Below are 57,671 nucleotides of genomic sequence, written 5' to 3'. Positions count from 1 at the left end.
AGACTTGCAGTTATTAGGCATCGGAAGTAATGGACATATCGGATTCAACGAACCTGGTACACCATTCACTCAACGCACACATAAGGTTCATTTAACAGAATCAACCATTGAAGCGAACAAACGCTTCTTCGAAAAAGAAGAAGATGTACCACGCTACGCTTATTCAATGGGACTACAATCCATCATGGATGCAAAAGAAATCGTGTTAATTGCATTCGGACCTAAGAAAATCCATGCGATTAAAGGATTAGTGGAAGGTCCTATCACAGAGGAAGTTCCAGCAAGTATCTTACAAAAGCATCCAAAAGTTACAGTTATTTGTGATGAAGTAGCTGCAGCATTATTAACAAAATAAATATAAAGATGAGACGTCTTTCGGGTAACGGAAGGCGTCTTTTTTGTTTTCAAAAGGAGTGAAAATTAACATATTTGTTAATTAACAGTTATGTTAACGTCTAGTTTTCAAAAATTTTCTGAAAATTTTTTTGGCAAACCTAAAAAAACACTTGACGAAATTATTTTTTTAGGGTAACCTAATAAATGTAGAATCTACATAAAGTGAGGGGATGAATTCATTGATTACGATTAAAAATGTTGGAGTATCGTATGCGATGCAACCACATGTTTTAAAAGATTGTAATGCAACCATTGAAGGACCAACCATTACTGGGATTATTGGGCCCAATGGTGCAGGTAAATCAACATTATTAAAAGCAATATTAGGACTTATTCAATCATCAGGAGAAATTCTGATTGATGGAGAACCCACAAAAAAAGTATTACAGAAAATCGCCTATGTCGAACAAAAAAGCCACATTGACTTTACATTTCCAATCACCATTCGTGAGTGCGTTGCTTTAGGAAGAACTGTTAAAAAGAAACCATTGCAACGTTTGACGAAAGAAGATTGGGAAAAAGTCGATGCAGCCATTGAAGAAGTTGGATTAACTGATTTAGCATCTCGCCAAATCGGCGCTCTTTCTGGTGGTCAATTCCAACGTGTACTATTAGCACGTTGCATGGTTCAAGAAGCACAATATATTTTCCTTGATGAACCATTTGTAGGGATTGATATGCTTAGTGAGAAAGTCATTATGACAATTCTCCGTAAATGGAAAGAGGAAGGGAAGACTATTTTAATGGTCAACCATGACTTATCGAAGGTGAAAGAATACTTTGACCATGTGATTCTTGTCAAACACGCGATTGTAGCCTCTGGAAAAACAGAAGACGTATTCATTAAGAAGTACTTAGATGATGTATACGGCGGAAGTGTTTATATTCCACAAGGAGGTGAGCAACATGCATAATTTCATTGAAGGGTTAATGGAATTCCATTTCCTACAAAATGCGCTTGTTTCAGCAGTCGTGATTGGTGCGGTTGCCGGAATTTTAGGATGCTTCATCATTCTAAGAGGGATGTCATTAATGGGGGACGCTATCTCTCACGCGGTATTACCGGGTGTAGCGTTGTCGTTTATTTTAGGCATTAACTTCTTTATTGGAGCCCTCGTGTTCGGGTTATTAGCATCGTTCCTTATTGCATTTGTGAATCAAAATAGTACTATCAAAGGCGATACTGCTATCGGGATTACCTTTAGTTCGTTTTTGGCATTGGGAGTTATTTTGATTAGTGTGGCGAAGAGTTCAACAGACTTATTCCATATTTTATTCGGGAATATTTTAGCCGTACAAGATATTGATTTACTCATTACATTGGTGGTGAGCGTGATTGTAGTCGTCGTTATTTTAGCGTATTTTAAAGAATTACAAGTAACGAGTTTTGATCCAGTCTTTGCTCAATCTTCAGGGATGAACGTACAATTTTACCACTACTTATTGATGTTCCTCTTGGCGCTTGTATCGATTACCGCGATGCAAAGTGTAGGGACAGTTATGATTGTGGCACTATTAATCACCCCTGCAGCAACAGCGTATTTATATTCAAATCGTCTGAAAACAATGCTGATTTTAGCCGCAACGTTTGGCTCATTGTCATCAGTGTTAGGATTGTATATTGGATATACGTTTAACATCGCTATTGGATCAACCATCGTATTAACAGCAGCAACACTTTTTGTCGTAAGTTTTATCGTTTCACCAAAACAAAGAGAAAGAAGGAAATCTCATGAATAGCATGAAGAAACTTTTAGTAGCCGCTCTTGTGGTATTAGGAATTGCAGGATGCGCTACAAGTAAAGATACAAGTAAAGATAATAGTTCAAAGGCAGATACTGAAAAAATCAATGTGGTGACAACCAACTCTATTATTTATGATATGACAAAAAATATCGCCGGCGATTTAGTAAACTTACATAGTATTGTTCCAGTAGGACAAGACCCACACGAGTATGAACCATTACCAGAAGATGTTCAAAAAGTTCAAAAAGCAGACTTGATTTTCTATAATGGAATCAACTTAGAAAACGGTGGGAACGCTTGGTTCACGAAGATGGTGAATAATGCCAAGAAAGAAGCCAATAAAGACTACTTTGCAGTGAGTGATGGCGTTGAAGTGATTTACTTAGAAGGCCAAAACGAAGCTGGAAAAGAAGACCCTCATGCATGGTTGAACATCGAAAACGGAGTTATTTATGCAAAGAACATCGCGAAACAATTAATCGCAAAAGATCCAAAGAACAAAGAAACATACGAAAAGAATCTAGCAGCTTATGTTGAAAAACTTGAAGCGTTAGATAAAGATGCTAAACAACGTATCGCGAAAATTCCTGAAGAAAAACGTTTAATCGTAACAAGTGAAGGCTGCTTCAAGTACTTCTCTAAAGCGTACGATATTAAATCAGCGTACATCTGGGAAATCAACACAGAAGAAGAAGGAACTCCAGAACAAATCACAAAATTGGTTCGTCAATTACGTGAATCAAAAGTTCCATCATTATTCGTTGAAAGTAGTGTAGATGATCGTCCAATGAAAACTGTATCTCAAGAAACAGGTAAACCAATTCACTCTACAATCTTTACAGACTCAATTGCCGAAGAAGGAAAAGATGGAGACAGCTACTACAGCATGATGAAATGGAACCTAGATAAAATCATTGAAGGTTTAAGCAAATAATCAAGAAGAGCTTCTTAGATTTCTATTCGATTTGTTGGATAGAATCTTGGGGCTCTTTTATTTTGGAAAATCAGATAAAAAATTCAAATAAAGAATGACGAGGTGAAGAAGATGAACAAATTTTTAAGAGTACTGTTTATAATACTATTGGTGGCGATGGGAGGCGCAATGATTTATCAAATTTTCTTTCCAGAGGTGATGGGAGCTCACTCGGGATACGGGGTTGCAGTTGGTTGGCAACGAGAAATTGGATTTTGGAATTTGGCGGTTTTAATCATTTTAGTCGCCGTTAATGTTAAGTATGATTGGTTTTACTTGAGAGTCGTTTTAGGAGCACTAATGGTAGGCGGATTAGGGATTGGTACGAATCATCTTCTTGCTTATTTGGAGGGAGCTACCTTTGTCGATCTCGTTGGGGCAATTGAAAATTATGTGCTTGTCATTGGTTGGATGATTGGGTGGAAATTGCAAGAAAAGGTTGAGACGAGTAGGGAGCATGAAAGAAAATAAAACCATATTTTAATGATTTTCTCATTTTTCGATTGACAATCCAAAAAAATAGGTCTAAAATACAAAACAACTTAAATACTTAAATTCATTGACAAAGAGAGTACAGAATTTTGGCGTCGAAAGCGAGATGAGGTAGAGTGGAAGCTCATCGGATTAGAAATTCTGGAAGCGCACTTTGTAGAAAAGATGGAGAAATTAGTATCCATCTTCGCAGGACATGCGTTATCAAGCAAAAGGATCGGGAAGCAATTCCCCGTCAAATTTAGAGTGGTACCACGACAGACATCGTCTCTTATGCGTTTAGCATAAGGGACGTTTTTATTTTATAAGGAGGTTTCAAATGAAGAAGATTATCGCAATGCTTATGTTACTAATAGGCTTACTGGCAGCATGTACCCAACAAACACCAACAGAAAATAGCACAGGATCGGCAGTGTTAGATAGAATTTATACGAAGAAGAAAATTGTTATCGGGACGACTGCTGACTATCCCCCTTTTGAATGGCATTATGTGAAAGATGGTAAAGATTCCGTAGTGGGAATTGATATCGATATTGCTAACGCTCTCGGGGAAGCTTTAGGAGTAGAAGTGGAAATTAGAGAAATGGAATTTAACTTTTTGATTGCAGCGATGAAAGCTGGAAAAGTAGATTTAGTTCTCGCTGGAATTACTCCTACTGAGGAGCGTAGTAAAGAAGTAGCGTTCTCTAATATTTACTATGATTCCCATATGGTCGCTGTGGTGAAGAAGACAGATGCGGATAAATATACGACGATTGACGCTTTCGATGGAGCAAATGTTGGAGCTCAAAAAGGAACTTCGCAAGAGGGAATCGTTAAGGATACATTAACGGGTGCCAATTTGACCTCTCAACCAAAGAATCCTACTTTGATTTTAGCACTTCAACAAGGAAAACTAGACGCCGTGATTATGGATAATATTGCGGCTGATGAATTTGTGAAAGCAAATAGTGACTTGACAGTGGCTTCTGTTGAGATTCCAAGTGAAGATGCGGGAACTGCGTCAGTCGCACAAAAAGGGAATGAAGTCTTCCTTAAAAAAGTTCAAGAGGTACTCGATGCATTGGAAGCCTCAGGGAAACTGAAAGAATCGATTATTCGCAATACGAATTTAATGTCTGAATAGAAAGAAGGAAAAAATATGGAATTAATTCTCAAATATTGGCCTCTGTTTATGGAAGGGGCGACAACAACGATTTTGTTATCGTTTTTCTCAGTCGTAGCAGGGGTTGGCTGTGGGACTCTAATGGCTCTTGCTCGTTTGAGTTCTCATAAGGTTTTATCGAATGCAGCGAAAGTGTACATTGATATTATTCGTGGAACTCCTCTTTTGGTTCAATTGTACTTAGTCTATTTTGGACTCGCGACCGTCCTTGATTTAAATGATTTCCTGTCAGGAGTCATCGCGGTATCCGTAAATACGACAGCTTATATCGCTGAAATCATCCGTAGTGGGATTCAATCAGTGGATAAAGGACAAATGGAAGCTGCTCGTTCGATGGGAATGCCGAAAGGAATGGCGATGCGCCAAATTATATTACCACAAGCGATGAAAAATATTTTGCCAGCCATCGGGAATGAATTTGCAACCTTAATTAAAGAAACCTCCATCGTGTCTCTAATCGGGATTCATGATTTGATGTACAGCTCGGATACGGTTCGTGGGGCAACCTTTACCGTATTTATTCCACTCTTAATGACGGCGTTCTTATACTTTGTCATGACAACGACGATAGCATTCTTTATGGACAAACTAGAAAGGAAGTTACAAGCCAGTGATTAGAACAGAAGAGATTAAAAAACAATACGGCGACAAGCCAGTTTTAAATGGGATTACAACTCATATCGAACAAGGAGAAGTGCTCGTGATTATCGGGCCTTCTGGATCGGGAAAATCGACTTTCTTACGTTGCCTAAACTTATTAGAGGAGCCCACTAGCGGGAAGGTATTCTTCAAAGATCAGTGCATTAATGAAAAGGGGGTGGACCTCGATAGCGTGCGTCAACACTTAGGAATGGTGTTCCAGCATTTCAATTTATTCCCACATTTAACCGTATTAGAAAATATCACGATTGGACCCATCCAATTGAAGAAAATCGACAAGGCGGTCGCAGAACAAAAAGCGCACGAGCTTCTGGAGAAAATGGGCTTAGCCGATAAAGCGGATGTCTATCCGAACTCCTTATCTGGGGGACAAAAACAAAGAATCGCAATCGCGCGTTCGCTTGCGATGGAACCCGATGTGCTCTTGTTTGATGAACCGACATCGGCACTGGATCCAGAGATGGTCGGTGAAGTGCTCAACGTGATGAAGGAACTCGCAGCAGGTGGCATGACCATGGTTGTTGTAACGCACGAAATGGGATTTGCCCGTGAAGTAGGAACGCGTCTAATCTTCATGGATGGTGGTGTGATTGTAGAAGAAGGTCATCCAAAAGAGGTCCTAGAACATCCGCAAATGGAACGGACACAATCGTTCTTATCGAAAGTATTAATCTAATAGAAGAGAAGTCTTATCTGCGATGATGCGAATAAGGCTTTTTTTATTGAAAAAGATTCCATCCAAACCAAAGATGTTTCCATTTTGTTTTCAGAAAAAATTCTTGCAAAGAGATTTAGAAGGTGTTACAATACAAAACGTAAGAATTACGATTTAAGAAAAGGGGACAGAATCTATCATGAAAAAAACGACCTTTATTGGATTTTTGATGTTGTTTTTACTTGTTGTGGCCGGATGTGCTACGAATAATTCAAACACTTCAAGTACTCAAACTAAACAAGGGAAACTAAAAATTTCAACAACGTTTTATCCAATCTATGACTTTACAAAAAATATCGTTGGGGATGAAGCAGACGTATCTCTAGTGATTGGAGCAGGGGTAGAACCTCATGATTACGAGCCTTCTGCCAAAGAAATTGCGAAAATGAGTGAAGCGGATGCGCTAGTTTATGACAGTGAATATATGGAAACATGGATTCCAACCGTATTAAAGACACTCTCTGATAGTAAAGTAAAACCAATTAGTGCGACAAAAGATATGGTATTACTACCAGGTGGAGAGGAAGAAGAACATGATCATGACCATTCAGAAGAAGGTCATAGTCATGAATATGATCCGCATGTGTGGTTATCTCCAGAACGCGCGATTAAAATGGTTCAAAACATTACAAAACAATTAGTCGAAGCTTTCCCAGATCGTAAAGAAGTATTTGAGAAAAATGCCAATGCGTATATTGAAAAATTAACTGCATTGCATAATGACTACACAAATGCATTTAAAGATGCGAAACAAAAGAATTTTGTGACACAACATACGGCGTTCCGCTATTTAGCATTAGATTACAATCTCAACCAAGTCGGAATTACAGGAATTTCACCTGAAGCTGAACCAAGTGCTTCACGCCTTGCAGAATTAACAAAATATGTAAAAGAAAATGACATTAAAGTGATTTACTTCGAAGAGAATGCATCTGAGAAAATTGCGAAAACATTAGCCGATGAAACAGGTGTCGAGCTTGCGGTCTTAAATCCAATTGAGTCTCTTACGAAAGAGCAAATGGATAAAGGCGAAGACTATATTTCAGTAATGCGCGAAAATCTTGCAGCATTGAAGAAAACAACAGATCAACCAGGAAAAGACATCCAACCTGAAAAAACAACAGATAACAAGACCGTTCATAATGGATACTTTGAAGATAGTGCCGTGAAAGATCGTACTTTATCGGATTATGCAGGAGAATGGCAATCTGTTTATCCTTATTTAGTCGATGGAACTTTAGACCAAGTCTTTGATTATAAAGCAAAATTGAAAAAGACAATGACGAAAGAAGAATTCAAAGACTACTATACTAAGGGATATAAATCAGATATCACGAATATCAATATCACTGATAAAACAATGGAATTCAAAAAAGAAGACGGAACAACGGTCAAAGCTGAATATAAATATGTTGGCTATAAGATTCTTACTTATAAAAAAGGAAATCGTGGAGTTCGTTTCTTATTTGAAGCAGTAACACCAGTAGAAGGCGCACCAAAATACGTTCAGTTTAGTGACCATAACATCGCTCCAGTAAAAGCTGAGCACTTCCACATCTTCATGGGAAATGAAAGCCAAGAAAAACTATTAGAAGAAATGGATAACTGGCCAACATACTACCCAACAAAACTAAGCGGATTAGAAATCGCACAAGAAATGCTAGCTCATTAAAAACAGGATGCGAAGAAAAGCGGTAAGAAACGAATCACTGGAGACAAACAACGTAAAGGACTCGGAACGAGTCGTGCGTATGTTTGTCGAAGTGGACGTCGTTTCTGCTTTTCTGAGTTCAACTAAACAGGATGTGAGGGCGAACGCTCAGGACTGAAACACTGGACCGGAGTAACGCAAGGGACTTGGAACAAGTCGTGCGGATACTACGGGAAGTGGACGTCAGTCCTGTGAGCCCGAGTTCAACTTCAGGTTGCGAGCAATCGCGTTCAGAAATGGAACGTTGGACCGGAACACCGGAAGGAACGTGAAACGTTCTGCGGATGTTTCGGGAAACGCACGCCATTTCTGCGATTGCGAGCTCGACTAAACAGGATGTGAGTCTTCGCGGTTAGAAATCGACCACTGGCCCAAACCAACGCAAGCATCGTAAAAACGATGTGCGTATGGTTTGGGAAGTGGACGCGATTTCTGCGAAGACGAACTCAACTTCAGGATGTGAGGGTGAGTGGTCGCACCCAAGTTTAACTTCATCAAAAACAAAAGGGATTCGCTTGGCGAATCCCTTTTGTTTTTGATGAAGCCCTACTATTTTTCCATTCCATTATCATATATGATAATGGAACTCTTTATCTCCTCTAAAAACTATCTGTCAAAATAGCAATCTTAAGCTAAATAAAACTTCTAAAAAAATCTGTTTTTTTCAGGCTCTTTCTGTTGACTATTACTAAACTTAATGTATAATACTCTTTGTGTTAGTAAACAATTAGTTTAAAAGGAGAAGACAATGGAAATCGGACATCAATTGCGTGCCTTGCGAATTCAAAAGGGTTTGACGCAAGAAGAGTTAGCGGAAAGAACAGATTTGTCAAAGGGATATATTTCGCAATTAGAAAATGATTTGAGCTCGCCATCCATGGATACATTCTTCGATATTTTAGAAGTATTAGGATGTCCTGCTGCAGACTTTTTTGATGAAGGCCCTGAAGAAGCACTCACGATTTACCGTGAGGAAGATATGACGATGATGGAAGATGCTAAACACCATACAACGGTGACATGGCTCAACCCAGATTCGAATGAGCATGAGATGGAACCCGTGATTCTGGAGTTTCAAGTTGGGGGAGCGTATAAAACATTCCAACCTTCACTGTCAGAGACATTTGGGTATGTACTTGAAGGTTCCATTCAAGTCAAAGTCGGAAAACAAGTCGAAATAGTTTCCAAGGGAGAATCGTTCTATTTCGAGGCAAAAGCCAAACATCAAATTAGTAATGCCGGTAAAACGACTTCTAAAGTGTTAGTCGTGGCAACAGATTCCTATTTATAATAAAGAAAGTTAGGTGCTAGCAATGTCAAACAACACCATTATCTCATTTGAGAATGTGAACAAATTTTATGAGGATACTCACGTATTAAAAAATATTAATTTCGAAATCGAAAAAGGAAAATTCTATACATTACTAGGGCCTTCAGGATGCGGTAAAACAACAATTTTACGTATCATTGCTGGATTTACAGATGTATCAAACGGAAAAGTAACTTTAAACGGCGAGGACGTTACAAAACTTCCACCAAACAAACGTAAAGTTAATACCGTTTTCCAAGACTACGCATTATTCCCACATATGAATGTGTTCGAAAATATCGCGTTTGGATTACGCTTAAAGAAAACACCAGAAAACATCATTAAAGAAAAAGTGGCAGACGCTTTAAAAATGGTTCAATTATCGGGCTATGAAAACCGTGAAATCTCACAAATGTCTGGTGGACAACAACAACGTGTAGCCATTGCGCGTGCGCTTGTTAATGAACCAGAAGTACTTCTACTTGATGAGCCATTATCAGCGCTAGACTTAAAACTTCGTACAGACATGCAATATGAACTTCGTGAATTACAACAACGTTTAGGAATCACATTTATCTTCGTAACGCATGACCAAGAAGAAGCGTTGGCGATGAGTGATGAAATCTTCGTAATGAGTAAAGGGGAAGTCATTCAATCAGGAACACCAGTCGATATTTACGATGAGCCAATCAACCGCTTCGTTGCGGACTTCATCGGTGAAAGTAATATCGTTGATGGGGTCATGAAGGAAGACTACCTTGTAGAATTCGTTGGAAAAGAATTCGAGTGTGCCGATGCCGGAATGCGTCCAAACGAAAAAGTTGAAATCGTGATTCGTCCAGAAGATTTAGCGTTAACGACAATTGAAAAAGGAAAATTAACGGTTGAAGTAGATACTCAATTATTCCGCGGAGTTCACTACGAAATCATCTGTTATGACGAAAATGGCAATGAATGGATGATTCACTCTACTCGTAAAGCAGAAGTAGGATCTAAAGTGGGCTTATACTTTGAACCACAAGACATCCACGTAATGCGTTTTGGAGAAAGTGAAGAAGACTTCGATGCTCGTCTAGAAAGCTACGAAGACGAGGTAGAAGAAAATGACTAAACAATCCCGTTTCTTATTTTCCATTCCATACTTTATTTGGTTGTTATTATTCGTAGTAACACCACTTGGAATGATTTTTTATAAATCATTTTTCGACATCAATGGACAAGTAACGCTTGGAAACTACACGAACTATTTTGCATCAGGGAACTATTTAGAAATGACGTTCAACTCAGTGTGGTATGCATTTCTAGTCACTCTAGTGACATTGCTAATTAGCTATCCAACAGCGCTTTTCCTTAGTCGTACAAAACATAAACAATTATGGCTCTTATTAATTATTTTGCCAACATGGGTGAACCTCTTATTAAAAGCCTATGCATTTATTGGAATCTTTAGTCAAACAGGAACGGTTAACCAATTCCTTTCCTTATTTGGAATTGCACCACAAGAGTTCTTGTTTACAGACTTCAGTTTCTTAACAGTAGCAGCGTATATCGAGTTGCCATTTATGATTTTGCCAATCTTCAACTCTATTGAAGAATTACCAGGCTCTCTGATTGCGGCAAGCCGTGACTTAGGAGCGACGAAATGGGATACTTTCAGACGTGTGATTTTCCCATTAACAATGAATGGGGTTCGAAGTGGTGTACAAGCGGTATTTATTCCATCGCTCTCACTCTTCATGTTGACCCGTTTAATTGGAGGAAACCGCGTGATTACACTGGGTACAGCCGTTGAGCAACACTTCCTCGTAACGCAAAACTGGGGAATGGGTTCAACCATCGGTGTGGTATTAATCGTAGCGATGATTATTTTAATGTTTGTGACAAGAGATCGTAAAAAAGGAGGCGTATCTGAATGAAATTAGAAAATAATAACAAGTGGAGTAATCTCTACTTAGTGTTTGTATTTGTCGTCTTATATGCGCCTATTTTTTACTTGATTTTTTACTCCTTTAACAGTGCTGGAAGCATGAATGGTTTTGAAGAGTTTACTTTCAAGCATTATGAAGCAGTTCTAGCGGATACGCGTTTAATCGGGATTGTGCTCGATACACTGATTCTTGCGCTATTATCATCACTTATTGCGACAGTGATTGGAACACTTGGAGCCATCATGATCCATTACATCCGTTCAAACCGTCGTAAGCAAGTACTATTAGGATTTAACAATATTTTGATGGTATCGCCAGACGTTATTATCGGGGCAAGTTTATTGATTCTATTCACAGTGGTTGGATTTAAACTCGGATTTATGTCTGTATTACTTGCACATATCGCCTTTAACATTCCAATTGTCGTGTTAATGGTTTTACCAAAATTATCTGAAATGAATCCATCAATGATTACAGCGGCTCGTGACTTAGGAGCAACCAGTTCTCAAGTGTTAACACGCATCGTATTGCCATCGATTACACCAGGAATTTTGAGTGGATTCTTTATGGCCTTCACGTATTCGCTAGATGACTTTGCAGTGACATTCTTCGTAACGGGGAATGGATTCTCAACGATTGCCGTTGAAATCTACTCACGCGCACGTCAAGGGATTAGTTTAGAAATCAATGCTTTAAGTACATTGATGTTCCTATTCTCCTTATCTCTAGTAATTGGCTATTACTTCATTCAGAAGTTCCAACAAAAACGATTAAATGGGAAGAATGCAGAGAGTGACTTATTGAAAGGAGTCACATTATGAAGCGACTAACGATTTTAATCGGAGCGATTTTAGTTTCTTGTCTTGTGCTGTTTGGAGTTCGTAAAAACTTTGAAACTGCGACAGCTGGAAGCCCAGAAACGATTATCGTTTATAACTGGGGAGACTATATTGATCCAGAATTGATTGCTCAATTCGAAGAGGAAACAGGATATAAAGTTATCTATGAAACCTTTGATTCGAACGAAGCCATGTTAACCAAGATTAAGCAAGGTGGAACTAATTATGATGTCGCTATTCCAAGTGAATATACGATTCATAAAATGGTCCAAGAGAATCTATTAGAGAAATTAGATTATTCGAAAATCAAAGGCATCGAACACATTGATCCACGTTTCCTTCATCAGTCTTTTGACCCGGATAATACGTATAGTATTCCTTATTTCTGGGGAACTCTAGGGATTGTATACAATAAAAATGTCTATCCAGAAGGAACCATTAGTGAGTGGAGAGATTTATGGAAGGAAGAATTTAAAGATTCGATTTTATTCATTGATGGCGCTCGTGAAATGATGGGAATCGCGCTACAAACACAAGGGTACTCCTTAAACGAAAAAGATGAAACCATTGTGAAAGAGGCAGGTAAGTTCTTGAAGACTTTAATGCCAAATGCGAAAGCCATTATTGCGGACGAAATGAAGACATATATGATTCAAGAAGAAGCAAATATTGCGGTGACGTTCTCAGGAGAGGCATCAAAAATGATGAGCGAAAACGAAAACCTTGCCTACGTAGTTCCAAGCGAAGGAACGAATTTGTGGTTTGATAATATTGTCATTCCAAAAACAGTGGGCAATAAGGAAGGCGCCTATGCGTTTATCAATTTCTTGTTGCGTCCAGAGATTGCAGCTCAAAATGCGAAATATGTAGGATATGCCACTCCAAACAAAGATGCGCAAGCATTATTGCCGGAAGATATTACTTCGGATGAGAGTTTTTATCCGACGGAAGAGGCGATGAGTAAGATGGAGGTTTACGAAAACTTAGGAACCGACCTATTAGGCCTTTACAACGATCTCTTCTTAGAAGCAAAAATCTTTAGAAACTAAGAAAAGTCGAGACACGCTCTCGACTTTTTTTGTGCATAAAAATAAAAGAATGATGAAAAAAGGAACTTCGTTCCTTTGAAATTCTTGTGCAGGAATAAAAGAAGAGAAATTGGAATAGAGTCCAATTCGCCTTTAAATTCTACGGATTTCTTCATAGTAGTGATAGTGGCTGTACCGTGTTGAGCCTGTAGTCTCAACAACTACCGAGCTTCAAAGTGACTCTAGGAAATAAATTTCTAGAGTCACTAATTCACATCGGTTACAACCGCCACTATTCCTACTATAGAATCCGTGAATTTGAGGCTCATTGGGAGTATAAAATCCAATCCGTTCTTTTATTTTGACGAATTTCAAAGCAACGAAGTTTTTTTGAAAAAGGAGAGTGTGCGGAATTTTAGGATTCTGCTTTTGAAAAGAGGAGATAGAAAGGCTAATAGGTCTTAGGGACGGCTAGGGGAACCGGGGAAGTGCTGGGAAGGGTGCTAGGATAATGATTGTGCCAACAAAAAAGTCCTCGTCCATTGGACGAGGGCTTAGCTTAATTTGTGTAATAAAGATTGGTTCCGGCGAATTTTGGTTCGCAAGTAACCATAACTCCGAGGTTTCGGAAGGTTTCTTCGTCAGCTTTTTGCAAGATGACCGTGCTATGTGCTTGCAAGTTGCGTAAGTTTTGTAATTGATTTTTTGCAGCTTCTGCAGCAGGGTTAGTTACAGCAGAAATGCTTAATGCAATGAGAACTTCCTTACTGTCTAGCGAACGGCGTTGGTGTTTGAGGATGTCTTGTCCTAGTTGTCCAATGGCGTTTAAAATCACTGGAGGTAGGAGATGGATAGAGTCTCCGATTTCTGCAAGCTCTTTAATACAGTTCAGTAAGCAAGCCGCGCTAGCCGTCATCGTGTCCGTTTGTCTACCTGTGATGATTTTTCCAGTTGGTAATTGGAGTGAAACGACAGGAGTGTTGACTTCTGTCTCTTTTTCGAGGGCAACGGCTACGACTGGTCGATCCTTTGCAGAAAGGCCACATTCTTCCATAATATATTTGCCACGCTGAGCCGCTTCTAAAGTTCCGATGCCGCGTTTGTAGTCGCATTGACCTGCGTAGTAACGGCGAATGATTTCTTGATTAGAAGCTTCGCGAACAACTTCGTCATCAGTGATCGCAAATCCAACGCGGTTCACACCCATATCTGTTGGAGAGTTGTAAGGAATTGGAGCGTCACCGTAAATCTTCGTCAAAATACGACGTAATAGAGGGAATGCTTCAATGTCTCGGTTGTAGTTCACCGTTGTTTCTCCGTAATGCGCAAGGTGGAAAGTGTCGATCATATTGACATCTTCTAAGTCGGCAGTAGCTGCTTCATACGCTACGTTTACAGGATGGTTGAGCGGTAAATTCCATACAGGGAAGGTTTCAAATTTAGAGTATCCTGCACGGCGTCCGCGTTTGGTTTCGTGATATAGCTGGCTTAAGCAAGTGGCTAGTTTTCCACTGTTAGCACCAGGAGCGGTTACGACAACAAGAGGACGTGTTGTTTCAATAAATTCATTTGCGCCATATCCTGCGTCACTCACGATGGTCTCCACGTCCATTGGATAACCTTCTGTATAGCCGTGTGTATACACTTTGATACCGCGATGCTCGAGGGAATTTTTAAATTGAGTAGCTGCAGGTTGTCCTGTGTAACGAGTGATGAGAACACTATTGATTTTGAGGTCCCAATAGTGTAGATCGTCCATTAAACGAAGAACATCTTGATCATAAGTGATCCCAAGGTCACCGCGAATCTTGTTTTGTTCAATATCACCAGCGTATACACAGATGATAATCTCTGCTTTGTCTCGTAGGCGGTGGAGTAATTTGATTTTTCCGTCTGGGTCAAAACCAGGTAATACTCTCATTGCATGGAAATCACCGATGAGTTTCCCGCCAAATTCTAAATATAATTTATCGTAAGCATTCACTCGTTGAAGAATGAACTGACTTTGTTCTTCTAGATATTTCTCACTATCAAATCCTAATTTCATACGACAACCCCCTTCAATTCATTTCAGTAGTATAGCATAAATAGGAGGGGGAATTCTATACAAAATCAGCAAAAAAAGCCCATAGGAAAAAGAGTTGCAAGAGGTATAAGGGCAGAGTAAAATAGTATTGGACTCACTCAAATTAATGGAGGACGATTCAATGAAAAATATGATGAATTATGTACAAGAGTTTGGAAAGGACACGTTTGATGAGAGACCTTTCTCTGAAATTGACGCCCTTGTCTTAACGGAATTAGGATATTCACCTCTAGAAGAGATCGTTTCTTCAGATATGAGTGGAAAAGAATTTTCAACAGTTGAAGAAATTGCTCACCATATGGGGGAAAATGCGGAACGATTATTGAGAGATAATCCGATGATGATTACGCAAGAAAGAGTCGATTTAACGCAGGAAATTGGAAAAGCAAAACGATATCAATCCCTTAAGTTTTTTGGGATGAAGAGCGAAGTGGACTCAGATATTACTAAACAATTTGCCGCATTGACAGTGGAAATAAACCCCAACGTGCGCATCGTGATTTACCGTGGAACAGATGAAACGCTGATTGGTTGGAAAGAAGATTTTATGATGACGTATTCTCCAGTGATTCCAGCGCACAAAGATGCCAAGGAATATTTGGAGCAACAGGCGAAGTTGTTCGATGGGGAAATTCTCTTGTCAGGACATTCAAAAGGAGGAAATCTAGCCTTATACGCTGCCTCTACCCAAGAGAAAGAAGTTCAATCGAGATTGGGAAAAATCTTCTGTTTTGATTCTCCAGGATTACACCGTTCTATTTTAGAAACGGAAGGCTATCACGCAGTGGTTCCATTAGCGATGCGTTACATTCCTCAAGATGCGTTGGTTGGATTGCTTTTGGAATCTGAAATTCCTTATGTCATCGTCAAAAGTAATGCCTTTGCTGCTCTCCAGCATAGCGCTTTGACATGGGAAATCGAAAATGGACAATTTGTAACAATGGATCAGCTGACAAAAAACAGCCAATTAAATGACCAAACGTTTAAAAAATGGACTGAAGAAGTGAGTGATGAAGAACTAGAACTGTTCTGGGACGTGTTCTTCGAGCTTCTTTTTACGATTGGTTTGGATACGATTAATGATGTGTTTGGCAAATTTATGCATTATGTTCAGGAGTTCTTCAAAGCTGCGGGGCAAATGGATGAAGAAAAACGTGAACTACTCACTCGAGTAGCCTTGCTTTTACTACAGACTCGCTTCGATGTATGGAGAGCTTCCATTAGTTTTGCGGATACATTTAACATCGAATTTCCGAGCTGGGATGATATTTTAACGAGCATTCATTGGAAAAAAGAAGGAATTTCGATTACATATCAGGCAAGCCAGGAGAATGAAGAGATTCGAGAATACTATCAACACCGACACGAACAAAAGAAACACGAAGAGAAATAAATTAAGTTATAGGATTACTTCGAATCTTCACGGATATCTTTATAATAGCTGTAACGTTGCATCGGTTCGAGCCGATGTCTCTCACCTTTAATTCGTTTTAATGCGGATTCAAGTTACTGCTATTATAGAATACGTCAGATTCTTCGTAATCCTAATATGAATTTCTTTCTTCGTACTTCCGATTGTTAAAAAGAAAAAAGAGAGTTGCTCAAAATTCACTTATAAGTGAATTTTGGGTAGCTCTCTTTGTTTCTATTATTTTTCGCGTTCAATTGCGATGGCAACGCCCATTCCGCCGCCCACACAAAGTGAAGCAACGCCGAGTTTACCGTCGAGTTGTTCGAGGGCGTTAATCAGTGTGACCACAATACGGGTACCCGAAGCGCCGATTGGATGGCCTAGTGCAATTGCGCCACCGAATGGATTTACTTTTTCAGTTGGAATCTTCAAGTCTTTGATGACGGCCATACTTTGTGCCGCAAAGGCTTCGTTCAGTTCGAAGATATCCACTTTTTCAAGCGGGATGCGGGTCCGTGCTACTAATTTTTCAATCGCTGGAACGGGTCCAATCCCCATGAATGCAGGATCTACACCTGCTTCTGCATATCCTTTTAGAGTTGCTAAAATAGGTAGATTCAATTCTTTGGCATATTCGCGAGTTGTCATGATAACACAAGCGGCTCCATCATTGATTCCTGAAGAGTTTCCAGCAGTAACCACTCCGTCTTTTTTGAAGGCGGGTTTTAATCCAGAAAGACTTTCTAGTGTTGTGTTTGCACGGATGAATTCATCGCTAGCTTTGAAGTCGTCAGATTTTGTCTTACGATTGAAGACAGCGACGGGAGTGATTTCCTTTGCGAGATGTCCTTCTTCTTGTGCTTTAGCAGCTTTTTGTTGAGAAGAAAGGGCAAAAACATCGAGTTCTTCGCGTGTAAATCCGTATTTTTCAACGATATTTTCTGCGGTAATGCCCATTGCATCCGTTGAATAGGCGTCTGTTAACCCATCATTAAATAATGAATCGACTAAAGTAACTGGTCCGTTTTTTGGAGCAAAGCGTTGTTGTAATAAATGAGGTGCTAAACTCATATTTTCCATACCGCCGGCTAAGACAATTTTAGCATCTCCTAGTCGAAGGGATTGTGCTGCAAGAATAATGGCTTTTAATCCAGAACCACAAACTTCATTGACCGTTAAGGCTGTACTAGAATGGAGTAGACCGGCTTTTAATCCTACTTGTCGAGCAGGGTTTTGACCAAGTCCAGCTTGTAAAACATTTCCGAAAATCACTGTATCAATTTGGTCGGGAGATAATTTGGCTTTTTGGATTGCGGATTTTGCTACCGCTGTTCCTAATTTAATCGCAGAGGTTGTAGCAAATTGTCCTCCGAATTTACCAATGGCAGTCCGTGTGGCACTGACAATGACAATATCATTTCCGTTCATATCTTTGATTCCTTTCTATAGTAGATTCACTTTTATCTCCACTATTTTATAAGATTTTGCCTCTAAAACCTAATTTTTAATCGTTCTAAATAGTAAAGAATTGTTTAAATTATAGAACAAATAGTAAATTCAATTGTCCAGACGGCAATTTTTTGCTAGTATAGTTGTTGCTAAGATAGAACAAGAAGCCCAACATGTGGTTAGGGCTTTTTCGTAAAGGAGAACAACAATGAATATAGGAATAGATAAGATTGGCTTTTTTGTGCCACCAACTGCACTAGATATGGAAACATTAGCAGTTGCTCGTGGAGTAGAGCCAGCTAAATACACGATTGGCATTGGACAGTCTACAATGGCAGTAGCTCCAGTCACACAAGATATCGTGACTTTAGCCGCAAATGCAGCTTTATCGATTATTGATGATGCTGACCGCGAATCTATTGATATGATTTTATTTGGAACAGAAACAGGAGTGGATCAATCGAAATCTGCTGCAGTTTATATGCAACGGATGTTAGGGTTATCTAACCGTGTTCGCAGTGTAGAATTAAAACACGCTTGTTATGGGGCAACAGCAGCCCTTCAATTAGCAAAAGGGCATATCGCATTAAACCCTTCTTCAAAAGTGTTAGTCATTGCTAGTGATATCGCTAAATATGGATTGAATTCTGGTGGAGAACCTACTCAAGGAGCTGGTGCGGTAGCCATGGTTGTTTCTGAGTCACCACGTTTATTAGTTTTAGACAATGAAACAAGCTTGTTTACGGATGACGTAATGGACTTTTGGAGACCGAACTATGAAGCCTATCCATTAGTAGATGGTCAATTTTCAAATGAACAATACATTCGTTTCTTCTCTGAAGTGTGGAAGAACTATCAAGAAAAGACTCATTGCGAGTTTTCGGACTTCGAAGCAATTTGCTTCCACTTACCATATACGAAGATGGGGATGAAAGCTTTCAAACCGTTTTTAGAAGAAATGGGCGAAGAAGAAAGAGAACGTTTCACGGCAAGATACCAAGAAGCGTCTATTTATAACCGTCATGTCGGAAATATTTATACAGGATCATTATTCCTAAGTTTTATTTCGTTATTAGAAAACAGTTCTGTACTAGTAGCTGGAGACCGTATTGGATTCTTTAGTTATGGTTCTGGAGCTGTTGGGGAATTCTTTGCTGGGGAATTAGTTGAAGGATTCGAAAACCAATTGCATATTGCGGAACATAAGGCTTTACTTGAAAACCGCAAAATGCTCACTGTAGAAGAATACGAAGAAATCTTTATGGAAGTTGTCGACTCTAGCGGTGAACAAACTTTCACACGTGAAGACAATAGCCCAGTGACACTCACAGGAGTTAAAAACCACGAAAGACAATACACTATAAAATAATCAACCAACCAACCGTAGCCTCCAAGGTTACGGTTTTTTGTTGAGTGCAAGACTGCAAAAATAAAAATGTAACATATATGCTACAGTAGCATATATGTTACATTTCAAATTTTAAAATCAAAGGTAAAATATAAACGTTGATATGACGCGATTTTTAACGGTATATTCAACAACCCCGTTTTAGGTCGTTCGCACAAATTCTTAAGTTTGTAGTAAATTTTCCGAGAAAAAATCAAGAAAAATTTTTCAGTCACGCTCCACTTCAAATTTACCAAAATACTCAGAAACCCCTGTAGGATGCACTTTCTAACACCATGCACCGGTTCCGTCAAAATGAGTGGCGCAACACTTTTTTCATTTTTTTATAAAGGTAGAAAGAAAATACGCACATTTTTTCGGGTTCTATAGTAATAGTAATGGGGAATAGTATTAAATGCGAATTAGCGGGAGTTGGAAATTTATTTCATACTCCCGCTTTGAGGCTTTAAAGGAGAGAGCCCACGGGACTCGAACCGGTACCCCATTACCGTTACTATGAAGAAACCCGAAAAATTAAAGTGCGTATTTGATACTCATACTTCTTCACTTTTTACTATTTTGTGGTATCCTATGTAAAGAGAAAATGAAAGAAAGTAGTAGCACCATGAAGAAAATTATCGTCATCAACACCGGTGGAACGATTGCTATGAGTGAAGACCGCTCAACGGGCAGCGTAACACCAACAGGAACCAACCCATTAACAAACTCAGATACTCTTTTCGCACCGATCGCAAGTGTCGTTGTAGAAGACTTATTTAACTTACCATCCCCACATATGACGGAAGAAAAAATGTGGGAAGTTCAAAAAAGAATCGTCCAAGCACAAAAGGATGGTTTTGACGGAGCCGTGGTAACTCACGGTACCGATACATTAGAAGAAACAGCGTATTTCTTAGAGTTAACAACAGATGGCTCCTTCCCAATTGTGTTGACTGGAGCGATGCGTTCCAGCAATGAAATCGGAGCGGACGGTTTAGCGAACTTACGCAGTGCCATTATTACGGTAACGAGTCCAGAGAGTGTAGATAAAGGCGTTCTTGTCGTGATGAACGATGAAGTCCATGCAGCAACGTATGTGACAAAGACACATACTACAAATGTTGCGACTTTCCAAACACCCACTTTTGGACCGCTTGGCTTAGTGTCAAAGAGTGAAGTTATTTACTTCCAAAAGTTCTTACATCATGAATATTATCCAATTAAAGAACTCGTGGATAAGGTATACTTATTGAAGGCGTATGCTGGAATGGATTCGATGTTATTTGATGCCATTGCCGATTCAGATGCTAATGGATTAGTCATCGAAGCTCTTGGGGCAGGGAATCTACCGCCAACGACACTTCCTGGGTTGCAACGTTGCTTGGATAAAGGAATTCCAGTCGTTCTCGTATCCCGTGCATTTAACGGTGTAACGTACGATGTATATAATTATTCAGGTGGGGGCAAACAGCTACGTGAAGCAGGAGTGATTTTCACAACTGGGCTTAGCGGACAAAAGGCTCGTGTGAAATTATCGGTGTTATTAAGCGCTCATGCGAATAGAGAAACAATCGTTAGAGCATTTCAAGTATAGGAAAGAGGATTAAATATGGTTAGAAAAATTGGACGAGTGGTTCGTCAATATGAAGGAAAACCGATTATTTACGGCATGCCACTAGAAGAACTAACTGCTTGGTTTGAAGCAAAAGGCGAAAAGAAATTCAGAGCAGGACAATTATGGGATTGGCTTTACCGCAAACGTGTAACCAGTTTTGAAGAAATGACAAACTTGCCAAAATCACTGATTGAAGAGTTACAAGAAGAGTTCACATTCCCAGTGTTAAACGAACGTATCAAACAACAATCAACAGACGGAACACGTAAATTCCTCTTTGAATTAGCAGACGGCCTCTTAATCGAAACGGTATTAATGCCACAAGAATACGGATTATCTATCTGTGTGACCACACAAGTAGGATGTAATATCGGATGTACTTTCTGTGCCAGCGGAATTATCGCAAAACAACGTGACCTTATTGCAGGGGAAATCGTAGCGCAAGTCATGCACGTGCAACGTACTTTAGACGAAGTGTCTCCTGGGGACCGCGTTAGTCACATCGTAGTTATGGGGATTGGGGAACCATTCGATAACTACGATAATGTCATCAAGTTCTTAAAAGTTGTGAACTCTGATAAAGGGCTTGGAATCGGGGCTCGTCATATCACTGTGTCTACCAGTGGTTTGGCTCCAAAGATTCGTGAGTTCGCTGACGAAGGATTACAAGTCAACCTTGCACTTTCACTTCACGCGCCAGATAACGATACACGTTCTCGTATCATGCGTATTAACCGTAAATATCCAATTGAAGTCGTGATGGATGCGATTAATGAATATATTGCTAAAACCAATCGTCGTGTAACCTTCGAGTACATCATGCTCGATCACGTGAATGATTCGGTGGAACAAGCACAACAATTAGCTGATCTTCTTGCGGACAAGAAACGTCTTTCATACGTGAACTTAATTCCTTATAACAAAGTTCGAGAGCATGACCAATACGAACGAAGTGGAAAAGAACGCGTAGTTGCCTTCTACGATGTGTTGAAGAAAAACCACATCAACTGTGTCGTTCGTAAAGAATTCGGCCATGATATCGAAGCAGCCTGCGGACAATTACGTTCAAGCCAAATGAAACGTGACCGCGCTGAAAAAACAAAAGCATAATAAAATAGATGAACCACACTTCAGAAGAGAGGTGTGGTTTTTGTGTGCAAAAATCAAATAATAGCAGATATTTTTATTGGAATTTGATTGAAATCTACAAAAGAACTCTATTTTACAAAAGAAAATTTGCTATAATATTAACAAAGAAAGCGGTTAAATTAAGATACAAGTACAGGAAGGAGTCGCTCGAATGCTAGAAGTTCATATTCAAAATTTTTCATATGGAAAAAAAGAGATTCTAAATCAGATTGACTTGCATCTTCCACCATCTCAGATTATTGGGCTAGTAGCACCAAATGGAGTAGGGAAATCTACGCTTATCCAAATACTGTCTGGACACTTAAGAAATAATGGCATTTCGGTGTGCTATCAAGGGAAGGATTATACAAGCGAACCATTATTTATGAGACAACATATCGTGAAGATGCCGGATCAATCTGAATTATACGATGAGTTAAATGGAATCGAACATTTGAATTTCTATGCCTCGATGTGGAAGGTAGCTTCTGGAACTGTTCAAACTGTGATAGAGCAGTTGAAAATGGAAGACTATATTCATCAAAAAGTGGGTGGGTATTCACTCGGGATGCGGCAACGTCTTTGTTTTGCATTGGTGCTGGTTACAAAAGCAGATTACATGCTTGTGGATGAAGTGATGAACGGTTTAGATCCTGATAATGTGGAATTGATTTCTAAAGTATTGATACAGTTACGGGATGAAGGAAAAACAATTGTGATGGCCTCTCATTTACTGAACAATCTCGATTCGATTGCCGACAAGATTTATTTTATGAAAGAGAAACGAATCGCATTGGAATATTCACCGCAAAAAGAAGGCATCGATACACTTCAATTGACCTTTATTTCAAAAGTGTATTTCGAAAAGTTTGTAGAGCAATTTTCAAAAGAAGTAGAAATAATGAATCGCGAAGGAAGACAAATTAGCATTCACCTTACGGATGGGGAGTTTCCAAAAGAAATATGGAAGTGGATACTAGAAAACATCCATCAATGTAGTGAAATTAAGATTGGTGCAAAAGGTTGCTACGCCCTTTATAAAGAACTGTACGGATAGTACATTCAAAAGTTGAAAAAGAGAGGAGAAGCTAGAATGAGAACACAATTACTGTTGATTGTTCGAAATCGATTAATGAAAATTCAGTTCATCGGTTGTGTAGTGCTGATGGTTATTTTTCTTGTGATGAATTTTCAACAAAAATCTTCTCTCAATGAACTTTTGAATACCACTTTAAATCAAGGAGATAAAATTCATTTGATACTAATCAATGAATATGAAGAGGAAGCTAAGAAAAGAAGTTTAACGGAAACAGAGGAAAAATGGTTAGAGGATGCCGTTGCTTATCATCGTGCAGTAACAGCGTTTCAAAACCAAGATTATAAAACTTATATAAAAGAACAGATTCATTTTTGGGAGTTGCGACTTGAATTAAGAGATAAAGAACAATCGCCCCTTCCGATTTACAATACAATTGGATTTAATCCTAGTAAGCAGGAACAGTTAGAGTATAAAAATGTCAAACAATATTTAATGGAATTTCGTTCTTTAGAGGAGAAGGGTCGCTATCAATTAGACGATATTTTACAAATGCAGAATCGAATTTTTTGGATGGAATGGACAAAATATAATGAACCGATGCTTTACTGGTTGCCAGTTCTATTTTCAATCTTGCTACTATTTATCAGTCCTATCCTTTTAGACGATTGGAAGCATCGAAGTATATTAGGGGTGAAGCCGATTCGTCAGTGGAAATATTTATTACAAAAAATCAGTAGTTACTGGCTGGTGAACATGGCGCTTGTAATTCTTGTTTTATTTGTAGTTTCCCTAGTACAGAGTGTATCTTTTGGCTGGGACGCCCTCACTTCGCCGTTACTTGTATTTCGTGGGGAAGAGGAGGTTCTCATGCTTCCGTTTCAATTTATCGGGATTGTCCTACTCTTTGCAGCGTGTGTTCTCCTATTCTTAATCAATCTCGTCGCATGGTGTAATCAGTTGAGTAGAAATAAGATGGTAGGGTTCATCGCAGGGCTGATGGTTATTTGGGCAGAGCCTATCTTCCGTTCCATGAAGATTTATCCTTCTTTTGCAGACAAGTTGCCACTGTATTATGTGAACTTTGGCTCTGTCATCCAAGGAATGAAAGATGATTTTTATGCGACAGGTACATTTACGATTTCAAACGGATGTGCCAGTTTACTTGTAGGAGCGTTCGTGTTCTTCTTATTCACGGTTGGAACTTCTTGTTGGCAAGAGCGTCAGATACGAGGGGGTTCGGTATGAGTAGATGGGTTCAGTTAGATAGAATGCATTTAAAAAAACGAGGATTTTTCTATAAGATACCGCTTCTTATCTTAGTAGTTGCCACGCTTGTCATTGGATATCATCGCGTTACAGGGAAACCGGCCTTAAGAGATGTGATAGAACGACAATTTGCTCAGATAGATGATCTGAAAGATTCGTTTGAGAACCAAGTGACAATTGATGAAGATACAAAGAAAGAGATGGATACTACTTTTCAAGCGCTCTATCAAACCTATGCGAAAGAAAATGGGATTTATACAGTGAAGGGGAAAACGGAACGGCTGATACCGATTTATGAAAAACGATTGGAATTGGTGGAATCTCTTCTAAGTCGTGTCCCAAAAGAATGGGCGGATTCGTTAGAGAGTCCTATGCAAATTAAAGCTAAACTCCAATTGCTCCATTATTTAGTTGGAAAAGAGATATCCTACCAAACCTATTACCAGTATGGTGATTTTATACAGACGATTTTCCAACTTCTTGGTTACGGTATCCTTGTCTTCTTTTTCCTTGTGCAAGTAGGGGGATATTTAGAAAGAAAACAACGGCACCGAACGCTACTAGAAGTAGTGCCGATTTCTAATAAAGAAGAATTATTGACAGAAACGCTCTATTCTTTGAAATACTTTTATGCTTTTCCTAGTCTGCTGGTGATTCTGCCTTTTGTGGCTTATGGAATCCTAATTCAAGAGAATGTTTTTCTGTTCCCTGTATCGTATGTGTCAAATGGGGAAACAATCTTTATTTCAGCGATTCAAGGAATCCTATTAGCGATTGGATATCCATTGTTAGCAATTGTTGGGTTATTCATTGCACAGATGCTGCTCTTTTCTTTGATTAAAGATACGATGGTATCGACGATTGTCCTCTTTATCCTTGGCTATTTGACTATTGGAGGATATTCTTTAGGGACTATTTTACCGATTAGTGTGTTACCAGCTCTACAACAGGGAGTGCCGCTTGTGATAGGAGCTATTGTAGGAGTGGCCTTCTCCATTTTGTTTATTGGCATAAGACTAAAAAATATAAGGAAGTGAGGAACTAAGAAATCCTCACTTTTCTTTTATTTTCCGTCCAAAGTCCTATACACATTAGATTAAGACGATGTTAAACTATGAGCATAATAATTTGAAGTGGAGAGATTTAGATGAAGGTGATTTTCCAAAAATTTAAAAAAGAGGTGTTCGTGACTATTGCGATTTTAACATTAATTGCGACCTCTCAATTATTAACAAGTATTGTCAATGCAGAGATTTTAGACTATTTAGTAAAAATGGATATGAACGGGTTTATCCGTGAGACGATTCTTTTAGTCGCAATTTTTGCTTTATATTTGTTGTTTACCTATATGTTGATTCGCTATCAAGCGTTCTTTGAACAAAAGGTAGTTACTTGGTTACGAGATCGAATTAGTCATGCCATAAAGAACACTTCTTATGAACGCTTTTATGAGAAAAATAGTCAAACCTATATTTCTTGGTTTACAAGCGATATGGAACAAATCAGAACAAAAGCTTTTACGCCTACGGTTGAAGTCGTTGGGGGAGCCATCTCTGCTGTATTTTCTGCGGTAGCGCTATTTATGTATCATTGGTCTATTGTATTATTAACCGCTTTTTGTATTATTTTGATGGCAGTATTACCCGCATTGTTTTCTGGAGAGTTAACAGCTAAAACGATGAAAACATCTGAAGAAAACGAGCATTTTTCAAAACATGTTTCGGACTTATTAAGTGGATACGATACTTTATTCGTATTTAGAAAATTGAACTATTTGACTCAAAAAATCCATGAAAGATCTGTCAAAGTTGGAGATACACAACGAGATTTTAGTAAAACAATGGCAAAAGTTGCCGTAAGTGGTGGAATTAGTAATTTATTTTGCCAAGTTTCTGTCTTTGTTTTAACAGGATATCTAGCCTATATCGGAGAAGTGAGTATCGGTAGTATCATTGCGACAACAGGCCTTAGCGGAATCATTTTTAATGTTCTTGGAAATATCAGTCAGAAAATCGGTTCGATTAAAAGTACAGCTCCTCTCTTTGAAAAATATGAACTACTTGAGTCTGCGCAAAATAATGAGAATGTGGATAAAGAAGATTCTCATACGTTAATTGAAGTAACAGATGTCTCTTTCAATTACGGAGAAAAGGTGATTTTAAATCATGTGTCTCTTGGATTCAACGAAGGACAAAAATACGCGATTACTGGTGAAAGCGGAACAGGGGACAGTGATATAATGATGACAGATACAATAAATCCATTAAAATCAAAGTTTAAAGGCTTCCACAAAACTTTTAAACAAGACGATTTAGGATTAAGTCTGTCATCTTTTTTATTAAATTAACAAAAAAGAAAACATAAGTAATAAGGATTGAAGAGAATATGATAATATTTAGAGTTTTTTTCAAAATCATATTGTTTCCTATTAGTATAGCGTTAAGTATCATCACTTTATTTTTAACGTTTGTATTAGGACTTAGTACAATATTTTTTAAACTGATTTCATTTATCGCTATCATGGGATTTTTAGGATCTGTTTATCATGGAGAAAAAGCACTTGCTATAGAGGCAATTATACTAGCATATCTTTTTAGTCCTTATGGTTTACCAGTGCTAGGATATTTTATTATAGAAGTGATAGAAGGGGTGAATGAAAGAATAAAAGTAATTTAAATATAAAAATAAATAGATTAAAACGATGAAAAAGAGATAGCAAAATCAAAGCTATCTCTTTTTATATGAAAATAAAGGGGGTTATGATGAAAGAAATAGTTAAATTTGAATACTATTATGGCAATGAAGCAGAACAATATTCATTTTTTAGGATTCCCAAAACTTTGTTTACCGACTTAAATTTTAAAAAACTATCCGTAGAAGCAAAAATTCTTTATGGAATTCTACTCGATAGAATGAGCTTGTCAATTAAGAATAAATGGTTAGATGAAGAAAACAAGGTATACATCATCTATACAATAGAAGAAATTATGGAAGTATTAAACTGGGGGAGAAATAAATCGGTCAAAGTAATGAAAGAAATTGAAGAGATAGGATTATTAGAAAAAAAGAGGTTAGGACTTGGAAAGCCAAATTTACTCTATGTAAAGAACTTTATTTACACAGAAAATAATAAAACTACAGAAGTTTCAAAAGCAAACCTCAAGAAGTTTAAAAAACAAACTTCAGGAAGTTTAGAAAACAAACCTCAAGAAGTTTCAAAAGAGGACTCTAATAATACTAATATTAATAATACTGAAACTAATAATACTGATTTTAATAATATCACCCCCATATCCCCCTTAGAAAAGCTAGGAGAAAAATCAAAAAAAACTTTGGAGGAGGAAGAATTAAAAGAAACTATAAAAAAGAATATATCTTATGAAACCTTTGAAAAAGTAAGAATAGAAGAAAAGAAGCAAGTAGATGTAATGATAAATGTACTTGTAAAAGCCTTAACTAGCTTTACAAACATTAAAATAGGAGGGAGGCATATATCCAATGAAAATTTTAAAGAAAGATTTCTAAGTCTTAACTATAAACACATAGACTATGTTTTGAAATACCTAAGAGAAAATGCTCCAAAGGATATTAGAAACATTAATGCTTATCTACTGACTCTCTTATACAATGCAGATGAAAATATTAGAAACATAGAAGTCATAAAGAGAGAAAATCAGAAAAGAGAAAACTATGACTATAGTAACGATGAGAATATATGGAGAGAAATTTTAAATACTTGATAGGAGAGGAGCATATGGAATTAATAAAAGAAATCCTAGAACAGAAAATAAAAAATGCAGAAACAAATAGTCCATCAAATGATGAAGAAAATAGGAGTTATATAGATCAAGAAACAGGATTAAAATATTGTGCAAAATGTAAAACACCAATTGAAAAAGAAATAGACTTCTTTGGAGAAATAAAAAAAGTTGGTATTTTATGTCAATGTAAAAAAGAAAGACAAAAATTAGAGGAAGAAAAAAGAAAAGAAAATAAAAGGCTTTTGAAAATTGAACACTTAAAAAAAGAGTGTTTTTCTGATCCTATCCTATTAAATTGGAATTTTAAAAATATGGACAAAGACAGTGAGCATGAAAAAGTAGCAAAAAACTATGTTGAAAAATTTGATGAAATATATGAAAACAATATAGGTCTAATTCTTACAGGGAATGTTGGTTGTGGGAAAACTTACTTTGCAAGTGCCATAGCAAATGCTTTACTAGAAAAAGAAATATCAGTCAAAATGACAAATTTTTCTGTAATTTTAAATGATATGACTAACTTTGAGATTGATAAAAGTAAGTATATAAACAATCTAAATCGAAAGGAACTATTAATTATTGATGATTTTGGAATGGAAAGAGATACAGATTTTGCAGCTGAGCATATCTTTAACATAATAGATGGTAGATATAGAAGTGGGAAACCTCTAATTATAACAACAAACTTAAATATATCAGCTTTAACTAATCCTGAAACTATAAAAGATAAAAGAATTTATTCAAGGATACTTGAAATATGCAGTCCCATTATATTTACAGGAGAAAATAGAAGAATAGAAAAAATGAAGGAGAAATCAAAATTAGTCTATGAAATATTAAAAAAAGAATGAAAGTAGGTGAGTGAATGCAAAATGATGATATAAATAGCAGAACAATAGCCATAGTAAAAAAAGCAAGTATAGTAACAGCCAAGCAAGTTATAAATTTGATGAAGAAAATATTAGAAATAAATAAACATAAAGAGCAGACAGAACAGTCAAGACCCTTAGAAAAATTTAAAAAAGTAAAAGTAAAAGACCTTGTAAAAAAAGGTAAAGTAGAAACCTTAGAATTAAATGACATAGACTTAAAAGCATTGAAAAAAGAATTAAAAAGATATGGGGTGAAATTTTCCATAAAGAAAGATTTAGAAAATGGAAACAACATTATCTTTTTTCAAGCAAAAGATATAAAAGTAATGGAACAAGCTTTTAAAAAGACAGTCCAGAAATTTACTAAAGATAAGTCAAGAAAAAGAAAATCTTTAATAGAAAGGCTTAATAATTTCAAGGATAAAGTCAAAGATACTATTGACAGAGATAAGGTTAAACATAAACATCAGGAACAAAGTTTATAATAAAAACACTTGGATATATAATATATATGATGAGAAGGCATGAATAGCTTTATTGTTGAATACTATGAAAAAGAAGATGGGAATCATCCAGTAGAAGAATTTCTCTTATCTATAGATAAAAAATGAGAGCAGAAGCATTAGGAAAGAAACTAAAAAATACCTTTGAGAGTAAAATATAAGTATAATGGTGGTTCAAAATGACAAATAAAAAAATATGTCCCATATGTAACTCAAAGATGAGACAACAGTTTATAGGTCTATTACATTGCAAGTGTGGTATAAGTTATCATAAAGATTTAGGATATTTTAAAAGAAATGAAAATATGATGTTTGTCTTGGAAAGAAAAAAGATAGGTAAAAAAATAAAACAAGTTCCAGTAATAAGATATAAAAAAGATAAATAAGATACTAATGGGTAGAGAAATCTACTCTTTTTTATGGAGAGGAAGTGATTAATTCGAAAATACTAAATGAAATAATAAAAGATATAAAAAATGTTTTTAAGATAAGAGATAAGAAGAAATTTGTATTAGAAAATCTTCCTTACCTCTTATTTTTTTATATAGGAAATATCTTTGCAAGCCATGTCAACTCTTATGTAGGAGGAGATATAATAGATAGAATTCTAGTAGCTTTTAGTCAAATAGATACTTTAAAATATATTCCATCATTAAAAATAAAAAATCTGATACCTGGTCTAATTCTATCAGTAGTTATTAAGTTAATCCTTATACAGAAAAAGAAAAAAGCAAAAAAGTTTAGAGAGGGCAGAGAATATGGATCGGCAAGATGGGGAAATGAAAAAGACATTGAGCCATACATTGACAAGAAGTTTGAAAACAATGTGCTATTAACTCAAACTGAAAGACTTACCATGAACAATAGACCTAAAAATCCAAAATATGCGAGAAATAAAAATGTATTGGTAATTGGAGGTTCTGGTAGTGGTAAAACAAGGTTTTTTGTAAAGCCAAATCTCATGCAAATGCACTCTTCATATGTAGTAACCGATCCAAAAGGAACATTAGTCTTGGAATGTGGGAAAATGTTGGAAAGAAATGGATATGAGATAAAAATACTAAACACAATAAACTTTAAAAAATCCATGAGATATAATCCCTTTGCATACTTGAAAAGTGAAAAAGATATTTTGAAATTAGTACAAACAATAATTGCAAATACTAAGGGAGAAGGAGAAAAATCAACTGAGGATTTTTGGGTGAAAGCTGAAAAACTCTATTACACAGCACTTATAGGATATATCTGGTATGAAGCTCCTAAAGAAGAACAGAACTTTACAACTTTACTTGCTATGATAGATGCAAGTGAGGTAAGAGAAGAAGATGAAAATTTTAAAAATGCAGTAGACTATATGTTTGAAGCATTAGAAAAAGAAAAGCCAAACCATTTCGCAGTAAAACAATATAAGAAATACAAACTAGCAGCAGGAAAAACTGCCAAATCAATCCTTATATCCTGTGGAGCAAGGCTTGCTCCATTTGATATTCAGGAACTTAGGGACTTAATGAAAGAAGATGAACTGGAGCTTGATACACTTGGAGAAAAGAAAACAGCTTTATTCGTAATAATATCGGATACAGATGATACATTTAACTTTGTAGTATCAATAATGTACTCACAATTATTTAATCTATTATGTGATAAAGCAGATGATGAATATGGCGGAAGACTTCCTATTCATGTGAGATGCCTACTTGATGAATTTGCAAATATCGGCTTAATTCCTAAATTTGAAAAGCTGATAGCAACTATTAGAAGTAGAGAAATATCAGCTTGTATAATATTACAAGCACAATCACAACTAAAAAGTATCTATAAAGATAATGCAGATACCATAGTTGGCAATTGTGATTCTACATTATTTTTAGGAGGTAAAGAAAGAACAACATTAAAAGAATTATCTGAAAGCCTAGGCAAAGAAACCATAGACCTATATAACACATCAGAAACAAGATCGAATCAAAAGAGTTTTGGACTAAATTATCAAAAAACTGGTAAGGAACTTATGAGTCAAGATGAAATAACTGTAATGGATGGTGGTAAGTGTATTTATCAGTTAAGAGGAGTAAGACCTTTCTTATCGGATAAATTTGATATTACAAAGCATAAGAATTATAAGTTGTTGGAAGATTATGATAAGAGAAATATATTTGACATAGAGAAATACCTGCAGAGAAAAGATGAGGTTAAGTTAAAAGAGAGTATGGTAGTTGAAATATTAGATGAATAAATTTAAAATTAGAAGTAAGATAGATATTTAGGAAAGATTAAAAGAAATTACTTGACAAAAAATATTTTATAGCATATAATAATGTCAACAGTACCCGACACGCCTCTTAACAATGCGGACCAAGTCGGGTCATTTGATTTTAGGAGAAAAAATGAAAAAAATTCATCAAGAACCGATTAGTATAGAAAATCAAGTAAAAAACTTAATAGACTTAGGACTTTTAGTAGAAGATAAAACTTATGCTAAGAAAATTCTTGGAAGAATATCCTATTACAGGCTGATTAAAGCTTATAGTATCACATTAAAAAAAGATGGAAGATATATATCAGGAATAAGTTTTGAAGATATTGTAAGTTTATATAAATTTGATAGAGAACTTAGACAACTCATATTTGAAATAATAGAACATATTGAAGTTTCTTTAAGAGCAGTTATCACAAACTATTTTTCTTTAAGATATGGAAACTTTTCATATAAAGATATGAATAATTTTGAGAAACAAAAGGAACAAGAAAGGGTACTAGAAGAATTAGCAAGGGAAGTTAAAAGAAATAGACGCTCACCATTTATAAAAAACTTTAAAGACAATTATGAAGGTGGAGAAATTCCACTCTATGCAGTGATAGAAGTAGCAAGTTTTGGAACTTTATCTAAAATGTATAAGAATATGAAAAATGAAGATAAAAGTAAAATTGCAAAAGTCTTTCATACAGACTACCATTACTTTGAATCTTGGATAGAAAATTTTGCCTATATAAGAAATATATGTGCCCATTATGGCAGGCTATATGGAGCAAAGCTTACAAAATCACCAAAGCTATATAAAGAATATTTAAAAAATAACATTTCAAACAATACAATATTTGCTACATTAGTTAATCTTAAAATAGTTTCTGAAGAAGAAAATTACAAAAATTTTTATCATGATCTAATAGCACTAATAGCAAGATATGAAAATATTGAACTAAGGCATGTTGGCTTTATAGAAAACTGGAAAGAATTACTAAAACCATAAAATTAAATAGAGAAATTTACACCGAAAAAAACATTTCGGTGTTTTTTTATGCCCAAAGGAGGAAGAATGAAATATATACGAGATGAGCCGAAAAAATAAGATACAGAGAAAAATGAAATATTAATTAATTAGAAGTAGAAGCGATAGAGAAAACTATCGCTTTTTTTATGGAATAAAGGAGATAGAACAAATGGAAAGAGAAATGCTAAATATTAATGGAAATCTAGTAGGAGAAATAAAAACAACTGCAATAGATACAAAGGAAGGAGAAAAAGAAGTAGCTAACTTCACAATAGTTAGAAAGAACAAAGAAGAAGGAAAGGTTAAGAAAGAATATATCTACTGTAATCTCTACGGAGAAAAGGCAAAAAGTGTGAAGGAATTTAAAAGTGGAGAATACATCCATATTTTTGGATATTTTAAGGAAACAAAAAAAGAAGACAAGACATTTAAAAATTTTATCGTAAAGCACATAAATAAAATTAAAAAAGAAGAAAAAGAGGAGGAAATATAAATGGAATTTTTTACACAAGCAGTAAATGTATTAAAAATATTAGTTACAGCAATTGGTGCAGGGCTTGGAGCATGGGGTGTTATCAACCTGATGGAAGGTTATGGGAATGACAACCCTGGTGCTAAATCTCAAGGCATTAAGCAGCTTATGGCTGGAGGGGGAATTGTACTCATAGGTTTAAAACTAATACCGCTATTAGCAAACGTGTTAAAATAAAATGTTTAATATAGTAGATAAGATCAAAGAGTTTTTTTCGGAGATACTTATTGATATGATCAAGGAAAATTTAAGCGGAATGCTCCTTGATATAAATGACAAAGTATCAACGATAGCAAATGAGGTAGGAAAGACTCCGAGTGGATGGAACTCGGAGGTTTTCCACTTCATAAAGTCTATTTCAGAAAATGTTATACTTCCCATAGCAGGTCTTATCATAACGGCTGTACTATGTATTGAATTAATTCAAATGGTAATGAACAAAAATAATATGCATGACACAGATACCTTTGGTTTTTTTAAATATATGATAAAAATGTGGATAGCAGTATGGCTTGTATCTCATGCTTTTGACTTTTCTATGGCAGTATTTGATGTGGCACAGAATTTAATAGGAAAGGCAGCAGGTGTGGCAAATGCTAGTGCAAAAGTTTCTCCGGGTGATATAGCTAATATGGTAGATAGCCTAAAAGGAGAGTCAATAGGAAAATTAATGACTATAGTACTAGAGACATCAATTGTAAAGATGATAATTCAAGGGATATCAATACTCATTACAGTTATTCTATACGGCAGGATGATAGAAATATATATTTATACTTCAGTTTGCGCCATACCTTTTGCCACAATGGGTAATAAAGAATGGGGAAGTATTGGAACAAACTATATAAGAGGGCTCTTCGCACTTGGCTTGCAAGGTTTATTCTTACTTATATGCGTAGGAATTTATGCCGTACTTGTTAAGACTTTAAATATATCAGACATACACAAAAGTATTTTTGAATTACTAGGATACACATTAATACTTGGGATAACTATGATGAAATCAGGAAGTATTGCAAAATCAATTTTAAATGCTCATTAATAAAAAAGGAGAAGATGATGAAAATTAGAAGAAAAAAGGACAAAAAAATTAATTTAAAAACACTTGGAACAATAGGACTCCCAATACTTTTAATAGGGGGATATATTACAAGAGAAATACAAAATAGAATGATTATAAGAAAAACATCGGAAGTTTTAGATAATAGAGAAGAAACGAATGAAAAAGTATTAGAAATAGCAGTGAATATGGGAAAATCATTAGAAGATCTGAACAGAGAAGATATATATGGCTTTTACTTAGAGGGTTTAGAATAATGGCTTATGTAAATGTCCCAAAGGACTTAACAAAAGTAAAAACAAAGGTAGCTCTAAATCTAACAAAAAGACAATTAATTGGCTTTACAATTGCAGGTCTAATAGGCTTTCCAGTATATTTAATGGTAAAAAAAGTGCTGCCTAATGACCTATCTATGTTAATCATGATAGGTGTGTCTTTTCCTATAATATTTGCAACTCTTTATGAAAAGGACGGGATCTATTTTGAAAAATATTTAAAGTATATTATAGATAAGAAAAGACAGACAAGTATAAGGATATACAAGACAGAATGTATTTATGATATAAAGAAACAAAGAAAGGAAAGGAGTAAATGAATCAAATACAGAAAAAACAACAGAAAAAATTAAATCAAGAAAAAAGAAATTTAAAAAAACAAAAAGAAGATTTAAAAAGCATTAGTATAAGTCAAAAAAAGATGAAAAAAGCAAATATTTCTAAAGAAAAAGGAAAGCCCAAAAAGAAGCTTTCCTTTTTTGGTGGGAAGAAGAAAAAGAGTGTTCAGGAAACAATCCCTTATTTAAGAATGTTGAGAAATGGGATTTGCCAAGTTGAGAAGAACAAATTTAATAAAATGATACGTTTTTTAGATATTAACTACCAGCTTTCAACAGAAGAAGATAAGGAAAGTATATTTAATGAATTTTCAAGTTTTTTAAACTATTTTGATCCAAGTGTTGATATAGAACTTTCATATATTAATCGCATAGGAAAAAATGAAGAAGTAGAAAAAAACATCAATGTTCCGGATAGAAACGATTCATATAATGAAATACGAAAAGAGTACAGGGAAATGCTAAAAAATCAGAGTCAAAAAGGAAATAATGGACTTACTAAATATATGTATATCACCTTTAGCTTACAAGCACAAGATTTAAAAGAGGCAACTACAAGACTTGAAAGAATGGAAATGGATATATTAAATAACTTTAAGCAGATGGGAGTAAAAGCTTATGTATTAAGTGGATATGAAAGGTTAAAGGTTATTCACGATATCTTAAATCCAAATAAGAATTTTGTTTTTTCATTTGAAGACCTAAAATATAGTGGACTATCTACTAAGGATTATATAGTACCAGCATCATTTAACTTTTCATCTAACAATCAATTTAAAATTGGAGAATACTTTGGAGAAGTAAACTTTCTACAAATTCTAGCACCTGAATTATCAGATAGATTATTATCAGAATTTTTAGGAGTTGAAGAAAATATGATTGTAACATTTCATATAAATTCCATTGATCAAACAGAAGCTATAAAGATGATTAAAAGAAAAATAACAGACTTGGATAAAATGAAAATTGAAGAAAATAAGAAGGCTATAAGATCAGGATATGACATTGATATTCTTCCAAGCGATTTAATTACCTACGGTAATGATGCTAAGAAACTATTAGTAGAACTTCAAAATCATAATGAGAGAATGTTTGTCATAACTATTTTGTTTACAAATATGGAAAAAAGTAGAAAGAAATTGAGTAATATAATCTTTCAACTAAATTCAATAGCAGGTAGGCATAATTGTGTATTGAAAAATCTTAACTATAGACAGGAACAAGGACTAATTTCTTCCCTGCCACTTGGAAAAAATGAAATAGAAATAAAAAGAGGACTTACAACCAGCTCTACAGCAGTCTTTATTCCTTTTACAACAGAAGAGTTGTGCTTAGAAGGAGAGAGCTTATATTACGGATTAAATGCTTTAAGTCGTAATATCATTATGACAGATAGAAAGCTTTTAAAGAATCCAAACGGTTTAATACTTGGAACACCGGGTAGCGGTAAATCTTTTTCAGCTAAAAGAGAAATTACCAATGCTTTTTTAATCACACAAGATGACATCATTATCTGTGATCCGGAAGGGGAGTATGGAAATTTAACTAAGGCACTAGGTGGAGAAGTTATAAAAATATCGCCAACAAGTAAGGATTATATAAACCCGTTGGATATAAATGTAGACTATGCCGATGAAGACAATCCCTTATCTTTAAAGTCTGACTTTATTCTTTCACTGTTTGAACTTGTAGTAGGAAAGGAAGGGTTAAGTGCAGAAGAAACTTCAGTAATTGATAGATGTCTTCCAATATTATATAAGGATTACTTCGACAATCCAATTTCTGAAAATATGCCAATTTTAGAAGATTTATATAATTTACTTTTAAAACAAGAAGAAAATGTAGGGAAAAAATTAGCGGTAGAAATGGAAATTTATGTCAAAGGCAGCCTCAATGTATTTAACCATAGGACTAATGTAGATACAGGAAATAGAATTCTTTGTTATGACATTAAGGAATTAGGAAAGCAACTTAGAAAAATAGGTATGTTAATTGTTCAAGATCAAGTGTGGAATAGAGTAACTATTAATAGAAATAAGAAGGAAACCAGATATTACTGTGACGAATTCCATTTGCTTTTAAGAGAAGAACAAACAGCCTCATATTCCATAGAAATTTGGAAGAGATTTAGAAAATGGGGCGGGATTCCAACAGGATTAACACAAAATGTAAAGGACCTTTTAGCCAGTCCCGAAATAGAAAATATATTTGATAATACAGATTTTATCTTAATGCTTAATCAAGCTAGTGGTGATAGGGAAATTTTAGCTAACAAGTTAAATATATCTCTTTATCAGTTATCCTACGTAACAAATTCCAATGAGGGAGAGGGATTACTATTCTATGGAAACACAATAGTACCTTTTGTAGATAGATTTCCTAAAGATACAAAATTGTATAAGTTAATGACAACTAAACCAGAAGAATTAAAGGAAGGGATAGAAATTGATAGACAGAGAGAAGTTAAAAACTAACTATATTATTAATTTAGATGCAATTTCTGCTCTAAAGGAATTTCCAGATAAAATATTTGATTGCTGTATTACATCTCCTCCATATTATGGACTTAGAGATTATAAAGCAGAAGGACAAATTGGAAGAGAAGAAAGTCCGGAGGAATATTTAAATAAATTAATTAAAGTCTTTAGAGAAGTAAAAAGAGTATTAAAAAAAGAAGGAACACTTTGGGTAGTTATTGGAGATTCTTATGCAGGTACAAGAAGCAAAAAAAAATATAAAGATCCTAAAAACATAGAAGGAAGAAGTGGTCAAAAAGAGTCTATTACAGAAAAACTCAGTGGCTACAAGGCAAAAGACTTAATGGGGATACCTTGGCAACTAGCTTTAAAATTAAGAGAGGATGGTTGGTATTTAAGAAGCGATATTATTTGGCATAAGGAAAATGCCATGCCTGAGTCTTGTAGGGATAGACCATCAAGGTCTTATGAACATATCTTCCTACTATCAAAAGCAAGAAAGTATTTCTATAACTTTGACGCTATGAAAGAACCAATAAAAGAAATAAGCAAGAAAAGATATATGAGGGCAAGAGGAAAAGATAATAAGTATTTACAAGAAGGCACAGGAGCTAAAAGACAGAGCATAAATGAAGCAAGAGAGTATGGAGAATATATAGGAGATAATGTCCCTAAGTTTAGAAACAATAGAGATATTTGGACTATTAACACCAGTGCGTTTAAAGGAAAACACTATGCGGTATTTCCACCAAAACTGGTAGAACTTTGTATAAAAGCAGGATGTCCTAAAAAAGGCTTAATTCTTGATCCCTTTATGGGTTCAGGAACTGTTGGAATGGTAGCTATTAGGATGGACAGAGAATATATTGGAATTGACATAAACAAAGACTACTGTCAAATAGCTAAAGAAAGGATAGAGAAAAATATGAAATAGGAGGTATATATGAAAAAGAAAGGGAAAGTAAACCCAAGAGATGTACCAAAGACCAAACTTATATCAGAAAAGAAAGAAGAAAGCAATGAAAAATTCAGTAGTACAGAGAGAAAATCAGATTTTTCAAAAAAAGAAATTAATAAAGTAAAAAGCAGGAATAACATAGACAATAATGATGAAAACTCTAAGTATTATTCATCTCATTTGCAAGAAAATAGTCAGGATTTACTCAACGAAAAAGATAAGTCAAATAGAGGAAGAAGACAAAGAAAAAACCATGAGGAAAAATTTGCAGAAGCCTCCTATCATAATGAATATCAGCCAGAATATTCGCAACAGCAGCATAGAAAAATGGAAGAAAATGAGGAAAGTAGATATGGTGAATATTACGGGCAAGAAACAGAATACAGGCTAAGTAACTTTAAAGAAGATTTTAATGATAGACCAAATTCAACTAGCTCTAATTTAAAAAGTAGCACTTCTCCCCAAAAAAATTACAAGGGGAATAGTAATTTAAAATGGAAGAAAAACGTTGAGAGTGAAAGTTTTAATGGAGTGCAAGAGAAAAAAATAAGGAGATTTAGAAAAGAAGAAGATAAGGATTTTAATATAGAGGTAAGTTCAACATATGATCCCTTATCGCAGGACTCAGATAATGATGGTGTCATAGATCGCTATGACATGAACTTTAGTGATAGCAATGTATCATATAGGGACACAAGAGATGACTATAAGTATTTACCATCTTCTGATGTGCAAAGAAAAAATTGGGATGGTTATTCTATTCTTGGTGAGAAAGGGAAAGAAAGCTTTCAAAAAAACACCTTTAAAAAACTTTATCAATCTCAAAGTCAGTTTAAGGATAAAGGGGAAAAAGTAGAATTAAAATCTTTAAATGGGAAGTTTAGAAGAAAATATCTATCATATAAGGCAAATGAAGAAGATAAAAAAATAATTCAAGACCTGAATACTAATAAAAAACAAAATAGCAAATATTTCAAAGGCAAAGTTAGAAATTTAGAAGAAAAAGATATGCTAATGGGTAAGGTTTCTAGTGGGAAATTTAGACAGGATAGCCTATCTGAAGGATTCAAAAGTGAATCTGAAAAAAATAAAGATAAATATAATATAAATAAAAAGAATCAAGAAAAAATAGGCACGAAAAAAGAAATCTTCAAACAGGAAAAAAACGTAATAAAAAATGAGAATCTTGAAGTAGATGAACTTGATTTAAATCATAGTGGAATTTCTAATAAAAACAAGGGAAAGAAAAGACAAATAAAAGACGCTTTTGATAATACTATAAAGAAAAGCAACTTTGATCCAAAGAAAGAATACACCAGGACAAAAAAAGAAGTACAGGATTCTAAAAATGTATCTGAAGAAAATAAGGTAGATACAAAAAATAAAACTAAATTCCATTCTAAAAAAGATAACAAAAGTGAAAAAGATAAGTTTTATAAAAAGGAAGATAAAATATCAAAACTATATGAGAAAAAGAATAAAAAAGAAAAAGAGTTAATTAAGTATAAGAAAAAGTCAAAAAAAGCGGGTTTAGAAAAACCTATTACTTTTGCGAGTGCTATGACGGCAAACTATCTATATAGTGGGAAAGATGATAATGCAGGTGTTAACGCTGCTTATAAGCTTAGTAGAACTACCGAAGTTGTAGGTAGAGAAATTAGCCATTTTAGAAGAAAAAAACCTTTAAAAACTCAAAGAAAAATAAAATCTTTAGAAGGAAAAATTTATAAGAAAGAAAGTAAACTTCTATTTCAAAGAAATTTTGAAGAATTGAAGAAGACTAAAGCTTATCAAAACTCTAATAAACTGAATCGATTTTTTATGAAAAAGAAGTTTCAGAGAGATTTTAGGAAGAAACACGGGGAAGGTTTAGTAAATAGAGTAAAGAAATCTTTCGCTAATATTGGAAAGAAAACATTGGAAGCTTTAAAAAACAAAGGATATAAGCAAATTTTAATTGCCCTTTGTATTTTAGGACTTTTTTTTATGCTATTTCAAGGAATTAGCAATGTTGGCAGTCTTACTTCAGGATTAACAAGTAATGTTATAGCTACAAGCTATCTATCAAAAGAAGAAGTTTTAATGGATATTAACAATGAATTTACAAGTTATGAATATGCCTTACAAGATGAAATAGATAGTATTAAAGAAAATTATCCAAATTATGATGAATATCATATAAAAGGAGATTCTGTTGGTCATGACCTACACGAGCTTTTTAGCTATTTAACAGCAAGATATGGAGAGATTAAGTCAGCTGAAGAGATACAAAAGGAATTAAAAAAGCTATTTAATCAAATGTATGAGAAAAAATATACTTCAAAGTCTATTACAAAATATGACAGTGAAGGAAATCCATACACCTATAGAATTCTAACATTAACTATAAAAAAGAAAAGTATTGATGAAATAGCAAGAGAAGAATTTGCAAACTATGAAACAAATATGGCTCATTATTTAGCATTACTTGATAGTCAGGGAAATATGAGTGGATATTTTGGATCAAGCTATGGGAACTTGGGAGAGATTATAGACAATCCAAACTTTGGAAATCCCGGTCTTGCTTTTGATTCTGAAACTGCCAAAGCCTTATTTAATGAAGCAGAAAAACATATAGGTAAAAGATATGTGTTTGGAGCAAGTGGACCATCTAACTTTGACTGTTCAGGTTTTGTATGTTGGTCATTTACAAAGTCTGGTGTAAAGAGAATGCCAAGAACTACAGCTTGGCTTATTTATAAAAACTATTGTAATCCAATATCTCCAAGCGAGGCAAAACCTGGGGATATTATTTTCTTTAAAGGCACATATAATTCCGGTACGCCAATTTCTCACGTAGGGATATATGCCGGAAATGGAATGATGCTCCATGCAGGAGATCCTATCCAATATACCAGTATAAACTCAAGATATTGGAAAAATCACTTTTATTCCTTTGGTAGACCAAAATAAGGGGGAAGGAGTAAAAATCTATGAATAAAAAATTAATCAGAAACATAGAAAAACAGAAGAATTTAAGAAAGAAAAAAGAAGAAATTGAAATAGAACTTCAGTTATTAGTAGAGGAACAAGAAGAAATAGAAAATTTAGAGGTCATCAAGGAATTTCGAAGTCAAAAAATATCTCTTGATGAATTTTTATTTATTGTTAGAAAAAATAAGGAAGAAGAAAATAGAGAAAGACAAGAACTTAAAAGAAAAGATACAAATGAAAGTGAGGAAAATTTATGAAAAAAATAACAAGTGGAATTTTAGCTGTGATAATGCTACTTGTAAGTCTAGTGAATATAGTGGCTGTAAGTCCTGTATATGCAAGTACAGATTATAAGGTAGAGTGGACGGAAGATGATTTTATGTATTCCTCTGAGGGAAATATAATTGCCTTTAGTGATAAGGGCTTAGAAAAGAAAGAAAAGACAAATGTTCTAGTATTTCCTGAAGGAACAAAATCTATAAATGGAAATTATTCTTTAAGTCATTCAAACGATGAACTTAGATTTAAAAGAGAATTTGGACGTGGCAAACATTGGGATAAAGTAATTATTCCTGATTCTGTTAAGCATTTAGGTTATGCTGCCTTTTACGAAGCAAGTATAGATGAAGTAAAACTATCAAATAGTCTAACTTATCTTGGTGGTTTAGCATTTTTCAATTGTGGACTTAGAGAAGTGACTTTACCTGATACTTTGGTAAATATTGAACATAATGCTTTTGAAAGAAATAACCTTCAAGAAATAACTATACCGAAGTCTGTGAAGACAATTGAACAGTATGCTTTTTCAAGAAATAAATTGCACACTATAAAAATTTTAGGCAATCCAAATATTAACAGTAAGGGAGTATTCCATAATCAAGAAGTTGAGTATAGACCAAAACAAAATCCATTTTACGAAAATCATTTTGGTTTCAACGGAAATCAAGGATTCAAATCTATTCCTAATGGATTAAGGTTTGAAAATGGAGAGTTTGTCTTTGATAAGAATGTAGATAGTGTAGAACTTGAATTTGATTATAACAATGATATGTATCAAGGAAAGATGACTATATACAACCCAAATAAATATTCCATTGATACTCAAACAGATTTAACAGGACAAGATATTGATGAAAAAGACAACAAGATTGATGATTTAACTAAAAACATTAAGGAGTTAGAAAATCAGATCAAAGGCTTAAATGATAAGAAACAAGAAGACCAATCAAAGATAGATGAATTAAAGGAAAAGTTAGAATCATGCAAAGATAATGGAGAGAAACTAAAACAAGAAAAGGCTAAGTTAGAAGAAGAGATTAGAGATAAAGACAATAAGATTGCTCAATTGAATAAAGAAATTGAGGATCTTAAAAATTCTAACAATGATGAACTAATAGCAGAAATTACTCAGCTTAAAGATGAACTAAAAAGATTACAAGATGAAAATGCAAAACTAAAAGAAGATTATTCATCTACAAAATGGGAGTTAGAAGCTGAGAAAGAAAAGACCGATAAAAACGAAAATAAAATCAAAGAAATGCAAGAAAAGCTTGAGTCTTTAGAAGAGGAACTTGAAAAGAAGACTAAGGAAATTGAGGATAAAGACAATAGAATTAAGGACTTAGAAAAAGCTCTTGATGAAAAAGATACTAAGATAAAAAACTTAGAGGATAAAAAGAAAGAAACAGAAAATTCTAAGTCGGAATGTTGTAAGAGAATTGAAGAGCTTCAAAAGACTATTGATAGTTTAAAAGAATCTTCTGAAAATACAAAAAAAGAATTAGAAGAGAAGATTAAAGAACTAGAAGAAAAACAAAAAGCTTCTGAAGAAGAAATTAAAAAGCTAAAAGAAGAATTAGATAAGAAAATTGAAGAAGCAAAGAAGTTAATCGAGGAAGCAAATAAAAAAGCTAAAAAAGAACTTGAGAAACAAGCTAAAGATGAAAAAGATAAAAATCTAAACCAAGACCTATCTAAGAAATTAGATGAACTTCTAAAACTCCAAAAAGAAAACAAAGAGAAGAAAGAAGATAAGAAATCTCAAGATAAGAAGTGGGACGAACTTTTGAAAGCTGATGATAAGAATATCCTAAATCAATTTGATCTTAACAAGATGAAAAAGCAAGAGGAACAACAAGACAAAAAACAAGTTAAAGATGAAAAAGAATTTGCAGTTTTCCAAGTAGACAAAAACTTTTATAACATTATAAAAGATGGAAAGAAAACCACTGTGTATATGGATGTAAAAGCATATATCAAGGATAATCGCATTATGCTACCTGTTAGATATGCAGCCTATACTCTTGGGTTTAATGTAGAATATGATGATAGTAAGAGAGAGGCTATCTTTTCAAATAAAGAAAATACAGCCTTACCTAAAAAAACTTTAAGATTAAATATAGATACTGGTGTTATGAAAGATAGTCAAGGAAACATTTATCATTCTGACACTAAACCTGTAATTATAAATGGAAGAATTCACGCATCTATTTCCAATATAGCTAAAGCTTTTAATGCAAGCTGTGGGGATATAAGAGATGAAAAAGATCAAAGTATAGAATGGGATAATAGCAGAAAGGCAGTTTATGTCTTCAAGAATATAAAGTAAGAAAAGGAGAGAATTATGAAGAAAAAAAGATTAGGGGTAGCCTTAGTGCTACTCCTTTTACTATTCAGTATGCCAAGCATATCCATAGCTAAGAGCAATGAAAATGAAATAAAAAATCAGTCAAATGATATTTATTTGCCAGAAAAAAGTAAAGAATTAGAAAGCTTATTTGATGAAGATGTATATGAACCATCTAATGAGAGTCAGAAAATTCCTTATCAGGAAGTGCCGAAAATACAAGAAAATAACATAAAAAATGAGCAAGTAGATAAAAAAGAAAAGCCATCTAAACTTGTTAAAGGTGGCAATACTAAAGCAATTAATCCATTAGCTACAAAAGAAAATAAGGCAAGAGGAACAGTTATAGAAAATGTAGATAAAAATGGACAGGATATTACACCGAAAGTAGAAGATCAAACATCAAGAGATGAAAAAAAGGAAAATCCAATAGATGTTAGACAATTTTTAACCTTTCAAACAAAGAGTGGAAAAACTATGCACCTCATTGTAGATCATTCGGAAAATCAAGAAAATGTACAATTACTAACAGAAGTTGGAGAACAAGATCTACTAAATATGATTGAAGGAGAAAGTGAAGTAAAGCCAAAAGAAGAAGTAGTGAAAAAAGAAGAACCGGTGGAGGAAAAACCGAAGAAAGAGGAGAAAGAAGAAAAGAAATCAGGGATAGGACTTTATTTATTTATGGGTTTAATTATTGTTGGTGTAATGGGTGCAGGATATTACTTCAAAATCTATAAAAAAAATGAAGAAGCAAGTTTTGAAGATGAGCAAGATTATAATGAACTAGAAGATGATTATGAATCTGAAGGGGAGGATTATGATCTTGAAGATAAGGAAGATACAGAAATTATTCCAGATGAAGATGAATTTTAATCTTCTCAATGATTTAAGCGTTAGATTAAGAACAACAATAAACTCAATTATCGTGTAAATTTATAAACATACGATAGAAAAGTACAATTAGAATTCTAGAACTTTAATAAAAAAACGACGAACAAAACAACACCCAAACTTAATATATAAAAGGGAAGCTAAGTAGAAATGATTGATTGTATAATTAAGAATTCGATGATATGAAATTTCTTGATAAATTTTGAAATAAATTGGGATAGGAATTTAAAGCTTTGTTGCATACACACTCACAAAAGTATATAATATAAGTGTAAATACAACAAGGAGATGAATATAATGAATTATAGAAAGCAAATTGAAATACATCTAAAAAAATCAGGTGGCATTATAACATCTGCTTATTGCAGAGAAAATAACATACCTACAGTATATTTAAGTAGACTAGCAAAAGAAGGAAAATTGTTTAGAGTTCAAAAAGGAATATATATTATTGAAGATGGTGATTTCGATGAGTACTATTTTTTCCAATATCAGTATAGAAAGGCGATATTTTCCTATGAGACAGCTTTATTTCTACTTGGGGTAACGGACAAAATTCCATGGAGAATAGATGTTACAGTATACAATGGATATAAATTTAATGAGAAACAAAATACGCTTAATATCAATTATGTAAAAAAATCTATTTATAATCTAGGAATTATACAGAAAAAGACAATGTTTGGAAACATTGTGAATGTTTACTCCTACGAAAGAATACTTTGTGATTTTATTTCCAACAAAGAAAAAATGGATACTGAAGTTTATGTAAAACTCATTCGTTCTTATTTTAAATATAAGGATAAGGATATACATTCTCTATATGAAATAGCAAGAAAAATGGGAATAGAAGATAAAGTAAGGGAAGTTATGGAGGTGGTATATGAATAAAGCAAAGTTAACCGCCATTTGTCATAATATAAGCAAAGAATCAGGACTCCCATTTAATTCAGTAATGTTATATTATTTTTTGGAAAGCATATTAAAAAAATTAGCACAGAGTAAGTATCATGAAAAATTTATTTTTAAAGGAGGTTTTCTTTTATCTAATGTAGTAGGGATAGATTCAAGAAGCACAGTAGATATAGATCTTCTTTTAAGAAATATGCATTTATCAGAAGAAAATGTATTAAAAACAATACAAGAATTACTAGAAGCAAGTCATTCAGATGATATATCCTATAAAGTACAAGGAATAAGTACAATCAAGGAAGATGACCAGTATGGAGGGTTTCGTGTAAGTATACTTTGTAGGATGGAGAATATAAGACAAATTGTACCTCTTGATATTGCAACAGGTGATGTTATCACACCACATCCTATAGATTATAAATATATAAGTGCTTTTGGGCAAGAAGATATTTTAATAAAAGCCTATCCTATTGAAACAATTGTGGCAGAAAAAATTCAAACAATATACTCTAGGGGGTTTTTAAATAGTAGAAGTAAGGATTACTATGATCTTTATATAATTTATAAATTAAAAGATAAAGAGGTTGATACCAAGATATTAAAAGAAGCATGTATTAGAACTTTTGATTATAGAAAAACGGAATTGGATATAGATAAAATCATAAGTTTAATGAGAATGTTAAAAACAGATCAAGCTTTTTTAGAAAGATGGAATTCTTATTCGAAGAAAAATCTTTATGCTAGAGACATAAAGTTTGAAGATGTAATAGATAATGGAATAAATATTATAGAAAAAATAAAAAATCAGTAGAGCTATAAAAAGATGAGGGATTGAAAATTTAATCTCTCATTTTTTTATTAAAAAACTAAAGGAGGAAAAATGAAATTAGTAATCGCAGAAAAACCAAGTGTTGCAGCATCAATAGCAAAAGTTATAGGAGCAAAAAATAGAAATAATGGATATTATGAGGGGAATGGATACATTGTTTCATGGTGTGTTGGGCATTTAGTACAAATGGCAAATCCTGATGTGTATGATGAAAGATATAAGAAGTGGAGAATTGAAGATTTACCTATTATCCCAAAAGAATACAAGTATGAGGTAACGAAGACAACTAAAAAACAGTTTAATATTCTTAAAAGACTAATGAATAGTAATGAAGTTGACACCATTATTAATGCTTGTGATGCTGGTAGAGAAGGAGAAGCTATCTTTAGACTTGTATATATGATGGCAAATTGTAAGAAGAAAATGAAACGTCTTTGGATTTCCTCAATGGAAGACTCTTCCATAAAAGAAGGATTTAGCAACTTAAAAGATGGAAGTAATTATGATAATCTTTTTGATTCAGCTAAGGCTCGTGCCATAGCTGATTGGCTTGTTGGAATGAACATAAGTAGACTTTACTCCTGTCTATATAATGAAAATTATAGTGTAGGCAGAGTACAAACACCAACTTTATCAATGATTGTGAATAGAGATGATGAGATAAATAGTTTTAAAAAAGAAAAATATTATACAGTGGAGATTTCCATGAATGGATTTACACTGTCGACAGATAGAATTGATGACAAGATAGTGGCAGAGCAGCTTAAAAATTTAATCGGAGAAAAAATTGAAATAACCGATGTAATTAAAAAAGAAAAGATTACAAAGCCTAATCTGCCCTTTGACCTAACAACACTTCAAAGAGAATGTAATAAGTATTTTGGATACAGTGCAAAACAAACCCTAGATTATGCCCAAAGCCTGTATGAAAAGAAGTATATTACCTATCCACGAACAGATTCAAGATATTTGACAGTAGACATGATAGAAAGCACTGTAAATAATATTATAGGAAAAAATGATTTTGACACAGAAAGAATTAAGGTAGTTTTTAATTCTGAAAAAGTTACAGATCATCATGCAATAATTCCAACGATAAGTTCATTAAATAAGGATATTTCAAATCTCCCGGAAAGTGAAACCAAAGTATATAGACTTATAACAAATAAACTCTATGCAAGTTTTGGATACCCACTTGTAGAAAATACAACAAAGATAGTGGCTGAATTTGACGGGTTTGAATTTATAAACACTTATAAAATAATTGCAGAAGAAGGGTTTACAAAATATTTAGAAGAATATAAATCAAAGAAGAAAGAAGATATACAACTTCCCGATGTAAAAATAGGAGATTTTTTATATATTGAAAATAAAGATATAAAAGAGAAATATACAAAACCACCTAAACACTTCACTGATGTAATACACTTTGAGAGTAGGCAGTGGAAATATTCAAAATGCAAAGGAGCAGGATAGCAATGAAAATCAAGGATAAGAGATTTAAAATCACAGCTTTATATGAGCGACTTTCAAAGGATGATGAAGTGCAGGGAGAGTCAAACAGTATCGTCAATCAGAAGCGTATGCTGACACAGTATGCGGAACAGCATGGATATGAGAATATCGAGCATTACACAGATGATGGATGGACTGGCACTAATTTTGACAGACCCGACTGGAAGAGAATGCTTGCGGATATTGAAGCTGGCAAGGTAGGAACTGTCATTGTAAAGGACATGAGCCGTATCGGTAGAGATTATTTGCAAGTAGGATTTTACACAGAAGTCATGTTTCGGGAAAAGGGAGTACATTTTATAGCAATCTCCAATGGTGTTGACAGCGAACGTAGAGAGAGTGCAGAATTTGCTCCATTCTTGAACATTATGAACGAGTGGTATGTGCGTGATACCAGTCGAAAGATAACAGCGGTATTAAAGACGAGAGGAATGAGTGGCAAGGCACACACAAACAATCGTTGTTGCTATGGTTATAAAAAGAGTGCTGACAATCCCGATAAGTGGGAGATTGACGAAGAAGCAGCCGAAGTTGTCCGCAGAATATTTAATATGTGTCTGAATGGAAAAGGACCTTACCAGATTGCAAGGGAACTGGCAGAGGACAAGGTGGAAAGACCTGAGTATTATTTGGGTATGCGTGGCAGGGGAGCTAATGTAAAATCTTTCGACATGGAACATCCCTATGCGTGGAGAGGCGGTACAGTTAAGACCATTTTGACGAGAATGGAATACATCGGGTGTACTGTCAATTTCAGAACAAAAAAGGAGTCATACAAGGATAAGCGACCTACTAAAGTGGACTCATCCGAGTGGGTAATCTTTGAAAATACCCAAGAGCCAATTATTGATAAACATACATGGGAAACAGTGCAGAAATTGTTAGATACACCGAGAAGAATAGGAGTATTTGAGGAAAGCAATCCTCTTACCGGCAAGGTGTTTTGTGCTGATTGTGGAGCAAAAATGTATAATCACAGACACTCAAAAGGGGTATGGAAGAAAAACTATTTTAAGGCAGGGGAAATGGTATATCATGCTCCCGAGGACAGATACTCTTGTTCTAATAATGCGTTGGGAAAACAGATGTATGAGAAAGTGTGTTCCAGCCATAGCATTTCTACAAAGGCATTGAAAACGCTTGTGTTGGAAACCATAAAAAGAACTTGTGATTATGCAGTGGAGAATGAAGCAGAGTTTAGGGAAAAGGTATGTAGTATTTCCGAAGAACAGCAGGGAGAGTTATCAGTCAGACTGGAGAAAAGGCTTGCCAAAAAGCAGAAACGAGTGAGTGAAATCAATCGTCTGATAAGGAAGCTGTATGAGGACAATATCAGCGGTAAATTGAACGATAAACGCTTCAATGCAATGCTTAGTGATTACGAGTTGGAGCTTGAAGCATTAGAAGCGGATATTGACAGAGATAATGCTGAATTAGAGGGCATGAGTGCAAAGAAAACGGATGTGGATGTGTTCATGGAGCTTGTAAAAAAGCATACGACATTCGAGGAACTGACACCAGCCATATTGAACGAATTTGTTGATAAAATTATGGTTTATAAGGCAGTTGGAAGTGGTGCAAACAGAACGCAGGATGTAGATATTTATTTGAATTATATCGGCAGATTTGTAGTTCCCGAAGTGGTTGTGGAGCTGACGGAAGAAGAGAAGCTGGCAGAAGCTAAAAGGCAGGAAAAACTGGAGAAAAAGCGAGCAAGCAACCGCAAATATATGGCACGAAAAAGAGAAGAAGCGAGGAAAGCGTGGGCAGAAATAGAAGCGGAGAAAGCAAAGGCAGTAGGGCAATAATTATCGTGAATTTGCGATTGTGAAAATGGCAGACGAGGAAATTATCAAGTGAATAATAAGGAATGGTTTTGCTACGATATTTAACGAGCAAAATCAGAATAAAAAGGCATTCAAAACGGACAGTGAATATGTTTGTTGCGGATGTCTTTTTTGATGGTCTCGGCAGTGCAACCTTCCCTTCCCCTTCCTTCTCTTCCTCTTCCTAGAGAAAAAAGAGAAAAAGAAAAGCAGAAAAGAAAGAACCAAAGAAAAGAATAAAATAAAAAGATAAAAAAGAGATATACCATCTCTATCTTATCCTATCCTATCCGCCTGCCTACGGCAGGCTTTATTATTTGCCCGTCAAAAGTACGAGTCTAGAGTCGCCCAAAATACGAGTCAGAGAGAAAGGAGTGGTTTAATGGGCAGTTTATCCAAGTATGAGCAGGAAACGGTCATCAATTTTAATGCAGGGGAGCAGACAGCAGTTGTTTATACCCGAGATAAGGCAGTTATGAGAAAACTTGACGCATTAGTTATCGCATTCCCAGAGGTTTATAAGCTGGTAGGCGAAACAGATATTGATAAGACCTATTCCATGCCTAAATCATGCGTTAGTTATCGTAAGCCGAGAAAACTGGATGATAAATACAGAGAACAAAAAAGAAGGCAAATGGCACAGTATAATATGCAAAGGTAAATCGTTGAAAAAATGTATGTTCAATGATATAATTCTCTCTACTGAAGGTATGTGTAAAGGAGACTAAAATGGTTAACTTGGACGCTGAGATATATGAGCACTTAAATAAACAGATAAAAATAAATGAACTCCGTTATTTATCGTCCGGCGATGATAGTGATACTTTTTTGTGTAATGAACAATATGTTGTGAAAGTTCCTAAACGAGATTCTGTTAGAATTTCTCAGAAACGAGAGTTTGAATTGTATCGTTTTTTAGAAAACTGTAAGCTATCTTATCAAATCCCTGCGGTAGTGTATCAAAGTGACCGATTTAATATTATGAAATATATTAAAGGGGAACGTATTACTTATGAGCAGTATCATAAGTTGAGTGAAAAGGAAAAGGATGCCCTTGCATATGATGAAGCGACGTTTTTGAAAGAGTTACATTCCATAGAGATTGATTGTTCTGTCAGTTTGTTTTCAGATGCTCTGGTGAATAAGAAAGATAAGTTTTTGCAAGATAAAAAATTACTTATAAGTATTCTGGAAAAGGAGCAGCTGTTAACTGATGAGATGTTGGAACATATCGAAACAATATATGAAAACATATTAAACAATGCTGTTTTATTTAAATATACCCCTTGTTTGGTACATAATGATTTCAGTGCAAATAACATGATTTTTAGAAATAATAGACTGTTTGGAGTTATTGATTTTGGCGATTTTAATGTAGGTGACCCGGATAATGATTTTTTGTGCTTGCTGGATTGTAGTACAGATGATTTCGGGAAAGAATTTGGCAGGAAGGTATTAAAATACTATCAGCATAAGGCGCCGGAAGTAGCAGAAAGAAAAGCAGAGCTTAATGATGTATATTGGTCGATAGACCAAATTATTTATGGTTATGAAAGAAAAGATAGGGAAATGTTGATTAAGGGTGTTTCTGAATTGCTACAAACACAAGCAGAGATGTTTATATTTTAGCAGGAAAAGATGATGTGAAATTATATTATGGAAGAGGTGAATTATGTTGGAAAAAAAGCGAGTTTCCTTTCGCCCGATGAATGAGGATGATTTAGTTCTAATGCTAAAATGGCTGACAGATGACCGTGTTCTTGAATTCTACGACGGTAGAGATAAAAAACATACACAGAAAACGATTCGTGAGCATTATACAGAGCAATGGGCGGATGAGATTTATCGAGTCATCATTGAATATGATACAATTCCTATCGGTTACGCACAAATATATAGAATTCAGGGGGAACTTTTCGACGAATATAATTACCATGAGACGGAAGAAAAGATTTATGCGATGGACCAATTTATCGGTGAGCCGGAATATTGGAATATGGGAATCGGTGCAGAATATTGCAGAGTAGTATGCCAATATCTACGAACGGAAATGGATGCCGATGCGGTGATTCTTGACCCACGAAAAAATAATCTACGAGCAGTACGAGCATATCAGAAGGCAGGATTTAAAATTATTAAGGAACTTCCCGAACATGAGCTACACGAGGGGAAAAAGGAAGATTGTGTGCTGATGGAATGGAGAGTGTAATGCTAAAAGATTCCCGCTTATGTAGGGTTAAATTTTCAGTTCCATAAAGCAGTTTATTTAAATATCGAACACCCAAAGGTGGCATGGAAATTAAAACCATGACCACCTTTTTTATTATACAAAATCAAGGAAAAGGAGATTGAAAATATGTTACAGAACAATGAAAAATCAGCAGAGGTTTTAAAAGCAGAGAAGATTGTGGAGCAGGCTAAGGCAAGACTGGCAGAAGCCAAGAGAAAGGCAAGTCAGCAGAAGCGAAAAGAGGAAAATCAGCACAAGTACATGATGGGTGGCATTGTTCACAAATATTTCCCAGAGTGTTATCAGTTTGATGAGCAGGAGCTGAACAGAATTATTGCTTCGGGGATGAAGTCGGAGCAGTGCCAGCGCATTATTGAAATCGTGAAAAAGGAAAGTGCTGACAAGCGTGAGAATGCAGTTGTAAAAGCTGAAAGTGAGGTGGCAGGGGATGAAGGTACTGGCAAAAGTGAAAATGCCTAAGACCAGTCAACGAGATTTTCTCGTTGCGCACAGATATACCATCTGCGATGGTATGTGCGCTCTCCGAGGGGTCTTGCAGACAGCTGTTGCCTGCCGAAGGCAGTCAAAAGGGAACACTGCGTTTTCCCTTCGGTGCAGAGGGCGCACCTACCCATTTGCATACTTTGCGTTCAGTGAAGCTCCAAAGAGCGGAGCTGCACTGCCCACAAAGTCAACCGATACCGCACAATCCACAGTATCGGTCTGCCACAGCCTATGCAGGAGAGTGAGGTGTGGCTATGGCAGTTAAAAACCTAAGTACCCGAGTTGCCATTATCGGAAGAGGTGCAAAGTGCAGAGGTGGTTCATCCGCAGTTGACAAGTCTGCATATATCAGCCGTACCACCATGTACTCTGAATATGACGGAACAACCTATTACCCGAAGTATACCGAGGATTTGGTGCATAATGAGGTCATGCTTCCGGTCAATGCACCAGCAGAATATTCAGACCCATCGGTGCTATGGAACTCCGTTGAAATGAGGGAGAGTAAATCTGCCAAAGCACAGCTGGCGAGGTCATATAAAATCAATCTGCCGAATGAGTGGAGTTATGAGCTTGCCATAGAGGTAATGAGGGATTATGTGAAAAGGAATTTTGTGGATGATGGAATGTGTGCGCAGTTTGCCATCCATGACTCCGAAAACCCGAATACGCACCAGCGCAATCTTCACTGTCATATTATGCTTACCATGCGCCCGATTTTGGAAGATGGTTCATGGGGAGATAAGCAGAAGAAGATTTATGCACTGGACGCAGACGGAAACAAGATAAGAAAAAAGAATGGGCAATATAAATGCACCACGCAGGATGTGACTGGATGGAACAGCAGGGAGAATGCCAGGAAGTGGCGCAAGGATTTAGCTGACACCATAAATGCGGTCAATGATAAAAACGGATTAAGGGAGAATTTTTGGGAGCATAGGTCATTTGCGGAGCAGGGGCTTGATACCATACCACAGATACATTTGGGAGAGAAAGCCAGTGCGCTGGAAAGGGCAGGAATACAGACAGAGAGAGGGAATGTCAACCGCAGGATAATGGAGCAGAATAAGGCTATTCTTACTGCAAAAATGCTTGTGGCAAAAGCAGAGGAACAGTTGCAGAAGCTTGTTAATTCCAAGCCAGTTGAAGCAGTACGCAATACTGCAAATGAAGTCCTTGATATGATTAGGGCAGTTGTCGGCAAAAAGGGCAGACTGGAATTGCCAGTAATCAAGAGCAAATATTTGAGGAAGATTTCTCAAAGACAGGCATTGCAGGAGCAGGAGAGAATGGAGCGTTTTGTTGTGGTAAATCAGATTGAGAGCTTTGAGCAGTTGCAGGAGTTTAAGGAACAGCGAGAGCCAGCCTATGAGAAGCTGTCAGCGGAGCGACAGCAGATTGCAGAGCAGATAGCAAGACTGGAGCAGTTGCTTGTGGCATACAGCGAGTATGAGCCTTATATCGTGTATCATAAGACAAGTAATTCGCTGAAAGGATTTGCCAAGCGTAAATATGATAAGGAGCATGAAACGGAGCTTAGAGAATACGACAGTTATCGTGCGAAATTAAAGAAAATGCTGTCCTCTGATGAGAAGATTACACCGAAGAAATGGACAGCGGAAAAGACGAAGCTGGAAGAACGATTGCAGGAGAGCAATCCCGACTATGCAAGAGTGGTTACGGAGCTTGCGTCAACAGAGGTTATTGAGCATAACCGTAAAATGCTTGCAATGACCCGAGAAGCCGAGCAAAATCAACGCAGTCAGATACACAGCAGGAAGAAAAATGAACAGTCATTATAACAGCGAGAGGGCAGTTTACAAGCAATGGTTTGTAGCTGTCCTTTTTGCGTGAAGGGAGAAGAACATGGAAGAAAGCAAGAAAGTGAATACAGAGCATTTCAAGAAAAAGATAGGTAATACCACTTATCGGGTAAGAGTGCATTTTCCGCAGAATACCAAGCGGACTTTTACGGACAGCGTGAATACGCTGATTATGAATGAATGTACCAGCAAAAAGAAATAATCCACATCCTACCTTGACAAATCCTCACAGAAGACACACTCTTAAAAGCTATGGAAATAGCTGGAAATGATGAATTAGTTAAGGATGTCGAAGTTGAAAGAAAAGGACTTGGTACTCCTGCTACAAGAGCGGGAATAATAGAAAATTTGATATACAAAGGTTATATAAAAAGAGAAAAGAAAAACCTAATATCAACTAGAAAGGGATTAAACCTAGTGACTATAGTTATAGATGAGTTTAAATCTCCAAAGACAACAGCAAAATGGGAAATGAGATTAAGTGATATAGCAAAGGGTAAGGAATATAAAGAGAATTTTTTAAAAGAAATTGAAGAAGAAATAAAAAATACTATATGTAAATATTACAAGTAAATTGATTATAAAAACTTGAATATAATTATAGGAATGAAGAAAGGAATGATTTATGAAAGAAATAGGGTATAATATAAGTGATAAAAGAGTAGGCATTAGGAAATTTGCTTATTTGACATTACTATAAATATACGTTATACTCTTATCAGATAAAGATGGTGTCCCACTACCGTTAAAGGTGGAGCATTAAAGAAGGTGTCTCACTACCTATATCCCAAAGGTGAAGCATTAAAGCAAGCAGAGAGGATTAAACCTCTCTGTTTTTTTAGGAGAAAATAATGGTAGAAGTTATAAAATATGGATTTTATACTGTAAACTCTGATTACCTTGAATATCTAAATAAAGTAGATTCAGAAGTTTATTACAACCCATCGTATAGAAACAGTATAAAACCATTTGTTGGAATTATTGTTGGTATAGAAAATTATAATTATTTTATTCCAATTTCTTCTGCAAAGGAAAAACATAAAAAATGGAAGAATGTTTCTGATGAGCATTTTTTGATTTATGAAGTGATCGATAATAGTATTACTATAGATGGAGATATCTACAAATATTATTCTGATAGAAAAAAATGCACATATTATCTATATTGGATATTAAGAAAATGATTCCTGTACCGACTGATTGTTATGAAAGAATTGATTTTAACGAACTTGAGGATATTAGATATAAAGACTTATTTCAAAAAGAATACGCTTTTTGTTTAAAAATAAAAACAAAGGTCTTGATAAAGGTAGAAAAAATATACAAAAATCAAAAGAAAACAGGAATTATAAGAAGAGCAAATTGTAATTTTTCAAAGTTAGAAAAAGCAATGTTGGATTGGAAGCAATAGGATAAAGGCAGTTAAAGCGATTAGAAAAGTAAACAAACTAATCGTTTTTTAATTGCAATAAAAAGATAGTGTAAATAACATTTTAAAGTTATCCTTTGCTTACAGAAATTAAAAAAATAGAAAGAAGTAAAGTTTAATAAATAAATATATAAAAATTTAGTTCATTTTTATCACTATAATGAGGAGGGATAAAATGCCAAGATATGATATAGTAGATTTAAGCAGATCAATCTATCTTGCAAAAGAAGAATTTAAGGAAGATATAAAAAAATATGAGGAATATTTAAAGGTATCAGGCAATAACTATAAGTATCCATATATACATCAAATATCTATATACAATATGGATCCAAAAGCAACAGCCTGTGCAGAATTTGATTATTGGAAAAGTATAGGTAGAAGCGTTAAAAGAGGCGAAAAAGGAATACCACTTTTAGATATAGATAGTGGAAGGATAAAATATATCTTCGACATAAGGCAAACAGTAAGTATTAATCATAATATTTCTGAGGTAAAGTTATGGAAATATGATAGCAAAAAGCATTTAAACTTACTAGATGACCTGATAGATAAGTTTAAAGAAAAAGATAGTAAGCTTCTATTAAGCCAAGAAGATAAAATTGATGCCTTAGTAGAAAGTAATGTTAGAGGAAAATTCAATAAAATTTTAGAAAGTCTATCTGATGAAAGTTTAAAAAGCATTCAAAAGGTAGACCTTTTTAATTTGTTAAAAGAATCCGTAAAAATTTCTATAAGCGAGAGAATAGAGGTCTCATATCAGTTAAAAGAAGAAAACTTATCTTTACTGTCTAAAATATCAAGTTCGGACATAGACAAAGTATTAAGTATAAGTGCTAATATAAGTAAAAATATCTTACTTGATTTGGGAAGTGAAATAAAAAGATTAGAAATTTTAGAGAAAATTCAAGAAAGAAAAGATTTGGAGCAGACAAAAGAGCTTAAGGAGCGTTATAATAAATTAAGTTCTGATATAAACGGTGAAATAAATTTTAAAGGAGGCTTGGAAGATGAAAGAGAAATTAACATTGGCAGGCAAGGAATACCTCATGGAGGAGGGGATTTACACACCAATCGTCAAGGAGAATTCCTTCGAGAGACAGGGAGGGACATACAAGATGGAAGAATTGGAGGAAGGCATGGAAGTCCTAATACCCAATATGGCAATTCCCAAGGAAATAGATTTAAAGAAACTCAACAGATGGGGAAGGATGAGATTGAACTTTCTCAAGGAGAACAAAGAAGAGGATTATCAGATAATGTATTTGCAAGGGACATTGATGGATCATCTTCTATCAAAGGAAAAAGAGATAGAGGACTTTATCACGAGGGAAGAAGTCAAAATGATGGAAACTTGGGGTCTGACAGAAGAACTGAAAGAAGAGGACTATCTGAAATATCTGAGATTGAAGAAGAACATGGATATGACCCTACAAGAAATAGGGGAAAGGGAGATAATCCTAATCTAAAAAATGAGGAAGTAGAGTTGATATGTACCCAGAATCCTGGACACATTATTAAATTAAGCTGAACGCATGGATGTTTCCCTGTATTGAACAGGGGACATCCATTTTGTTTTTTCTTGAATTCTTTTGTTATTGTAATAATCTATATATTCTTCCACAGCCGTTTGAAATTTCTTAAAGGTAGAATATTCCTTTTCAAAACCATAGAACATCTCGTTCTTCATTCTGGCGAAAAACGTTTCTATAATGCAATTAT

The 57,671-nt window shown here is 35.0% G+C and carries 53 protein-coding genes, 3 pseudogenes and 1 other annotated feature (1 of these 57 running past the window's edge); of the genes and pseudogenes, 53 read left to right on the top strand and 3 right to left on the bottom strand.

All coding sequences use genetic code 11. The features are described from left to right. The 14 genes from ADH99_RS06965 to ADH99_RS06900 all read left to right on the top strand — a co-directional run. Nucleotides 1-355 carry the 3' portion of a glucosamine-6-phosphate deaminase gene (locus ADH99_RS06965; protein ID WP_049555328.1) on the top strand. It extends 353 nt beyond the left edge of the window, so the window shows 355 of its 708 coding nt (coding positions 354-708); its start codon lies off the left edge, out of view; it ends in the stop codon at nucleotides 353-355. 220 nt (nucleotides 356-575) lie between these two features. Then, nucleotides 576-1,310 carry a metal ABC transporter ATP-binding protein gene (locus ADH99_RS06960; protein ID WP_049555327.1) on the top strand — a complete coding sequence of 245 codons (735 nt, stop codon included), beginning with the start codon at nucleotides 576-578 and terminating at the stop codon, nucleotides 1,308-1,310. After that, nucleotides 1,303-2,136 (top strand): metal ABC transporter permease, encoded by an 834-nt coding sequence (locus tag ADH99_RS06955; protein WP_049555326.1) that lies wholly within the window; start codon nucleotides 1,303-1,305, stop codon nucleotides 2,134-2,136. The genes ADH99_RS06960 and ADH99_RS06955 overlap by 8 nt, the downstream gene beginning before the upstream one ends. A 1-nt stretch (nucleotide 2,137) precedes the next feature. Then, on the top strand, nucleotides 2,138-3,076 hold the full coding sequence (locus tag ADH99_RS06950; RefSeq protein WP_148129399.1) for a metal ABC transporter substrate-binding lipoprotein: 939 nt from the start codon (nucleotides 2,138-2,140) through the stop codon (nucleotides 3,074-3,076). A gap of 111 nt (nucleotides 3,077-3,187) precedes the next feature. Continuing rightward, entirely contained in the window at nucleotides 3,188-3,586 is a 399-nt protein-coding gene (locus ADH99_RS06945) for a hypothetical protein (RefSeq protein WP_049555324.1), read from the top strand. A gap of 79 nt (nucleotides 3,587-3,665) precedes the next feature. Beyond that, nucleotides 3,666-3,882 (top strand) — a binding site (T-box leader). A gap of 44 nt (nucleotides 3,883-3,926) precedes the next feature. Beyond that, nucleotides 3,927-4,733 (top strand): transporter substrate-binding domain-containing protein, encoded by an 807-nt coding sequence (locus ADH99_RS06940; RefSeq protein WP_049555323.1) that lies wholly within the window; start codon nucleotides 3,927-3,929, stop codon nucleotides 4,731-4,733. A 15-nt stretch (nucleotides 4,734-4,748) separates the two neighbouring features. Beyond that, nucleotides 4,749-5,390: an amino acid ABC transporter permease gene (locus ADH99_RS06935; protein WP_049555322.1), complete on the top strand. Its 642-nt coding sequence runs from the start codon at nucleotides 4,749-4,751 to the stop codon at nucleotides 5,388-5,390. Next, complete coding sequence (locus ADH99_RS06930; protein ID WP_049555321.1) at nucleotides 5,383-6,108, top strand: amino acid ABC transporter ATP-binding protein; 726 nt, start codon at nucleotides 5,383-5,385, stop codon at nucleotides 6,106-6,108. The genes ADH99_RS06935 and ADH99_RS06930 overlap by 8 nt, the downstream gene beginning before the upstream one ends. Nucleotides 6,109-6,286: 178 nt before the next feature. Next, nucleotides 6,287-7,819 carry a zinc ABC transporter substrate-binding protein AdcA gene (locus ADH99_RS06925; protein ID WP_049555320.1) on the top strand — a complete coding sequence of 511 codons (1,533 nt, stop codon included), beginning with the start codon at nucleotides 6,287-6,289 and terminating at the stop codon, nucleotides 7,817-7,819. A 787-nt stretch (nucleotides 7,820-8,606) separates the two neighbouring features. Continuing rightward, complete coding sequence (locus ADH99_RS06920; protein ID WP_005607384.1) at nucleotides 8,607-9,149, top strand: helix-turn-helix domain-containing protein; 543 nt, start codon at nucleotides 8,607-8,609, stop codon at nucleotides 9,147-9,149. Nucleotides 9,150-9,171: 22 nt separating this feature from the next. Further along, a complete protein-coding gene (locus ADH99_RS06915; RefSeq protein WP_049555319.1) occupies nucleotides 9,172-10,278 on the top strand; it encodes an ABC transporter ATP-binding protein in 1,107 nt (368 codons plus the stop codon). Continuing rightward, nucleotides 10,271-11,083, top strand: coding sequence for an ABC transporter permease (locus ADH99_RS06910; RefSeq protein WP_049555318.1), 813 nt, complete (start codon nucleotides 10,271-10,273; stop codon nucleotides 11,081-11,083). The genes ADH99_RS06915 and ADH99_RS06910 overlap by 8 nt, the downstream gene beginning before the upstream one ends. Then, on the top strand, nucleotides 11,080-11,916 hold the full coding sequence (locus ADH99_RS06905; RefSeq protein WP_005607378.1) for an ABC transporter permease: 837 nt from the start codon (nucleotides 11,080-11,082) through the stop codon (nucleotides 11,914-11,916). Before ADH99_RS06910 ends, ADH99_RS06905 begins: the two co-directional genes overlap by 4 nt. After that, nucleotides 11,913-12,983 carry an ABC transporter substrate-binding protein gene (locus ADH99_RS06900; RefSeq protein WP_049555317.1) on the top strand — a complete coding sequence of 357 codons (1,071 nt, stop codon included), beginning with the start codon at nucleotides 11,913-11,915 and terminating at the stop codon, nucleotides 12,981-12,983. The genes ADH99_RS06905 and ADH99_RS06900 overlap by 4 nt, the downstream gene beginning before the upstream one ends. 538 nt (nucleotides 12,984-13,521) lie before the next feature. Here the strand turns inward: ADH99_RS06900 and ADH99_RS06895 are convergent. Further along, nucleotides 13,522-15,009 (bottom strand): DUF1846 domain-containing protein, encoded by a 1,488-nt coding sequence (locus tag ADH99_RS06895; protein WP_049555316.1) that lies wholly within the window; start codon nucleotides 15,007-15,009, stop codon nucleotides 13,522-13,524. A 160-nt stretch (nucleotides 15,010-15,169) separates the two neighbouring features. On the opposite strand from ADH99_RS06895, the gene ADH99_RS06890 reads away from it, so the two are divergent. Beyond that, entirely contained in the window at nucleotides 15,170-16,441 is a 1,272-nt protein-coding gene (locus ADH99_RS06890; RefSeq protein ID WP_239652335.1) for an Mbeg1-like protein, read from the top strand. A 255-nt stretch (nucleotides 16,442-16,696) separates the two neighbouring features. Here the strand turns inward: ADH99_RS06890 and ADH99_RS06885 are convergent, their stop codons facing one another. Continuing rightward, on the bottom strand, nucleotides 16,697-17,887 hold the full coding sequence (locus tag ADH99_RS06885) for a thiolase family protein (protein WP_049555315.1): 1,191 nt from the start codon (nucleotides 17,885-17,887) through the stop codon (nucleotides 16,697-16,699). A gap of 229 nt (nucleotides 17,888-18,116) precedes the next feature. Here ADH99_RS06885 and ADH99_RS06880 point away from each other — a divergent pair, with 229 nt between their 5' ends. The 38 genes and pseudogenes from ADH99_RS06880 (at nucleotide 18,117) to ADH99_RS10735 (ending at nucleotide 57,418) form a co-directional block, all read left to right on the top strand. Further along, complete coding sequence (locus ADH99_RS06880; protein WP_049555314.1) at nucleotides 18,117-19,277, top strand: hydroxymethylglutaryl-CoA synthase; 1,161 nt, start codon at nucleotides 18,117-18,119, stop codon at nucleotides 19,275-19,277. Between the two features lie 643 nt (nucleotides 19,278-19,920). Next, the gene (locus ADH99_RS06875; RefSeq protein WP_049555313.1) at nucleotides 19,921-20,889 is read left to right on the top strand and encodes an asparaginase; all 969 of its coding nucleotides are present in this window, start codon (nucleotides 19,921-19,923) and stop codon (nucleotides 20,887-20,889) included. A 15-nt stretch (nucleotides 20,890-20,904) separates the two neighbouring features. Then, entirely contained in the window at nucleotides 20,905-22,020 is a 1,116-nt protein-coding gene (rlmN, locus tag ADH99_RS06870) for a 23S rRNA (adenine(2503)-C(2))-methyltransferase RlmN (RefSeq protein WP_049555312.1), read from the top strand. Between the two features lie 190 nt (nucleotides 22,021-22,210). Then, nucleotides 22,211-23,095 carry an ABC transporter ATP-binding protein gene (locus ADH99_RS06865; RefSeq protein WP_049555311.1) on the top strand — a complete coding sequence of 295 codons (885 nt, stop codon included), beginning with the start codon at nucleotides 22,211-22,213 and terminating at the stop codon, nucleotides 23,093-23,095. Nucleotides 23,096-23,131: 36 nt separating this feature from the next. Then, on the top strand, nucleotides 23,132-24,322 hold the full coding sequence (locus tag ADH99_RS06860; protein ID WP_049555310.1) for a hypothetical protein: 1,191 nt from the start codon (nucleotides 23,132-23,134) through the stop codon (nucleotides 24,320-24,322). Beyond that, nucleotides 24,319-25,380 (top strand): hypothetical protein, encoded by a 1,062-nt coding sequence (locus tag ADH99_RS06855; RefSeq protein WP_049555309.1) that lies wholly within the window; start codon nucleotides 24,319-24,321, stop codon nucleotides 25,378-25,380. The genes ADH99_RS06860 and ADH99_RS06855 overlap by 4 nt, the downstream gene beginning before the upstream one ends. Nucleotides 25,381-25,490: 110 nt before the next feature. Next, on the top strand, nucleotides 25,491-26,690 hold the full coding sequence (locus ADH99_RS06850) for an ABC transporter transmembrane domain-containing protein (RefSeq protein WP_049555308.1): 1,200 nt from the start codon (nucleotides 25,491-25,493) through the stop codon (nucleotides 26,688-26,690). Nucleotides 26,691-26,728: 38 nt separating this feature from the next. Continuing rightward, the gene (locus ADH99_RS06845) at nucleotides 26,729-27,019 is read left to right on the top strand and encodes a CD1845 family protein (protein WP_049555307.1); all 291 of its coding nucleotides are present in this window, start codon (nucleotides 26,729-26,731) and stop codon (nucleotides 27,017-27,019) included. Nucleotides 27,020-27,105: 86 nt separating this feature from the next. Then, nucleotides 27,106-28,083, top strand: coding sequence for a replication initiator protein A (locus ADH99_RS06840; RefSeq protein WP_049555306.1), 978 nt, complete (start codon nucleotides 27,106-27,108; stop codon nucleotides 28,081-28,083). 14 nt (nucleotides 28,084-28,097) lie between these two features. After that, complete coding sequence (locus ADH99_RS06835) at nucleotides 28,098-28,955, top strand: ATP-binding protein (protein ID WP_049555305.1); 858 nt, start codon at nucleotides 28,098-28,100, stop codon at nucleotides 28,953-28,955. A gap of 14 nt (nucleotides 28,956-28,969) precedes the next feature. Next, nucleotides 28,970-29,461, top strand: coding sequence for a PcfB family protein (locus tag ADH99_RS06830; RefSeq protein WP_049555304.1), 492 nt, complete (start codon nucleotides 28,970-28,972; stop codon nucleotides 29,459-29,461). Between the two features lie 197 nt (nucleotides 29,462-29,658). After that, nucleotides 29,659-29,865, top strand: coding sequence for a hypothetical protein (locus tag ADH99_RS06825; protein WP_049555303.1), 207 nt, complete (start codon nucleotides 29,659-29,661; stop codon nucleotides 29,863-29,865). Nucleotides 29,866-29,909: 44 nt separating this feature from the next. Then, on the top strand, nucleotides 29,910-31,712 hold the full coding sequence (locus ADH99_RS06820; RefSeq protein ID WP_049555302.1) for a VirD4-like conjugal transfer protein, CD1115 family: 1,803 nt from the start codon (nucleotides 29,910-29,912) through the stop codon (nucleotides 31,710-31,712). 151 nt (nucleotides 31,713-31,863) lie between these two features. Further along, nucleotides 31,864-32,727 (top strand): Abi family protein, encoded by an 864-nt coding sequence (locus tag ADH99_RS06815; RefSeq protein ID WP_049555301.1) that lies wholly within the window; start codon nucleotides 31,864-31,866, stop codon nucleotides 32,725-32,727. A gap of 190 nt (nucleotides 32,728-32,917) precedes the next feature. Next, complete coding sequence (locus ADH99_RS06810; protein ID WP_002842079.1) at nucleotides 32,918-33,241, top strand: single-stranded DNA-binding protein; 324 nt, start codon at nucleotides 32,918-32,920, stop codon at nucleotides 33,239-33,241. After that, complete coding sequence (locus ADH99_RS06805; RefSeq protein ID WP_002838961.1) at nucleotides 33,242-33,457, top strand: Maff2 family mobile element protein; 216 nt, start codon at nucleotides 33,242-33,244, stop codon at nucleotides 33,455-33,457. A 1-nt stretch (nucleotide 33,458) separates the two neighbouring features. Continuing rightward, complete coding sequence (locus ADH99_RS06800; RefSeq protein ID WP_019107264.1) at nucleotides 33,459-34,322, top strand: VirB6/TrbL-like conjugal transfer protein, CD1112 family; 864 nt, start codon at nucleotides 33,459-33,461, stop codon at nucleotides 34,320-34,322. A gap of 17 nt (nucleotides 34,323-34,339) precedes the next feature. After that, the gene (locus tag ADH99_RS06795) at nucleotides 34,340-34,597 is read left to right on the top strand and encodes a hypothetical protein (RefSeq protein WP_019107263.1); all 258 of its coding nucleotides are present in this window, start codon (nucleotides 34,340-34,342) and stop codon (nucleotides 34,595-34,597) included. Next, nucleotides 34,597-34,935 carry a PrgI family protein gene (locus ADH99_RS06790; RefSeq protein WP_002838958.1) on the top strand — a complete coding sequence of 113 codons (339 nt, stop codon included), beginning with the start codon at nucleotides 34,597-34,599 and terminating at the stop codon, nucleotides 34,933-34,935. Before ADH99_RS06795 ends, ADH99_RS06790 begins: the two co-directional genes overlap by 1 nt. Continuing rightward, on the top strand, nucleotides 34,932-37,427 hold the full coding sequence (locus ADH99_RS06785; RefSeq protein ID WP_022620875.1) for a VirB4-like conjugal transfer ATPase, CD1110 family: 2,496 nt from the start codon (nucleotides 34,932-34,934) through the stop codon (nucleotides 37,425-37,427). The genes ADH99_RS06790 and ADH99_RS06785 overlap by 4 nt, the downstream gene beginning before the upstream one ends. Further along, complete coding sequence (locus ADH99_RS06780) at nucleotides 37,399-38,364, top strand: DNA-methyltransferase (RefSeq protein WP_019107261.1); 966 nt, start codon at nucleotides 37,399-37,401, stop codon at nucleotides 38,362-38,364. Before ADH99_RS06785 ends, ADH99_RS06780 begins: the two co-directional genes overlap by 29 nt. 9 nt (nucleotides 38,365-38,373) lie before the next feature. After that, nucleotides 38,374-41,340, top strand: coding sequence for a C40 family peptidase (locus ADH99_RS06775; protein ID WP_019117237.1), 2,967 nt, complete (start codon nucleotides 38,374-38,376; stop codon nucleotides 41,338-41,340). A 20-nt stretch (nucleotides 41,341-41,360) separates the two neighbouring features. Next, nucleotides 41,361-41,618 (top strand): hypothetical protein, encoded by a 258-nt coding sequence (locus ADH99_RS06770; RefSeq protein WP_004837916.1) that lies wholly within the window; start codon nucleotides 41,361-41,363, stop codon nucleotides 41,616-41,618. Continuing rightward, nucleotides 41,615-43,969, top strand: coding sequence for a leucine-rich repeat protein (locus tag ADH99_RS06765; protein WP_049555300.1), 2,355 nt, complete (start codon nucleotides 41,615-41,617; stop codon nucleotides 43,967-43,969). The genes ADH99_RS06770 and ADH99_RS06765 overlap by 4 nt, the downstream gene beginning before the upstream one ends. A gap of 15 nt (nucleotides 43,970-43,984) precedes the next feature. Then, nucleotides 43,985-44,863: a CD1107 family mobile element protein gene (locus ADH99_RS06760; RefSeq protein WP_019132978.1), complete on the top strand. Its 879-nt coding sequence runs from the start codon at nucleotides 43,985-43,987 to the stop codon at nucleotides 44,861-44,863. Nucleotides 44,864-45,178: 315 nt separating this feature from the next. Continuing rightward, the gene (locus ADH99_RS06755; RefSeq protein ID WP_049555299.1) at nucleotides 45,179-45,772 is read left to right on the top strand and encodes a type IV toxin-antitoxin system AbiEi family antitoxin domain-containing protein; all 594 of its coding nucleotides are present in this window, start codon (nucleotides 45,179-45,181) and stop codon (nucleotides 45,770-45,772) included. Beyond that, the gene (locus tag ADH99_RS06750) at nucleotides 45,765-46,604 is read left to right on the top strand and encodes a nucleotidyl transferase AbiEii/AbiGii toxin family protein (RefSeq protein ID WP_049555298.1); all 840 of its coding nucleotides are present in this window, start codon (nucleotides 45,765-45,767) and stop codon (nucleotides 46,602-46,604) included. Before ADH99_RS06755 ends, ADH99_RS06750 begins: the two co-directional genes overlap by 8 nt. Nucleotides 46,605-46,673: 69 nt before the next feature. Continuing rightward, nucleotides 46,674-48,041: pseudogene (locus ADH99_RS06745) on the top strand (DNA topoisomerase); the annotation flags it as partial. Between the two features lie 59 nt (nucleotides 48,042-48,100). Next, nucleotides 48,101-49,945, top strand: coding sequence for a recombinase family protein (locus tag ADH99_RS06740; RefSeq protein ID WP_016439436.1), 1,845 nt, complete (start codon nucleotides 48,101-48,103; stop codon nucleotides 49,943-49,945). A gap of 400 nt (nucleotides 49,946-50,345) precedes the next feature. Beyond that, complete coding sequence (locus ADH99_RS06735; protein WP_010708504.1) at nucleotides 50,346-50,624, top strand: hypothetical protein; 279 nt, start codon at nucleotides 50,346-50,348, stop codon at nucleotides 50,622-50,624. A 68-nt stretch (nucleotides 50,625-50,692) separates the two neighbouring features. Next, entirely contained in the window at nucleotides 50,693-51,592 is a 900-nt protein-coding gene (gene aph(2'')-IIa / locus ADH99_RS06730) for an aminoglycoside O-phosphotransferase APH(2'')-IIa (RefSeq protein ID WP_016439437.1), read from the top strand. 43 nt (nucleotides 51,593-51,635) lie between these two features. Further along, nucleotides 51,636-52,172 (top strand): aminoglycoside N-acetyltransferase AAC(6')-Im, encoded by a 537-nt coding sequence (gene aac(6')-Im / locus ADH99_RS06725; protein ID WP_010708502.1) that lies wholly within the window; start codon nucleotides 51,636-51,638, stop codon nucleotides 52,170-52,172. 147 nt (nucleotides 52,173-52,319) lie between these two features. Then, on the top strand, nucleotides 52,320-52,673 hold the full coding sequence (locus ADH99_RS06720) for a hypothetical protein (protein ID WP_010708501.1): 354 nt from the start codon (nucleotides 52,320-52,322) through the stop codon (nucleotides 52,671-52,673). 278 nt (nucleotides 52,674-52,951) lie between these two features. Next, nucleotides 52,952-54,499, top strand: coding sequence for a MobA/MobL family protein (locus ADH99_RS06715; protein ID WP_016439438.1), 1,548 nt, complete (start codon nucleotides 52,952-52,954; stop codon nucleotides 54,497-54,499). A gap of 64 nt (nucleotides 54,500-54,563) precedes the next feature. Further along, the gene (locus ADH99_RS10350) at nucleotides 54,564-54,722 is read left to right on the top strand and encodes a transposon-encoded TnpW family protein (RefSeq protein WP_080630487.1); all 159 of its coding nucleotides are present in this window, start codon (nucleotides 54,564-54,566) and stop codon (nucleotides 54,720-54,722) included. 26 nt (nucleotides 54,723-54,748) lie between these two features. After that, a pseudogene (locus ADH99_RS06710) lies at nucleotides 54,749-55,093 on the top strand (DNA topoisomerase); the annotation flags it as partial. Nucleotides 55,094-55,371: 278 nt separating this feature from the next. Beyond that, nucleotides 55,372-55,931, top strand: a pseudogene (locus ADH99_RS10695) (type III toxin-antitoxin system ToxN/AbiQ family toxin). Nucleotides 55,932-56,959: 1,028 nt separating this feature from the next. Then, on the top strand, nucleotides 56,960-57,418 hold the full coding sequence (locus ADH99_RS10735) for a TnpV protein (RefSeq protein ID WP_079392108.1): 459 nt from the start codon (nucleotides 56,960-56,962) through the stop codon (nucleotides 57,416-57,418). A gap of 53 nt (nucleotides 57,419-57,471) precedes the next feature. On the opposite strand, the gene ADH99_RS06695 is transcribed toward ADH99_RS10735, so the two are convergent. After that, the coding region (locus ADH99_RS06695) for an IS3 family transposase (RefSeq protein ID WP_049555931.1) at nucleotides 57,472-57,671 on the bottom strand (200 nt) is incomplete at its 5' end.

It is taken from the genome of Granulicatella sp. 572.rep1_STHE, assembly GCF_001073445.1.
GTDB classification, from domain to species: Bacteria; Bacillota; Bacilli; order Lactobacillales; family Aerococcaceae; genus Granulicatella; species Granulicatella adiacens.
Note: the sequence above shows the minus strand (reverse complement) of the source record. Positions and strands in the feature narration are given on the sequence as shown.

Coding starts and splice junctions, on each gene's coding strand:
- ADH99_RS06955 (WP_049555326.1), top strand. CDS start 1,303: ATGCATAATTTCATTGAAGGGTTAATGGAATTCCATTTCCTACAAAAT.
- ADH99_RS06950 (WP_148129399.1), top strand. CDS start 2,138: ATGAAGAAACTTTTAGTAGCCGCTCTTGTGGTATTAGGAATTGCAGGA.
- ADH99_RS06945 (WP_049555324.1), top strand. CDS start 3,188: ATGAACAAATTTTTAAGAGTACTGTTTATAATACTATTGGTGGCGATG.
- ADH99_RS06940 (WP_049555323.1), top strand. CDS start 3,927: ATGAAGAAGATTATCGCAATGCTTATGTTACTAATAGGCTTACTGGCA.
- ADH99_RS06935 (WP_049555322.1), top strand. CDS start 4,749: ATGGAATTAATTCTCAAATATTGGCCTCTGTTTATGGAAGGGGCGACA.
- ADH99_RS06925 (WP_049555320.1), top strand. CDS start 6,287: ATGAAAAAAACGACCTTTATTGGATTTTTGATGTTGTTTTTACTTGTT.
- ADH99_RS06920 (WP_005607384.1), top strand. CDS start 8,607: ATGGAAATCGGACATCAATTGCGTGCCTTGCGAATTCAAAAGGGTTTG.
- ADH99_RS06915 (WP_049555319.1), top strand. CDS start 9,172: ATGTCAAACAACACCATTATCTCATTTGAGAATGTGAACAAATTTTAT.
- ADH99_RS06910 (WP_049555318.1), top strand. CDS start 10,271: ATGACTAAACAATCCCGTTTCTTATTTTCCATTCCATACTTTATTTGG.
- ADH99_RS06905 (WP_005607378.1), top strand. CDS start 11,080: ATGAAATTAGAAAATAATAACAAGTGGAGTAATCTCTACTTAGTGTTT.
- ADH99_RS06900 (WP_049555317.1), top strand. CDS start 11,913: ATGAAGCGACTAACGATTTTAATCGGAGCGATTTTAGTTTCTTGTCTT.
- ADH99_RS06895 (WP_049555316.1), bottom strand. CDS start 15,009: ATGAAATTAGGATTTGATAGTGAGAAATATCTAGAAGAACAAAGTCAG.
- ADH99_RS06890 (WP_239652335.1), top strand. CDS start 15,170: ATGAAAAATATGATGAATTATGTACAAGAGTTTGGAAAGGACACGTTT.
- ADH99_RS06885 (WP_049555315.1), bottom strand. CDS start 17,887: ATGAACGGAAATGATATTGTCATTGTCAGTGCCACACGGACTGCCATT.
- ADH99_RS06880 (WP_049555314.1), top strand. CDS start 18,117: ATGAATATAGGAATAGATAAGATTGGCTTTTTTGTGCCACCAACTGCA.
- ADH99_RS06875 (WP_049555313.1), top strand. CDS start 19,921: ATGAAGAAAATTATCGTCATCAACACCGGTGGAACGATTGCTATGAGT.
- rlmN (WP_049555312.1), top strand. CDS start 20,905: ATGGTTAGAAAAATTGGACGAGTGGTTCGTCAATATGAAGGAAAACCG.
- ADH99_RS06865 (WP_049555311.1), top strand. CDS start 22,211: ATGCTAGAAGTTCATATTCAAAATTTTTCATATGGAAAAAAAGAGATT.
- ADH99_RS06860 (WP_049555310.1), top strand. CDS start 23,132: ATGAGAACACAATTACTGTTGATTGTTCGAAATCGATTAATGAAAATT.
- ADH99_RS06855 (WP_049555309.1), top strand. CDS start 24,319: ATGAGTAGATGGGTTCAGTTAGATAGAATGCATTTAAAAAAACGAGGA.
- ADH99_RS06850 (WP_049555308.1), top strand. CDS start 25,491: ATGAAGGTGATTTTCCAAAAATTTAAAAAAGAGGTGTTCGTGACTATT.
- ADH99_RS06845 (WP_049555307.1), top strand. CDS start 26,729: ATGATAATATTTAGAGTTTTTTTCAAAATCATATTGTTTCCTATTAGT.
- ADH99_RS06840 (WP_049555306.1), top strand. CDS start 27,106: ATGAAAGAAATAGTTAAATTTGAATACTATTATGGCAATGAAGCAGAA.
- ADH99_RS06835 (WP_049555305.1), top strand. CDS start 28,098: ATGGAATTAATAAAAGAAATCCTAGAACAGAAAATAAAAAATGCAGAA.
- ADH99_RS06830 (WP_049555304.1), top strand. CDS start 28,970: ATGCAAAATGATGATATAAATAGCAGAACAATAGCCATAGTAAAAAAA.
- ADH99_RS06825 (WP_049555303.1), top strand. CDS start 29,659: ATGACAAATAAAAAAATATGTCCCATATGTAACTCAAAGATGAGACAA.
- ADH99_RS06815 (WP_049555301.1), top strand. CDS start 31,864: ATGAAAAAAATTCATCAAGAACCGATTAGTATAGAAAATCAAGTAAAA.
- ADH99_RS06810 (WP_002842079.1), top strand. CDS start 32,918: ATGGAAAGAGAAATGCTAAATATTAATGGAAATCTAGTAGGAGAAATA.
- ADH99_RS06805 (WP_002838961.1), top strand. CDS start 33,242: ATGGAATTTTTTACACAAGCAGTAAATGTATTAAAAATATTAGTTACA.
- ADH99_RS06800 (WP_019107264.1), top strand. CDS start 33,459: ATGTTTAATATAGTAGATAAGATCAAAGAGTTTTTTTCGGAGATACTT.
- ADH99_RS06795 (WP_019107263.1), top strand. CDS start 34,340: ATGAAAATTAGAAGAAAAAAGGACAAAAAAATTAATTTAAAAACACTT.
- ADH99_RS06790 (WP_002838958.1), top strand. CDS start 34,597: ATGGCTTATGTAAATGTCCCAAAGGACTTAACAAAAGTAAAAACAAAG.
- ADH99_RS06785 (WP_022620875.1), top strand. CDS start 34,932: ATGAATCAAATACAGAAAAAACAACAGAAAAAATTAAATCAAGAAAAA.
- ADH99_RS06775 (WP_019117237.1), top strand. CDS start 38,374: ATGAAAAAGAAAGGGAAAGTAAACCCAAGAGATGTACCAAAGACCAAA.
- ADH99_RS06770 (WP_004837916.1), top strand. CDS start 41,361: ATGAATAAAAAATTAATCAGAAACATAGAAAAACAGAAGAATTTAAGA.
- ADH99_RS06765 (WP_049555300.1), top strand. CDS start 41,615: ATGAAAAAAATAACAAGTGGAATTTTAGCTGTGATAATGCTACTTGTA.
- ADH99_RS06760 (WP_019132978.1), top strand. CDS start 43,985: ATGAAGAAAAAAAGATTAGGGGTAGCCTTAGTGCTACTCCTTTTACTA.
- ADH99_RS06755 (WP_049555299.1), top strand. CDS start 45,179: ATGAATTATAGAAAGCAAATTGAAATACATCTAAAAAAATCAGGTGGC.
- ADH99_RS06750 (WP_049555298.1), top strand. CDS start 45,765: ATGAATAAAGCAAAGTTAACCGCCATTTGTCATAATATAAGCAAAGAA.
- ADH99_RS06740 (WP_016439436.1), top strand. CDS start 48,101: ATGAAAATCAAGGATAAGAGATTTAAAATCACAGCTTTATATGAGCGA.
- ADH99_RS06735 (WP_010708504.1), top strand. CDS start 50,346: ATGGGCAGTTTATCCAAGTATGAGCAGGAAACGGTCATCAATTTTAAT.
- ADH99_RS06720 (WP_010708501.1), top strand. CDS start 52,320: ATGTTACAGAACAATGAAAAATCAGCAGAGGTTTTAAAAGCAGAGAAG.
- ADH99_RS06715 (WP_016439438.1), top strand. CDS start 52,952: ATGGCAGTTAAAAACCTAAGTACCCGAGTTGCCATTATCGGAAGAGGT.
- ADH99_RS10350 (WP_080630487.1), top strand. CDS start 54,564: ATGGAAGAAAGCAAGAAAGTGAATACAGAGCATTTCAAGAAAAAGATA.
- ADH99_RS10735 (WP_079392108.1), top strand. CDS start 56,960: ATGAAAGAGAAATTAACATTGGCAGGCAAGGAATACCTCATGGAGGAG.